Annotated in this window: 40 protein-coding genes; all 40 read right to left on the bottom strand. The window is 52.6% G+C overall.

Features of this window, described 5'->3' with window-relative positions; all coding sequences use genetic code 11:
• Positions 1-54 precede the first annotated feature (54 nt).
• On the bottom strand, positions 55-2,109 hold the full coding sequence (locus KJ869_05880; protein MBU1576720.1) for a tetratricopeptide repeat protein: 2,055 nt from the start codon (positions 2,107-2,109) through the stop codon (positions 55-57).
• A gap of 43 nt (positions 2,110-2,152) precedes the next feature.
• Positions 2,153-3,178: a GNAT family N-acetyltransferase gene (locus KJ869_05875; GenBank protein MBU1576719.1), complete on the bottom strand. Its 1,026-nt coding sequence runs from the start codon at positions 3,176-3,178 to the stop codon at positions 2,153-2,155.
• Positions 3,156-3,911, bottom strand: a complete 756-nt coding sequence (locus KJ869_05870; GenBank protein ID MBU1576718.1) for a class I SAM-dependent methyltransferase — start codon at positions 3,909-3,911, stop codon at positions 3,156-3,158. Before KJ869_05870 ends, KJ869_05875 begins: the two co-directional genes overlap by 23 nt.
• Positions 3,912-3,919: 8 nt before the next feature.
• On the bottom strand, positions 3,920-5,119 hold the full coding sequence (locus KJ869_05865; GenBank protein ID MBU1576717.1) for a hypothetical protein: 1,200 nt from the start codon (positions 5,117-5,119) through the stop codon (positions 3,920-3,922).
• A gap of 10 nt (positions 5,120-5,129) precedes the next feature.
• On the bottom strand, positions 5,130-6,374 hold the full coding sequence (locus KJ869_05860; protein MBU1576716.1) for a hypothetical protein: 1,245 nt from the start codon (positions 6,372-6,374) through the stop codon (positions 5,130-5,132).
• On the bottom strand, positions 6,364-7,239 hold the full coding sequence (locus KJ869_05855; protein MBU1576715.1) for a class I SAM-dependent methyltransferase: 876 nt from the start codon (positions 7,237-7,239) through the stop codon (positions 6,364-6,366). The genes KJ869_05860 and KJ869_05855 overlap by 11 nt, the downstream gene beginning before the upstream one ends.
• Positions 7,240-7,245: 6 nt before the next feature.
• Positions 7,246-7,443, bottom strand: a complete 198-nt coding sequence (locus KJ869_05850) for a hypothetical protein (protein MBU1576714.1) — start codon at positions 7,441-7,443, stop codon at positions 7,246-7,248.
• A gap of 294 nt (positions 7,444-7,737) precedes the next feature.
• Positions 7,738-8,487, bottom strand: a complete 750-nt coding sequence (locus tag KJ869_05845) for a class I SAM-dependent methyltransferase (protein MBU1576713.1) — start codon at positions 8,485-8,487, stop codon at positions 7,738-7,740.
• A gap of 44 nt (positions 8,488-8,531) precedes the next feature.
• On the bottom strand, positions 8,532-9,257 hold the full coding sequence (locus KJ869_05840) for a polyprenol monophosphomannose synthase (GenBank protein ID MBU1576712.1): 726 nt from the start codon (positions 9,255-9,257) through the stop codon (positions 8,532-8,534).
• A gap of 1 nt (position 9,258) precedes the next feature.
• Positions 9,259-10,632, bottom strand: a complete 1,374-nt coding sequence (locus KJ869_05835; protein MBU1576711.1) for a radical SAM protein — start codon at positions 10,630-10,632, stop codon at positions 9,259-9,261.
• 10 nt (positions 10,633-10,642) lie between these two features.
• Positions 10,643-11,779, bottom strand: a complete 1,137-nt coding sequence (locus tag KJ869_05830; protein MBU1576710.1) for a DUF362 domain-containing protein — start codon at positions 11,777-11,779, stop codon at positions 10,643-10,645.
• 1 nt (position 11,780) lies between these two features.
• On the bottom strand, positions 11,781-12,851 hold the full coding sequence (locus tag KJ869_05825; GenBank protein ID MBU1576709.1) for a radical SAM protein: 1,071 nt from the start codon (positions 12,849-12,851) through the stop codon (positions 11,781-11,783).
• A gap of 9 nt (positions 12,852-12,860) precedes the next feature.
• Positions 12,861-13,844 carry a hypothetical protein gene (locus KJ869_05820; GenBank protein MBU1576708.1) on the bottom strand — a complete coding sequence of 328 codons (984 nt, stop codon included), beginning with the start codon at positions 13,842-13,844 and terminating at the stop codon, positions 12,861-12,863.
• Positions 13,845-13,878: 34 nt separating this feature from the next.
• Entirely contained in the window at positions 13,879-14,943 is a 1,065-nt protein-coding gene (locus KJ869_05815) for a radical SAM protein (protein ID MBU1576707.1), read from the bottom strand.
• A complete protein-coding gene (locus KJ869_05810; protein MBU1576706.1) occupies positions 14,940-15,833 on the bottom strand; it encodes a glycosyltransferase in 894 nt (297 codons plus the stop codon). The genes KJ869_05815 and KJ869_05810 overlap by 4 nt, the downstream gene beginning before the upstream one ends.
• Positions 15,834-15,835: 2 nt before the next feature.
• The gene (locus KJ869_05805; GenBank protein MBU1576705.1) at positions 15,836-16,933 is read right to left on the bottom strand and encodes a glycosyltransferase family 9 protein; all 1,098 of its coding nucleotides are present in this window, start codon (positions 16,931-16,933) and stop codon (positions 15,836-15,838) included.
• On the bottom strand, positions 16,917-18,413 hold the full coding sequence (locus tag KJ869_05800) for a sigma 54-interacting transcriptional regulator (GenBank protein ID MBU1576704.1): 1,497 nt from the start codon (positions 18,411-18,413) through the stop codon (positions 16,917-16,919). Before KJ869_05800 ends, KJ869_05805 begins: the two co-directional genes overlap by 17 nt.
• Positions 18,414-18,431: 18 nt before the next feature.
• A complete protein-coding gene (locus tag KJ869_05795; protein MBU1576703.1) occupies positions 18,432-19,364 on the bottom strand; it encodes a carboxypeptidase-like regulatory domain-containing protein in 933 nt (310 codons plus the stop codon).
• 2 nt (positions 19,365-19,366) lie between these two features.
• Positions 19,367-20,047, bottom strand: a complete 681-nt coding sequence (locus KJ869_05790) for a hypothetical protein (GenBank protein MBU1576702.1) — start codon at positions 20,045-20,047, stop codon at positions 19,367-19,369.
• A 29-nt stretch (positions 20,048-20,076) separates the two neighbouring features.
• Positions 20,077-21,789 carry a protein kinase gene (locus KJ869_05785; protein ID MBU1576701.1) on the bottom strand — a complete coding sequence of 571 codons (1,713 nt, stop codon included), beginning with the start codon at positions 21,787-21,789 and terminating at the stop codon, positions 20,077-20,079.
• The gene (locus KJ869_05780; GenBank protein ID MBU1576700.1) at positions 21,786-22,160 is read right to left on the bottom strand and encodes a hypothetical protein; all 375 of its coding nucleotides are present in this window, start codon (positions 22,158-22,160) and stop codon (positions 21,786-21,788) included. Before KJ869_05780 ends, KJ869_05785 begins: the two co-directional genes overlap by 4 nt.
• Before the next feature lie 4 nt (positions 22,161-22,164).
• Positions 22,165-23,925, bottom strand: a complete 1,761-nt coding sequence (locus KJ869_05775) for a methyl-accepting chemotaxis protein (protein ID MBU1576699.1) — start codon at positions 23,923-23,925, stop codon at positions 22,165-22,167.
• On the bottom strand, positions 23,915-25,939 hold the full coding sequence (locus tag KJ869_05770; GenBank protein MBU1576698.1) for a methyl-accepting chemotaxis protein: 2,025 nt from the start codon (positions 25,937-25,939) through the stop codon (positions 23,915-23,917). Before KJ869_05770 ends, KJ869_05775 begins: the two co-directional genes overlap by 11 nt.
• 58 nt (positions 25,940-25,997) lie before the next feature.
• Entirely contained in the window at positions 25,998-26,507 is a 510-nt protein-coding gene (locus KJ869_05765; protein MBU1576697.1) for a chemotaxis protein CheW, read from the bottom strand.
• Positions 26,508-27,362 (bottom strand): tetratricopeptide repeat protein, encoded by an 855-nt coding sequence (locus KJ869_05760; GenBank protein ID MBU1576696.1) that lies wholly within the window; start codon positions 27,360-27,362, stop codon positions 26,508-26,510.
• A 51-nt stretch (positions 27,363-27,413) separates the two neighbouring features.
• Entirely contained in the window at positions 27,414-28,460 is a 1,047-nt protein-coding gene (locus KJ869_05755; GenBank protein MBU1576695.1) for a chemotaxis response regulator protein-glutamate methylesterase, read from the bottom strand.
• Positions 28,461-28,468: 8 nt separating this feature from the next.
• Positions 28,469-30,742 (bottom strand): T9SS type A sorting domain-containing protein, encoded by a 2,274-nt coding sequence (locus KJ869_05750; GenBank protein ID MBU1576694.1) that lies wholly within the window; start codon positions 30,740-30,742, stop codon positions 28,469-28,471.
• 1,729 nt (positions 30,743-32,471) lie between these two features.
• Positions 32,472-34,067 carry an FG-GAP repeat protein gene (locus KJ869_05745; protein MBU1576693.1) on the bottom strand — a complete coding sequence of 532 codons (1,596 nt, stop codon included), beginning with the start codon at positions 34,065-34,067 and terminating at the stop codon, positions 32,472-32,474.
• 3 nt (positions 34,068-34,070) lie between these two features.
• On the bottom strand, positions 34,071-34,565 hold the full coding sequence (locus tag KJ869_05740) for a chemotaxis protein CheD (protein MBU1576692.1): 495 nt from the start codon (positions 34,563-34,565) through the stop codon (positions 34,071-34,073).
• A 241-nt stretch (positions 34,566-34,806) separates the two neighbouring features.
• Positions 34,807-35,628, bottom strand: coding sequence for a protein-glutamate O-methyltransferase CheR (locus tag KJ869_05735; protein ID MBU1576691.1), 822 nt, complete (start codon positions 35,626-35,628; stop codon positions 34,807-34,809).
• The gene (locus tag KJ869_05730; GenBank protein ID MBU1576690.1) at positions 35,612-37,231 is read right to left on the bottom strand and encodes a tetratricopeptide repeat protein; all 1,620 of its coding nucleotides are present in this window, start codon (positions 37,229-37,231) and stop codon (positions 35,612-35,614) included. Before KJ869_05730 ends, KJ869_05735 begins: the two co-directional genes overlap by 17 nt.
• 38 nt (positions 37,232-37,269) lie before the next feature.
• Positions 37,270-38,637: a hypothetical protein gene (locus tag KJ869_05725; protein ID MBU1576689.1), complete on the bottom strand. Its 1,368-nt coding sequence runs from the start codon at positions 38,635-38,637 to the stop codon at positions 37,270-37,272.
• A gap of 13 nt (positions 38,638-38,650) precedes the next feature.
• Positions 38,651-39,244 carry a gliding-motility protein MglA gene (locus KJ869_05720; GenBank protein ID MBU1576688.1) on the bottom strand — a complete coding sequence of 198 codons (594 nt, stop codon included), beginning with the start codon at positions 39,242-39,244 and terminating at the stop codon, positions 38,651-38,653.
• 154 nt (positions 39,245-39,398) lie between these two features.
• Positions 39,399-39,950: a hypothetical protein gene (locus KJ869_05715; protein MBU1576687.1), complete on the bottom strand. Its 552-nt coding sequence runs from the start codon at positions 39,948-39,950 to the stop codon at positions 39,399-39,401.
• Complete coding sequence (locus KJ869_05710) at positions 39,947-40,288, bottom strand: roadblock/LC7 domain-containing protein (protein ID MBU1576686.1); 342 nt, start codon at positions 40,286-40,288, stop codon at positions 39,947-39,949. The genes KJ869_05715 and KJ869_05710 overlap by 4 nt, the downstream gene beginning before the upstream one ends.
• Before the next feature lie 19 nt (positions 40,289-40,307).
• Positions 40,308-40,769 (bottom strand): hypothetical protein, encoded by a 462-nt coding sequence (locus tag KJ869_05705; protein MBU1576685.1) that lies wholly within the window; start codon positions 40,767-40,769, stop codon positions 40,308-40,310.
• 157 nt (positions 40,770-40,926) lie between these two features.
• Complete coding sequence (locus KJ869_05700) at positions 40,927-41,916, bottom strand: tetratricopeptide repeat protein (GenBank protein ID MBU1576684.1); 990 nt, start codon at positions 41,914-41,916, stop codon at positions 40,927-40,929.
• Between the two features lie 112 nt (positions 41,917-42,028).
• Positions 42,029-42,499, bottom strand: coding sequence for a GIY-YIG nuclease family protein (locus tag KJ869_05695; protein MBU1576683.1), 471 nt, complete (start codon positions 42,497-42,499; stop codon positions 42,029-42,031).
• A 23-nt stretch (positions 42,500-42,522) separates the two neighbouring features.
• A complete protein-coding gene (locus KJ869_05690) occupies positions 42,523-42,888 on the bottom strand; it encodes a helix-turn-helix transcriptional regulator (GenBank protein MBU1576682.1) in 366 nt (121 codons plus the stop codon).
• A gap of 62 nt (positions 42,889-42,950) precedes the next feature.
• Positions 42,951-43,538, bottom strand: a 588-nt coding sequence (locus KJ869_05685; protein ID MBU1576681.1) for a tetratricopeptide repeat protein, incomplete at its 5' end; no start/stop codon positions are given.

Here is a 43,538-nt window from a genome sequence, read left to right as displayed (position 1 = left end):
TTTTTATTTTTTCTTTCTGCTTTCTGCTTTCTGCTTTTCGATTTATTTCTCTGCCTATCTTTTAAAATATTCCCGCAAATTTTTAGCCGCCTCCGAGGATGGATCTATGGCCGCGCCCTTCCTCCAATAGCCTACTGCCTTCTCCCGATTTCCCCGTTTCATCTCGATTATCCCCAGCCGGTTGTAGGGCCAGGCGTCGCCGAGGGATACCTTGGTGGCCGTGATGTAAAGCTTTTCGGCTTCTTTAATCTTACCCTGGGTCTCCAGCACATAGCCCCAGTTGCAGTAGGTCAGCCCCAGGTTGACGTCATATTTGACCGCTTGCTTATAGGCTGCAATGGCTTGGTCAATTTTTCCCTGCCGCAGATACACATTGCCCAGGTTGTTATACAATATGCCGTTTTGGGGATCGTTGCGCAGGGCTGCCTTGAACTGTTTCTCGGCCTGCTCCGGCATATTCCGGTTGAAGAAATAGTTTCCGGCCAGAACGTAGGGCATCCTGGCCAGGGGATCCTCCCTGAGCTTGGCCTCCATTTCCTTTAAGAATATCTCCGGCGGCAGGTTCAGATCGGGCAGGGCCGGGTTGATCGGGGAAATATAGGCCTGGATCAAATCCTTATATTTTTCGCTTTTCCGAACATAGATCAGGCAGGCGTCGTCCCAGAAGACCAGCGCCCAGTTCCGGCTGTCTATCAGATAGCGGTTGAAGGCCTCGAACTGGGCCACCTGGCCGCTCAGGCTGTAGGGCAGGAATATCCAGTCTATCTGATACTTGTCCAGAAGCTGTAGCTGTCCCCCGAAGATCCTGAACTGGTCCTGCATCACCTGGGTGTTCATATAGGGGGTAATCCTGCCGTCTACAAAAACCGGAACCTCCTTCCATAAAAGGTACCCGCCGATATCAAAATCATTGAAGACCCGGGATTCGCCCCGGTGCTGTTTGAGGAACTCCACTCCCCGCTCGGAGTTCATCCGGGGCCGCCAGTCCAACTTGAACCTCTGCCACAGATGCTGCCCGCTGCGCTGAAACAGTCCCGCGCCAATCAAAATCACTAGAATCAACAATGCTAATATTACATTGTCCGACACTTTGAACTTTAAACTTTGAACTTTAAACTTTGAACTTATTGTGTCCACCGCCCCCTGCCAATTTACTGCGGTAAAGGGAAAAGACAGCCAGACCAAAAACCACAGGTATCTGGTGACCCAAAAGGTCTGATAAACAAAAACGGTGTACAGCAGCCATTCGGAGAGCCGGGTCTTTTTTATGTTAAGAAGCAGGCCCAGGCCCGAAAAAGCTATCCAGATAAGGCCGTAAATGACGAACGGTTCGCGGGAGAAGCCCGGGGATAAAAGCGGCTGGTATTCCAACACGGATTTCCAGATGAATATGTCAAACTCCTTGGTAGCCGGATCGGTAAAGAGCTTTAAGACGTCTGTGGTTAACCCGAACCCGTAAGGGGTAAGCCCCGTGGCCAATAAAGCCAGCAGGAATGCGGCCGCCGACCATTTTAGAAAACCCCACTCTTTATTTTTAATTCCGGCATGTAATCCGTCTATCAGGGTTAACCCGTATAGCCCCAGGCCGATGATATAGCCCAGATGCATATTGGCCCAAACCACGAACATACCCGCCGTGCTTACAAGGAATATCCATTTTTTTATCCGGCCGGAACGGAAAAGCTCCAGCAGGTAAAGCGATAAAAGAAAGAATGCAAAACTGATCACCTGTATTCTCTCGGCAAAAGCATGGTTTAAAACCAGCAGAGCCAGTGCAGAAGTCAACAGGGCAGTAAAAGGCGATGCCCCCCTCAACCTCATGATCTGCAGGCCGAGGAAAAAGGCCAGGGCCAGGGCCAGCGCCTTGAATAAAACAATGCCACCAATGCCCCACAGCAGGTACAGGCCGTAGAACAACAGGCTGGAAAGCCATTCGTGGAATGGCCAGGGCTGACCGTAGGCAGTGTGGCTCCAGATATCAACCGTTGGAGCATGTCCGGTCTGGGCCACATAACGACCGGTAGCCAGCATGATGTACAGGTCGGGGTCCGAGGCCGGGTAGATGGCGGCGGCCAGGACCAAGCCAATGACAACAGCAAATACAGCCATCCATTGCCAAGTGCGACTTATTATAGGTACCTTTATTTCAGTTTTATTTTTCATTGTTTTTAAACACATTCGGCGTCGGATATTTTTTTCGATAACTGAATATATCGGTTTTTTTAATTATTTGATTTATCAGGCAATTAGTATGCCTGACCAGAAGGAACCTTTCGCGCGGATAGCCCCCGATCCTCATTTTGCTCAACTCTGCGGTCTGGCCCAAATTTACTTTGTCAAATTTATTTTCGATGGAAAACCTTATTATCGCCAGCAAAAGATTATTGTATATGCTGTACTCTTCATTCGATTGATCGTTAAATCCGCCAAAAAGAAAATACAGATACCGCCCTTGGGGGACCAAGAAGGCCCAGGCTAAGACAGAGTTATCTAATTCCAGGCCTAAAATATAATTTTTGCCAGGAAATTTTGTAAAAAATTGCCGGGGCAAAACAATTGAGCGATATCTCCGGGCAACATCTACATATAAAGAATATGTTTTTTCATCAAGCCTGTCGGGCGGGATGATGGAAGGCCTTAAATTACTTCCCATTCTCAGACTATCCGCTATTCTGGATTTATAATCTGAACGGAAGCTCTCTAGGTATTGGGCAAAAGAACTCCACCGGATGTCGAAATCAACCGTAGGAAAGTGTCTTCGCCATGACCAGCCCTTGACTTCCGGCCCCCGTTCTCGAAGCCCGCTTATCAACTGGAAACCTCCGCGGAAACAATTCATTGCCTCAGCAACATCTTTTACCCGGCCGGCATCAGAGAACCCCGGCATGGTGCTGAACGGAATTGGCAGGGAACAGACTGTCGCTGGTCTATGTACGGTAATTGGCCCCAAGGTAAAAGGAAGCATTGGTTGGCACACGGGTCCAGCCAGCGGTTTTTCTCCGGGTTTTTCCAGCCAAAAATAATTTTGTTTAAGGGGGCTGCTCAAAAACAGATGCTGAAGAATGCACCTCTTGCTAAAAACATCCTGTTCTGGATAGGCCTGATCCCACTCTTGGGGAAGATCATCCGGGCAATTATATATTTTTATCCCGCCGTTATTTTTTAAAAGCGCTGACATATATCATTATTGAGTTGGATAGATGCGGTATATATTCCACCGGTCCGTCATATTTAAAAGATATTTTATGAAAACCGGCATTGGCGAGCCAGGATTTTATATTCCCCTGGGGATACCTTCTTAATCTTTGGTTCTGATCATCACCGGGCCGGGGCAACAGATATTTTCTGCTTTTAATGATACCTGTATTTCGGCTTGCCAGCCAGGGATAATAACCCTGCCGGGATAGTATATAAATCGGCCAAAAGGGCAGTTCCCAAAGCGAGTGCTGGCGCAAGGCGGACAGCAGTAGCATACCTCCGGGTTTTAAAACCCCGGCAAGCTGATGGATCTGACGTTCGGGATCGTCAGCCGTCTGCATAACGCCTAAAAATAGAGCTGCGTCAAAAATATTTGGCTTTAGCGGCAACAGCGATGCATCACCGCCAATCAGCTGGCAATCAGCATAATGTCCCCGTGTTTTTACTGACCTAAGTTCGTTAATAGAGAAGTCAAGCCCCATTATTCGATGCCTTAGTTTGGTCAGTTGCTCAATATTTATGCCCGGCCCGCATCCGATATCTGCTATCAACAGTTTTTTACCAGCAGAATATTTCCTTAGGCCGGATTCGATAAATCTTTTTTGGTTTTCAATAATATACTCGTACCACCAGCTTGCCTTTTGCCAATCCGGAATATTCTCAGTTGCCAGCCGGTCAAATCTATTATGCCAGTATTTTTCCAAACTATTCAAAACCCACCTTAATTATTTTGCAGTTTTCCTGAAAAACCGGGGAAAATATTCCCCCTGCGTTTAATTTTTAACAAGAGTAGGTTCCTTACATGCCGCAACTCCGGCTGGCAATCCCTGATATCGAATATTTTTGCCGTATTGCTTGGGGTGCGCAATGACCTTGTAAACGAATTTCGCCAAGGCATCAATCGTTCCTTGATCCATTCATCAAAATAGACCCAGTAGAAGCCCGGCTCAGCAATCTTGATATCTGAGGGTCGGGATCCCATAGCCATTTCAACGGCAATTTCGGCCAGGCTGACCCCGGCCATTTGCGACACCCTCTGTCCCAGTCCGTAGCGGGGATTAAACTCTATGAACTGGAACTCCCCAGTGTTCCAGTTGCGCATGAATTCGATATCGCAAATGCCGGAATAATTTATTTGTTTCAAAAATTTTACCCCGGCGTCATAAATCTCCTGATGATATATGGTCCTGATCACCACTCCGCTTCCGTAGGGTTGGGGATTGGCCTTGAGTTTCTGGGCCAGGCAGACGGCATAGGGCGTTCCATCCTTTACCGCCGCACCGAATAGGAATTGGTTGTAATCAACCCCGGGTATCACTTCCTGTATCAACGGCTTGAAACCAAGATCGGTTGTTTTATCACAGGCGTTATTCAACTCCCGGTCATTGTTGGCTAAAATAACCTTTTCCCCCAGAGAATCCCTGAACAGCATGGATTTGGTGGAATATCTGGCCTTCACCACCACCGGGAATTTGATATTTTTTGCCGGCTCATTATTTTCGTCCAATATCGAGCTTTGGGGTATGGCTATCCCGGCAGACACGGCCATTTGCAATTGGTTCCATTTGTCCAACAGCGCGGTGATCTCTTCAACCTGGCAATCTAGCATTTTGTACTGCGGGGACAATTCTTTTTTATTCTGAGACAGCCATTTCCCGTACCCCTCGCTGGCCCCGATTATCACCTTATCCCCCGTAACCTCGCCGGCTTCCTTCAATAGACCGGCCATTAAAACATCCGGAGCATCCTGGGGTAATGGCAGCACAATGCCTTTTACACCCCTGGTATACAGGGCGATGTCGCTTTTCAAGTGACCCACTACCACTACGCTATACCCCGCTTCGAGCAGTTCGCGGGCCATTTCCAAACCCAGAAAATTGCCTTCCAATATGAATACCGTAGGCTTCGTTCCGTTGTTCAAATTTAAACTCTTATTGCATTACAAATTTCGGTTTATCAAACGAAAATTCCATCTCCATGGGCACGAAATAGGCTCCGGCACCTTCAACAATCAAGATGTCCCCAATCTCCAGCTCCGGCAGTTTGGCCCCGGCAAATAGCCGATCCCAGGGCATGCAGGTGGGGCCAACGATATCATAGGATTTTTTATTTCCTGTATCGTTCTTTCCCGGAACTGAGACCCTCCGGGTCTCGCCTACTAACGGCCCGGCCGCCCCCATCCTGCCGCCGTCAACGATGGCATATTGTTTCCTGCCGGACTTCCGGAGACCGACCACCTTGACAGCCAGTATCTGGGCATCGCCGGTTATTATGCGGCCCGGTTCGGTCCACATTTCAAGATTCTCCAAACCATATTTCGTTCTGGTCCGATGAAAATACCCGGCGGTTTCCGCCAATATTTGAAATCCATCATCGGGGCCTGCCACCGGGGCCGGCCAGGGCCGATCAAAAAACCTCAACCAAGCCTGTTCCCAGATGGTCAGCATCCGCATATTCGAGCCCGGAAAGCCCCCTCCGATGTCCAGCGCCCTGATATCGGTTCCCAGTTTTCTGTTTACGGTTCCGATGAAGGCCAGAGATTCATCAATTGCCCGGCGATAAGCTGTTAAATTGCTACTGCCTAGATGAAAATGTATGGTTTTAAGATCCAGTTTTTTATTGGCCGTGATCCTTTCGGCCATGGCGTAGGCCGAACCGTCTTTGATGATATGTCCGAACTGACCCTGCCAGCCCACGGAGGGACGGACCCGCAGTCCCAGTCCGATCCTGTATTCGACCTCCTTTGACAACTGATTGACGATATCCAGCTCCTGCGGGGCATCGATATTTATGCATTTGATCTTTTTCTCTGCCGCAGTCCGCAAGGCCGCCGGGGATTTGTATATGCCGTTGAATACTATTCTGTCCGGAGGCACCCCCAGACCGAGGGCCAGGTTCAGTTCGCGTTCCGAGATCACCTCGGCCCCGGCCCCGTTTTGGTGCAACAGCTTTAAGACCTCCGGCACCGGATTGGTCTTGTAGGAATAGAAGATGTTATCCTGCCAACCATGCTTGGACAGGACTTGTCTGGCTCGGTCAATATTTTCCAACAATACCTGCCGAAAGGCGATCTGCAACGGGGTGCCGTGTTCTTCGACGGCCCCTTTTACTATTGCCTCCATTGCCTTCGCCGAACCATCGACGGGCAGGCAGGCCTGAGTTTTGTCAATCGCCATTTTCGCCTCGCTGTTCAAAAATCATCATCCATCCTCCGGCCAAATAATAAGGCAAACGGTCAGCCGTTTTATAATCAAACTTAAATAAGCCCGCCGGAAATTTAAGATACGGGAATATTGTCCCCAGTAGAGTGGCCGCGAAATCCTGATTTTGATATTCCCTTAATTTAAAGCCATATTCCGAGAATAACGATAACAACTTATTCATGGAATAAAATTGTTTGTGATAATCATCGACAAATAGATCCCATGCCGTGATTTGACGATTTGTTAATCCGGTTGCAAGTTTTCTTATCTTTCTTATAATTTCCAAGCCCATTTTGGTTTTGCGTATCGGCAATAAAACGATCTCCGCAAACTCTCTAATGCTGTGCCCATTGGGACCGGTAAATATTATAATCCCTTCATTTTTTATCAGCCGTTTACAATGAGCGACAATACTTTCAGGGCTGGCACAATGTTCCAATACTTCGCTGACAATTATTGCATCAAACACCTCTCGGCCCGGCAGATACTCAACAGCTTTATTTAAAAAAGCGACCTTCCCGGGAAAAGTATTACTCTCCCTTGCAAAATTTATAGCTGATTCGTTTATGTCTATACCCAAGGCATGGCAGTTAAGACTGCCCACGGCATTGGTATGGAAACCGTATCCGCACCCCAAATCCAAAACCTTAAATGTTTCCGGTTTCTTGGTCTTTGACAATACGCCGATAATAAAATTTAAATTGATATCCCAAAGAGCAACTTCCCCCGCATCAATCTCTAATATCCGCGCGTTTTTCCCGCACTTTGCCCGGATTAATCCGGCAACAATTTGATGATGCTCTTTGGGCGCCATTAAATATGTTTTTGGCGAGTTCATTTGGCATTACACCGTAAATAAAATTGGTGTTTCCGGCACCGGATTGGTCTTGTAGGAATAGAAGATGTTCTCCTGCCAGCAGTATTGAGATAATACGCTTTTAGCCTTGGTTATATTATCAATCAAAACCTCTGAAAATGCAATCTGTAAAGGTGTGCCGACCCTTTCAACCGCAGCTTTTATTTTTTCTTGGAAATATTTCATGGCTGTTTATTTTACTTTGAAAATATCTCTGATCACTGCCCATTTTAAAATACCAGACATACGGTTCTATACTCAGCGTCATAAATCGCAACATAACCCGTCATTCCCGTCCCGCATCGCAGTGCGGGATAAACTCCAGCGGGAATCCAGGAAAACACTGGATTCCGGAGCCTGCCCCGTACTTGATACGGGGTCAAGCCCGGTTGAGCTCATCGGTAAGTGATAGTATGAAACGAAATGCGCCTTTGGAGCGAATGACAAGCTGCATAAAACTTATATCGTCGTGTATAAATTCTATTTTTTGATTCCCTCTAAAACTATCCACCAACCGGTAAATAACTTCATCCTGGTATCCAACCGGCCCCATTTGCGGCAGGCGCCGATCATCATGCCATTTATCCGGTCGGTAATCGGATTATTGATCCTGTCAAAAAACTCGATCAGGGTGGTAAGCCCGATGGGCACATGCATAATGGCCGTTGATCGCCCGACGGCAAACCCAGCCCGTTTCAACAGCATTGTTGTCTGTCTTACGGAATAGAAATAATCGGTCTGATATTCGTGTTTTTTGAATTTCTCGGCCAGCCGAACACCCAGATTAAAGAAGGGATTGTCGGAGGAGTTCAGCGCCAGCACTAATTTTCCGCCAGGCCGCAAGATGCGACAACATTCCTTTAGGGCTTGATCTATCTGCGGGAAGTGGTCGAAGGTTGACGGAGAAATTATAACATCCACGCTATCGTTTGCCAGAGGAGCAATTGTGACATCGCCCGCTATGATTCCGATATCAATATTTTGCTGCTTAAAATTATCCCTGGCCTTGAGACAAAATTTACGAGATATATCCGTTCCCAAGACATTATTGGATAGGCCGCTAAGATAGCCATAGATCCCGGTATTGCCAAAGGCGGCTTCGTAGAGGTCGGTGATTAAAATCGTTTTGTCAGGGCCGATCTCCCATTTCTCCAGAAGATCGGTGTATTCCCGGTTTTTATATTCGGCCAGTTTGGGGATAAGATAATAGTCGCCGACTTTATCTGCCACATCATCCCAATAGGCATTGCCGGAAGTGTTTGTTTTATCGCTGTTCAACGCAATTGTCCCCACTTTTCAGTCTTGGCCAGGTAGCGCAGGATGGGGATCATCATGAATCCCTCAAACATGATCTTAAAGTTGAAGCTGGAATTGCCCCGTTGCCGGTCGATGAACACTATCGGCACCTCCTTGACCCGGAACCCGGACAGGATGCTGCTGTAGAGTATCTCCTGCACGATAGCCGGGCCGCGTGAGATCAGAGAATCAACATCAATGGTCTCCAGCACCTCTCGTTTGAAGACCCGATAGCCGGAAGTGCAGTCCTTTATCTTTATCTTAAGCACCAGTCTGATATACCAGTTGGCAAAAATGGTAATGGCATGGCGCAGCCAACCCCGGCCCACATCGGCCCCCCCTTTGACGAACCTGGAGCCCAGGACCACATCGGCTTCGTTTAAGCCCTCCAACAAGGTCGGCAGATGCTTGGGATCGTGGGAGAAATCGGCATCCATCTCCACAATGGCCTCCGCCCCCCAGTTCAGAGCGTAACGCAGCCCGGCTATCCCGGCCAGTCCCCTTCCCCTCAATTTTTTACGATGCAGAATGTGAACCCGCGGATTCTCGGCTGATAGTTTATCAATTATCTGTCCGGTGCCGTCCGGGGAATTATCATCCACCACTAGGATATCGACCTGGGAGGTATAGCCGAATATCTGACCTATAAGTCTTTCGATGTTTTTTGATTCATTGTAGGTAGGGATCATTATCATGGTTCTCATGTCAGCTGCCCCCTAAAAATAATCCGGCTGCTTCCTGGAGATTGATTCTTAATTCGGTTAAAGACCTCATAGATAAAGCTCTTTTAAGAAAATATCCCGGCCTCAGATAAAATTTCCGGATAGCCACTTTCTGCCACTGTTTCATTATCTCTCGGGACAGTTCCCCTGAAAACACCCCGGCCTCGGTTGACTGATCGCCCTGGCTGGAAATATCCCAGCCCTCCTTTTCGGCCAGGGATTTTAGGGGCGTCAGCGGTTTGGCCACCGGCAGATTGAATGAGGCGAAATCTGGATCAAGCTCCAGGACAAGTTTCAGGGTCTGCTCAAAAGTCCGGCTAGTCTCACCCGGCAGCCCGATAATGAAAGTGGCCAGGGTGCGGATGTCCATCCTGCGGCAATCCCTAAAAGCCTGCCGGAGATCCTCCAACCTTATCCCTTTATGATGCCGGTCCAGGATATCCTGACTGCCGGATTCCACTCCGATCATGATCAAGTCGCAACCAGCCGACTTAAAAATCTTCAGGTATTCGTCATCCAGCAGATCGGCCCGGGAGAAACATCCCCAGGGCAGGCCAATCTTTCTTTTATTCATCCCTTCCAGCAAAAGCGCTGTCCTTTTCCGGTCAACCCCGAAGGTCTGGTCTCCAAAGGAAAAATATTTAATGCCCAAATCTTTGAGATATTCCAGCTCCTCCAACACTTCTTCCACCGGCCTCAGTTTATAGGGTAGCTGGCCGATCAGGCAGAAGTCGCATTTAAAAGGGCAGCCGAAATCGCTGACCACCCCGGCATATGGCAGTTTGCGAGCAAACGGCATCCGGTATTTTTTATAAGGGAAGATCTCATGCCTGGGGATGCCCGCGGAATACTCTTCTGCCCGAGGGCTGCGCCGGCAGCAATACATTCCCTGGGATAAAAAGGCAATATCAACAGAATTTTTCTCATCGCCAATCAGGTAGGAAAGCCACCCGGTCGTGGCATAGTCCAGCAGAACAGCATCGATGGCAGGATTTTCCCTCAAGACTTTTTCGGTATCATCGAACCCGGCGTCTCCGCTAACAATGAGTTTGACGCTTGGCAGGGCCTGCTTGATCAGTTTAAAAAAAACCATGTCGTTGACAAAGGAGGCCAGTCCGAAAAGCGAGACAATAAAATCCGGACGGCTTCCAATTATTTTATCCAGGGCAGAATCAAATGTAAGCCTGTCGGCCATGGCGTCAAGAGCAACAATATCATGCCGATCGCCCAGATAGCCGCTGATCACCAGCAGGTCGATGGGCGGAGTCAGGTAGGCCGCCTTGGAGACCTTGCTGCAGTAGCTGTCCCTCAAATAGATCCGGTCTCCCGGGGGATTCAAGAGCATTACTTTGGCCATGGCAATACAATCATTTCCTCAGTTTAGCAAAGGCTTCCACCAGCATCTCCGGCGAGGGCGGGCAGCCCTCCACCCATATTACGCTGGGATCATTCTTAAGATGCCGGGTGCAGTCCCCCACTGCGATCACTTTCTTGCGATTTTTGGGCAGGGCTGCCTCTTGGCCGTAAACGAAATTTATCCGGCCGAATGCCATCTGCCACAGCACCGGCATCAGGCTCCTGGCCCACTTGCCGGGATTTTTTGCCGAGGAGATCAACCCCTCGCGGGCCGCCCCCCCGCACATACTGCAGGCCAGGGGCGTCCTTTGATTGTGCAGGCCTAGCATTTTCAGCATCTCCATCTCGGGCCTCTTGAATTTTCTGGCACAGTCTTTTAACTGATCTCCGACAATACCGGGCTCGATGCTGCCCAGACCCATTTCGTAAGCCAGCTTCAGATGTTCCACCTCCAGCGGGTCAATGCCCATCAGCCGGCAGCCGGCGGCATCCACCGCCAGGGAGTCGGCTCCGGCCATCAGGACCTTGAGGCCGACCTTTTTCCCGGCAAACAGCGGCCCATCGCCTTCGATGGCAGTGAACCCGTCCAAAATGGTAAAATCGGGCCGGATCAGTTTATAGAGTTCGGCCACCGGGCGGTGCAGTCCATTCTTGTGGAACCGCTTCTTGTCGGAATAGGATAAAAGCCCTTTCTGATTCTTCAAGCCCAAAGTTACCAAAGTATTGATATGGGTTTTAAGTTTGGGCAGGTTGATGTAGTAAGCGTCTTTGAAGATCAGCGGCAGCGACAGCTCTCCGTCATACCATTTCACCTGATAGCGAGGGGCCTGGTTCAGGTCCAGCAGCGAAACGTTCTGTTTGCGGGACAGTTCGCCAAAACCGGTTTTTTCAAAGGCCTCCACCGGATCAACCCCCAGCCCCGGCCCTTCGGCGATGGTAATGTCACTGACACCCAGCCGCCTGAGATGCTCGATCAGCATCCCCGCCTGGCGGACATCGCTGACCACCCCGCTTTTCCAACTGATGGGATAGACCAGGTTGGGCTTCAGCACCACCGGACGGTCTTTGGGAATTGACAGAGGCAGTTCTTTTAGCCAATCGGAGAACTGCGAAATGTGCTTGATTTTTTTTAGATATATATCGGGCATTTTATTTGTAGGGATCATTTATAATACATTGGTCACAAATAGTATGGCTTTTAAACCAACCCCTGGTCCTCAATGTTTTTCGGGCCTGTTGATATTTTTCATTGTTCCATACGGCCATGATGTCGCTGTCGGACAAAGAGCCGAAATCATCATCCTTATGATAGCTACCGCAGCAGGGAGCAATACCTCCGTCGGTCCGCACCGCTATCTGGTTCCACAGAAATGGGCATTGAGCAACTTTTCGAGAGGCTCCTTTATTGGAGTTGTACAAGTGATAACGGTGGTCCTGGGGCAGGTAATCTTCCAATTCCTCTTGTTTTTTATCGGCGGCATTATAAGCCAGGGTCTCCATTTTAGCAAAAGATGCGATAAATTTGATCTCATCAATCCCCATCTGTTTCGCCATGGCAATGGCCTGGGGGATCTCGGTCTCATTGTGCCGGAACACGATGAACTGCCAGACAAGGCGGGGGTATTTGGCCCCCCGCCTTGTCTTCTCGGCAGCGATGGCCTTCAGGTTTGCTATGACCTTCTCAAAATCCCCGCCCCGGCGGTATTGTGAATAGCTGCCGGCCGATGCCCCGTCAAGGGATACTATCATGGTATCCAGCCCCGAGTCCATCAGGGAATTCATCATCCGGCTTTCAAAAAGTGTTAGATTGGTGGAGACCACCGTCCTGATGCGTCTATGGGAACAGTATTTGACCAGGTTGAACAATTCGGGGTTCAACAGGGGCTCGCCCCAATTGTATAAATATGTCTCGTATAAATAAGGCGCCAGCGGATCGACCGCTTTCTTAAAAGTCTCGAGCCGGAGATTGGTTTCTTTTCTGCCGGCCAACCTCCGGCCGGTGGGACAGAGCGGGCAATTCAGATTGCACCGGTCGGATGGTTCGATGATCATCTTTACCGGCCGGGCCAAGGCCCTATCAAGAAGCAAAAAATTCTGGGCCAACCCCAGCATCAGATTATAGAATTTTCGCCAGCTGAAATACCGTGTAAATATAAACCGCTTCAGCAGATCTACAGTATAATTATTTTCCCAGGGATAGGAAACCTTCGTTTTGGGCATAATGATCTATCAGCAGTCCTTTACTTTTCCGATGACATATATATGATGGGAATTGAGCCTCTTGAACCAGGGCGGCAGATTGTCCTCCAGCCAGCAAAATAAATTCAGCAGGCCGGATTTATTTTCCGCCTTATTCTGCAATCCCCATTCCCATTTTCTGCCGAACAGCCTGACGATCCTGTCGATATCATCCTTCAGGGGCATGTCCTGGGTGTCCATCGAGGGCGGAACGTCAACCGCTCCGGCCTCCAGAACCTCCAGCCCGGCCCTGGTAAAGGCTTTTATCATCCCGGCCATTTGGGTCATAGCGATATTCCCGTGGTCCCAGGGAGCTTTTTTTATCGCGTGATACCACCGATGCAGGGCATTTCCCAGGTTGTTATTGTTGATGGTCACCATCAGAACGATCTTGGAGCTCACCCGGGACAGCTCTTTTAGATATATCACCGGATCATTCATCTTTTCCAGCATGCAGAAGCTCCAGGACAGCTCATGGCTCCCATTAGAAAATGGCAATGCCACCGCACCGCTTTGAAACAAACAGACCTTGTCGCCCAAGCCCTTGCCCTGCCAGGTGGCCTCGGCCTCCCGCAATAACAGCAGGGAGGGATTGGTCAGACACATCGGCCGGGACAAATGTCCGGCCAGCACCAGGCTGTTGGCACCCGGAATTCCGGTTATGCCGTCGGCCGGAGATTCCAGGGCTGATTTTATTCCGTACTGCCCGGCTATCCGGCTCAGCAGGCCGTCCACCATAATCCTTTCGTATTTCGTACCCAGGCCTTCGTCCCCCCCGCGGGGCGACATATATCTAAGATTATTCTCCACAAAAAGCCTGATCCGGGCATCGGAATCGTCGGGCACCGGTTTTATCTCGTTAGATTTGCGGACCGCTAGTGTCTGCCGGACAAATACCAGAAAGATGAAAATATTCAGCGGAATATTTATCAATAGCCACAGAATAATGGCGGCCGTTTGTTTGATCAGGGACATTATAAAACGAAATATTGTGGATGCATCAATATTGTTAGAATATCAGATCCCGGATTACTTTCAGAGAGGTCGGAAGATCGAACACCATATTGGTGTATGAAGCATTGGCCAGGGGACAGGCGCACTGTCTGGCCTTGATCATTTTCCTGGTCTGGCGGGCCTGGGGCGCATGCCACAGCTTTTTGAAATTATAGCCGTGATCGGACAGCCGGCCCATCCCGTCACCCCTGATGCAGCAGCCCCAGACCGCCCCATCCGGCATTATCTGGACTGAGGCAAACCCAGCATAGCAGGGCAGGCCGCTTTTGCCCTGCAGTATCCTGTATACATAACCGTAGTACTGCCGGCGAAATGACTGGGCGATCCCGGCCCAACCCTTCTTCTTGCTCAAGTCGATCTCTTTGATCAGATGATCGGCTATTGGCTCATATTCTTCCGGGGAGGGGGTGATATCCAGGTCCTGGTTTAATAACTCCGCCCTCTTTTCGGCCACCTCAGCCACCATGGAATCGGCTCCCAGCTTTGCCAGTTCCGAGCGCTGTTTCTCAAAACCAGTCAGGTTATTTTTCGAAATGACCGTACCTATGCCTATCAGAAGATTGGCCGGCTGATCCTTCTTCAGGGCCTTGATGGTAGAGACGGCGTTCCGCCAGGCATCCCTGTTACCTCGGATGCTGTTCTGTTCCTCTCCGACGGAATCCAATGAAACATTAATGATGAAATTTATCTTAGGGTGTCGGTTGGCCAGGTCCCTGACGACCACTGACGTTCTATCGGGCATACTTCCGTTGGTGGGGATATTTACTAATTTGGGACGACAGATGCCGCAGCACAGGTCAACAATATCTTCGAAATCATCTCTTAAGAAAGGCTCGCCGCCCGAGAAGGTGACCCAGTAAGGCGACCGTCCCAGTGATGTAAAAAGTTTTCGGTAATCTTCAATCGCCATCTCCGGAAGATTTGATTGATATATCCGGCAGGTGGCACAGCGATAATTGCACCGGGTAGTCAGGCTAATGGTGTAGTTCAGCGGCATGACCACCGGCCAGCCCCAGGCCCTGAACATCCGGTAGGGTATCTGTCCGACGATGGGGTTCATTTTTTGCCCTTCGGATCTTTGGTGGAGGCAGCCATATCCCACACAAAGGGGTTTCTCTTGGCCAGATAAAAATCATACCGAGCCATCGCCCTGGCCCATAATTCCAAGAACAGGGAGCCAATCAGATAAATCACGTTCCTGGGGCTGAACGATACCTCATTTTTTAAAAGCTTCAATACCTTGAAATTGTCCATGGTGTCGGGAAGCTTCCAGTCGGGCCGCAATTTAAGCAGATGGTGATAACCGACAAGATGCCTTCGGCGTACTTTGAGGAAATCGCGGATATTGTCCGGCCCCCTATTTCTGAAAACCGCTTGAGGTATGTATTTGGGGAAATATCCTCTCTCCTGCACCAATTGGACTATCCAGGTCTCGTCAGTAGCAGTATCGGCCGGAATAGCATCAAATACCTTGCGAAAAGCCACTGCTTCGCCGGCCTTGAAACTCTTCAGCGCAATACGATGATGAAGTGACCAAAAAAGGTTCACATAAAAGCCCATGAAGCTGGTCCGTTCGTTCTGGGGGATGATCCTGCCGGCAGTAACCCCTACCAGGGCATCGGCAAAAGGCCCGACCAATAGTTCTAAGGCCCCTTCGTCCGGCAGGATGTCGGCACTCATCAACACCAGCAGATCATTGGCGGAATTCTCAATGAAAAGGTTGACGGCTGTGGCCTTCCCTTTCCGATGGGACTCGGTGATCAGTCGGACCCTGCAGTCTTTGGCGGCATATGATCGGACGATGGATTCGGTGCCGTCGGTGCAGCCGGAGGCCACTACCACCACCTCGGCCAGCCCGGAAACATCCATTTGATATACTAAGAGGCGGTCCAGTAATCTGCCGATATTGGCCGCCTCGTTATAAGCTGCAATGCCTACGCTAAAATTCATAATTATAAGTTTCTCTTTACCGCAGCCAGCACGGTCCCCGGAGAAATGCCGGCCATACATTTAATATCCTGACAGGACTGCCGATAACAGGGAGAGCATTCTACGCCGGCCGACAGCTTTTCCCCTCTTCCGTACAGATCGATCTCCTGCTGGCAGGTAGGGCCGAATAAAGCGATCACTTTTCTTTCCAGGGCGATCCCCAGATGCATGGCCAGGCTGTCGGCGCTGACCAGCACCTCCAGCAACGATATCAGGGCCGCAAACTGCCTGATATCAAGATCGGCCGGTATGACAATGGTTCCGGGGACCTGTTTGGCAATCTTTTTAACCAGCGTCCTTTCGTCCGGGCCGCCCAGCAAAACAGTCTGGCCGATCTTTTCCTTTTTGATCATCTTTGCCAGACGGGTATAATTTTCATCGGCCCAGGCCTTGGTGGGAAAAGCCCGGCCCACTCCGGTATTCAAACCGATCAGGGGAAGCTGGTGTTTGTTTTTTATCAATCTTGACAGATATTCGCCCGCCCAGAGTATTTCCTCTGCGGTCGGGATATACTGGTATTTTTGGTGTATATATTTCAGCCCGGCCGTTTCGATGACCAACTGTTGGTAGCTTTTCCGGTTGATCAGAAACTTAAGCTGGTCCGATAGTCCCAGGTCATAAAGATATCCTGACTTTTTATCCAACGGGATAAGGTATCCCTTGAGATCCCAGCCGAAACCGGTCTTTTTATCAGCTTCCAGGATCGAAGCCAGGGCCGCAGCCCTGGGCTCCTTATCCAGACATATTATCCATTTGAAGCTCTGGGCCGACAGCTGGGTAAGGGATGCCGCATCAAAACAAAGCAGTTCATCGATCGTCGGATTGTTATACAGCAAGGGGACGGCATCGTGATCGGTCAGCCAGGTGATCTTCATATTTGGGTTGTGCTGCTTCAGGGCCGAGGCCAGCGGAGTGGTTCTTAGCACATCCCCCTTGGCGGCCAGTTTTATGATCAGGCAACTTTCTTTCCAGGGCTGATAGTTCTGGCAACCGGAGCATTCCCGGGAACGTTTGCAGGGCCTGGTCCCGGCAAAATAGCGGCAGTCACTTTTCCAGCGCATGGCCGTCCTGTTTCAGCTCTTTCAATTTATACTGCAGGGTCCGCAGGCTTATTCCCAGCTGGTTGGCGGTCCTCTTGCGGTCCCCCTGGCAGGCCTTCAACGTTGACAGAAGATAATCCAGCTCCATCTGATGCATGGTTTTTCCGGTAATCACCGGCTCGGCCTCAGGTTTTTGGGACAGCACCGAACCAGGCAGGTCCTCCACTCCGATGATGCTGCCCTTGGCCATCACTATGGCGTAAGATATCACGTTCTCCAATTCCCGAATATTCCCCGGCCAGTAATAGGCGGTCATGGCATCTTTGGCCTCTCTGGTGATATCCGAAATCTTCTTGGCCGCCGCCTGCTGGGAATTCTCCAGGAAATGATGGATCAGCAGGGGGATATCGTCCCTTCTCTCGCGCAGCGGCGGCAGGTCTATGGTAACCACATTCAGCCGGTAATACAGATCCTCCCGGAACCGGCCCTCGGCCACCTCCTGTTTAAGGTTACGGTTGGTGGCCGAAATGATCCGGACATCCACCCTGATGCTCTTGTTCTCGCCGATCCTCCTCATCTCACCGTCCTGCAACACCCGCAGCAGTTTGGCCTGAATGGTGGGCGAGATGTCGCCGATCTCGTCCAGGAAGAAGGTGCCCCCGTCGGCCTCCTCGAAAAGCCCTATCTTGTTGGCGATGGCCCCGGTGAAGGAACCTTTTTTATAACCGAAAAGCTCGGATTCCAACAGGGTCTCCGGCAGCGCCCCGCAGTACTGGGCCAGGAACATGGCTTCGCGGCGCGGCCCGTTGTAATGGATGGCCCGGGCTATCAGCTCCTTGCCGGTCCCGGATTCTCCCTGGATCAGCACCGGCACCGAACTGTCCAGCACCCTCTCCACCAGGGAAAGGGCCGCCATGAATTTGGCCGACTTCCCGACGATATTATCGAACTGGTAGTGGTGCCGGATCTCTTTTTTAAGGATCAGGTTCTCTTGGCGCAGCCGGGCCTGCAGTCTGGCATTCTCTATGGATATGGCCGCCATGTTTGCGAAGGCCGCCAGGAATGCCTTGTCATCGTCAGTAAAGACGTTAGAGGTGGTGCGGCTGTCGATGTAGATCAGCCCGATTATCTCGTTTTGCTTTTTGAGGGGGGTGCACAGCACCGAGCGGATATTATACAGCATCACGCTTTCGGAGCCGGTAAAACGCGGGTCTGTCTTGGCATCCGAGGTCAGCAGAGGCTCCCCCGTTTCCATCACCTGGTTCAAGGTAGTGTGAGATATCTCTCCGGGTTTCTCGATATCCTTCTGCTCCAGGTTCCTGGCCACCTTGACCGACATCTCCTCCCCGGGGGTGTCCCGCAGCATTATAAAACCCCGCTCGGCCCTGGTGGTGGATATCACCAGATCCATCACCTTGCTGAGCAGCTCCTCGAAATCGGGGATGGAGTTGATGATCTGGCTGATGTCGTAGAGGGCCAGTATCTCTTTTCTATCGGTCATAATATGATGTAATATTAATTATGGATTATAAAATAAAGCTTCGGCTATAGCTCTATTGCCAAGTGTGTCTATATTGATGACCTGCCATAGATAATCGCGCTCGTGCTCCAAGACGGCATCGCAATAGACACTATTTACGTTGGACAGGTCCCGGCTCCAGGCTACTGTGATATCCTTCCATACCTCAACCCTTACTGAGCAGACTGGCGTCCCGTTAACCCAGCGGAGCATCCCCGGTAGCGGGAAACTGGTATTATTAGGAGATAGAGCCGAAGGAAGTGTCATTCTCTGGGGAACCTCCGCCTGACCGGTCTGAATAATTGAATCCAAGCTGTCAATTGTAAAAGTTATTAGTTTCCCGGCTATTGACTCATCATTGTAATTCCACTTAAATCTCCAGCGGTAATTTCGTGTAGTAGAATTTATTATTGAATAGCTTTTATAAATATAAGCACTGTCGGGAAGATATGTCGCTTTATATTGGAAATTATTCAAATATGCTTCGTTGACTGGATGTATTACCAGGCAAGTAGGAATAATTTCCCATAGAATTTGACCATCAGTGGTGACACGGTACTCGGTGGTAACCTTGGGGTCAACTATTTTAGGTTTGCCACGGAGAATAAAGTTTTTCTTCAAACGGCCGTCGGAGGGGACATTGATAGTGTCCACCTGGGTATAATAATAGGGATGTTCCGCAGTTAGAAAATAGGTCCTTCCGCCCTCCAGCTCGATGTTGTACTGGCCGCTGCTGTTGGTGCGGACCGAGAGGTTGGCAGGCACGGCGCTTATCACCGCATTACTGACCGCGCCTCCGCCCCAGCCTGATACTATGCCGCTAACGCCGCTGCCGTTCACCGGGTCCAGCGGGTTATCCCGCTTGGCGTCCGGCCCGCAGCCCAGCGTTAAAACCGCCAGTAGGCAAAAGGCTATGATAAGTCTGTTGTGCATTTTCACTTTGAGATGATAATATCTACCAGATTGTATACCCAAAAGGATACTGCCAGGTTGACGGTAAAATTCCGGGCCTTGTACCAGTTGTTATACGTTTTATATTTGGCTTCGATGTCCCCGGGATCGGTGGCGTCCAGATACCGCTGATGGCTGACATAGCTTCCCAGCACCGCCAGCCCGGTCCCGGCGGCGACCCCGGCCGCCCCCCATTTAAGGATCTTCCCTTTCCGGGCATCCCCCCGCAGCGACTGGCCCCATCCCGGCCAGAGGGATGACCGCCAAAGCCCCTGGAATTTACCGGGCCGCCCCTTTTCGAACAGCAGGTTTGGCCTCTGGCCGCCATTGGAGGTGGCCCGGAAAAACTCTGCCTGGGCCTTTTTGAACACCTCTATGATCTTGGGGGAGACGAACTCCGGGTTGAGCTCCAGCTTTGGTTTTACGGACAGTATCTGCCGGAACCTTTCAATGGCCCCGCCCTCCTGCCCCATGGCCACCAGGGAGAAGGCCAGGTAGGTCCGGAAGTAGATGATCTCCTCTGGGGTAAACCCCGCCGTATCCTCCAGGGATTTTTCCGCGATCAAGATCACCTCCTGGAAATAACCCTGCTCATAGGATTTGATGACGGCGTTCATCGGGTTGTCACGCTGGCCAAACGCCACAGTGGAAAGCAGCGAGATCATAACCCCAATATATAGAATATTTTTATTCATCATTGCAGAACGATCTGTCTTTCGGTGACAATGTCTTCGGCGATCCGGATGGTCTCTTTCCATTCCTTGCCCTCCGGGCCTATCAGCTTCAGTTCATGCTCGCCGATGGAGACCTTTAACGGCTGGCCCAAGGGGGTGGTGCCGTGTTCGGCTCCATCGATCAATACTTTGGCCCAGGGCAGGACGCTGAGTTTAAGATAGCCGAACGCTTCGGGCAGATCAAGCGAGATCAGGGCGGTGTCGCCCGGGTTTATTTCTATATCCTGCCGGTGTTCCCGGCGGTTGGGGTGGCGCAATATCAGGGCATGGCGGCCGGCATCCAATTTTAACGGAGCCTTGATGGGCGTCCGGTCGATATAATTACCGTCAACATATACTTCAGCCCAGGGCTTAACGGAAAATCTGAGATATCCCGGAGTCAGAACCACCGGAAGGAGATCCACGATAATTGCCAGTTTCTGGTTTTCTTTAAGGACAAAATCGGAGGCCTGGTCCTGATACCCGGTTTGTTTGACCATAAGCCGGTGCTGGCCGGTGTCCAGGGTGTTGATGGCCAGCGGTATCTTGCCCTGATAGCGGTCATCGATATAAACCCTGGCTCCGGTGGTGCCGGAAATATTCAGCAATTGCCGCGCTTCCGGCGCCGCGATCGGCGATGGGGATGAGGTATCGGCCGGCATAACGGCGACCGGCAGGTTCCTTTTAAAGAATCGGCTTAGATATTTTATCCCGTAAAAGGCCGCACTGAGGGCCATGGCCGTAGCCACAAAATATATAATCAGGCGCTTAAGGAAGTAATCCCATCGTTCCTGTCTGGCCAGTTTTACGATCAGTTCCTGGTCATCCTGCCGCGGCTGGTAACTGTCGGGATCAGCCATATAACGCGACAGGGCTTCGTTCCGAATCAGAGTATACGGCTCCAGGTCGGAGAATACCTGGGCTGATCGGGAATACCGGCGGTGCTTATCCTTCTCCAGCAGTTTGAAAACCAGGTGGTCTACCCCGATAGGTATCTCCGGGTTAAGCTTGGCCAGCCTCCGGGGCGACAGCCTTAGGGTCCTATCGATGCTCTGGGAGTGGGTTTCTCCGGCAAAGGGGTTGTCGCCGGTCAGCATCTGGTACAGCATTACTCCGGCAGCATAGAGGTCGGAGGCCTCATCGCCCTTCTGCCCCTTTATCTGCTCCGGGGCCAGGTAGGCCAGGGTTCCCACGAAGGTGCCGGGATCGGTAATGGTCAGGGCCTCCTTGGCATAGGCCAGACCGAAGTCGGTTATCTTGACGATCCCGGATTTGGTTATCATTATATTGGCCGGTTTGATGTCCCGGTGGACAATGCCCTTTTCGTGGGCATATCCCAGCCCGCTTATCACCTGCCTGATTATGAATACCGCCACCGTCAGGGGTGCGGTTTTCACCTTGTCCAGCAGTTGTTTCAAAGAGCCGCCGTCTATATACTCCAGCACTATGTAATACGAACCCTCGAAGACGAAATAATCGATGATATCGACAATATTCTGATGATGCAGTCCGCCCAGGATGTTGGCCTCCCGCTCGAACCGCTTGACAAATTCGGAATCCTGGGACAGGTGCGGATGCAGCTGCTTGATCACCACCTGCCGCCCCATCTCCCGGTGGGTTCCCAGGTAGATGGTGGCCATGCCCCCGGTGGAAAGCAATTCAACGGCCTGATATTTCCCAATAGCTTGGTTCACCCGGCAGCCCCCAGGGTTTCTATCTGTGACAGGTCCAGCAGCAGGTACATCTGCGAGTCGGTCGTGCCCAGGGCGTAGAACTGGGGAATCTCCTTAAGGATGGCCGGCCACACCCCCAGGGTCTGGTCGTCCAGATCCACCAACCCCACGATCTGGTTCACCAGCAGCCGGATATCCCTGCCGTTCCAGGCACAGTTGATCACCCGGTCGGCCTGCCCGTCCTTGACCCCGAAAGCCTGCGGCAGGTCGTACTCCTTTACCCCGGCGCGTTCAGTCCCTGCCGGGGCGGCCTCCCTCCGGCCCACCGAGTTTATATACTCGGCCGGCAGGCCCAGATGGTGCGGCCCTATGGTAAAAGCCAGAATCCTCATTTTGCTAATCGAACTCCGAAACCAGGGTGTTCAGTTTATCGGCCGACAGCGACAGGGTCTGGGCCACCGCGGTTAGCTCCTCCATCGAGGCCGTCAGCTGCTGCACCGCAGCAGCCACCTCCTGGGTGGAGGCGGCGGTATCGATGGCCACATTGGAGACGTCCGAGGCCAGTTTGACCACTTCGGTGGCGCTCTTGCTCTGGTTTCGGGTGGCCTCGGCTATCTGCTTGACCATGGTCCCGGCCACCGCCACCGTGCTGTTGATCACCTTAAGGGATTGCTCGGTCTGGTCCACCGTGGCCTTGCTGGCATCGATGGTGCTCCGGCTCTTATCGATGACCTCCACGGTCTTGGTTATCTCCTTCTCCACTTCGCCGATCAGGGTGGCCACCTTAAGGGCCGAGTTTCCGGCCTCCACCGCCAGCACCCGGATCTCGTCGGCCACCACCGAAAAGCCCTTGCCGGCCTCTCCGGCCCGGGCCGCCTCGATGGCCGCATTAAGGGCCAGAAAATCCGTCTGCTGGGAAAGGTTGGAGATCAGGCTGACCACCACCCCGATCTCGGCCGATTTCTTCTGCAGGTCCTGCACCTTCTGGTTGGTCAGGGCAGCCGACTGGTATATCTCGGCCATCTTGGAAACAGCCTCGAAGGTCTTCTCGGCTCCGGACTGCGAGGCGTCGATGGCCTTCTGGGAGGAGATCATAGTCATCCGGCCCTGGGATTCTATCAACTTGATGGAGGTGGAAAGCTTCTCCACCTCCTTGGCCATCTGGGTCAGCCTCTCCGACTGGACGGTGCTGCCCCGGGATATCTGCTGAACGGTGGAGGAGATCTCCTGGCTGGAGGCGCTCATCTCCTGGGAGGAGGCCGCCAATTGCTGGGAGCTGGCCGCCAGGCCGGAGGCCACGTTGGTTATCTCCCTGACCATCAGGCGGATCTGCCCAACAAAACTGTTATAAGCCTGGCAGAGGTCCCCCAATTCGTTGTTGCCCAGCACCGGAAGTTTCCGGGACAGGCCGCCCTTGCCCTCCGAAATATTTTGCAGAGTGGCAGTCAGCAGGACCACGGTGCGGTTTATCCCTTTGGCGGTAAGATAGGCTATGGCCAAGGTGGCCGCTATTCCCAGGATGGCCACATACCAGATGCCGGGGTATTTGGCGATGAGTACCCCGAAAGCGAAGGCCAGGATCATTATCACGGTAAACAGGATTATCAGCCTCCAAAGAATGCTGAGGCGGTAGGAATTACGGTATATTTTTTCGGTATCGGTTGAGCCGGCCGCCAGCTTGGCGATATAGGGGGACAGCAGAGCCTCCTCAAGGAGGAATATCAGCGAGCCGACCACTATGCCGGTCAAAAATCCCGGCAGGATTATCTGCAGGGTATGGGTCAGGGTGACCCCGGTGCCCATGAATATCATCAGCAATGCGCAGGCCGGGACCCCGACGGTGAAATGCCCCAGCATGTGCAGCGAGGTGACCAGCGGAAAATTCAGGGCGATGTTGAAGGCTTGGTCGCTATCATTTTTTTCGGATGGGCTCTGGTTAAAATATCCCATCACCGGCTGCAGCCTTTTCCGGTTGATGATCTGCAATTCCACGGCCAGCAGCAGGGCCCAGACCGGGCCGAAGAAGATCAGGAATTTAAGAGCGGCCGGCGGCAGGCCCACTGAATGGCCCACGAATATCAGCAATAAGGGAACCCCCAGGAAAATGGCGATCACGTCCGGGATGACCAGGATCAAATTGAATTTGTTAACTTTCATTTTCCGCCCCCTTTATCTGGAAGCTGTCCACCTGGCGTTTGAGCTCCTCGGCCAGATGGGCCAGCTCCTGGGCCGAGGCGGTCATCTCCTGCATGGAAGCCATCTGTTCCTGCTGGGCGGCAGCGGTCTGCTCCATGCCCGAGGCCGCTTCCTCGGCCACCACCGCCACCTGTTCAATAGCCTTGGCTATTTTCTTAACCCCCTCCACCTGGCTGCCGGTGGCCTGGGATATCTGGGAGGCACGGTCGGCCGATAGCTTTACCGCCTGGATGATCTGGGAGAAGGCCTGGTTGCCCTTGGCGGCAAAATCCTTGCCCTCGGCCACCTGCTCGTCAACCTGGTTCATGGCCAGCACCGTCTGTTCGGTCTCGCCCTGGATTTCTTTGATCAGATCCTCGATCTCCTTGGTGGCGCCAGCCGTCCTCTCGGCCAGTTTTTTGACCTCCCCGGCCACCACTGCAAACCCTTTGCCGGCGTCCCCGGCCCGGGCGGCCTCGATGGCCGCGTTGAGGGCCAGCAGGTTGGTGCGCCTAGCCACCGATGATATCAATTCGGTGATCCGGCCGATCTCCCCGGTGCGCTTCTCCAGGTCGCTGACCACATTGGTCAGATGGGACATGGTCTGGTCTATCTTGCCCATCTGCTCGACTATGCTCATCATGGTGGCTCCCCCCTGGGAGGCCACCTCCACCGCCTGGCTGGCCGATTGGGCCGAGTCCTGGGCGTTGTTGCTGACCTGCTCCACCGATGAGGAGATTTCGTCGATGGCCTCCTTGGTGACCCGGACCGATGCCACCTGGGTCCCGATGCCCTGCGATATCCTCTGGACGGTGGCCGATATCTCCTGTTGGGAGGCGTTCATCTCCTGGGTGGAGGCCGCCAACTCCTCGGAGGTGGTGGCCACACCATTGGCGGTATTGATAATGGTCTTGACCAAGTTCTCCAGCTTCTCCACAAAAGTGTTGAAGTGCTTGGTCAGTATCCCGATATCGTCATTGGAATGCTGTTCTATCTTGGAGGTCAGGTCGGCCGAACCGCTGGCCATGTCACCGATCATCCGGCTGATCATGCCGACCGGCTTGACCACCATCCTCCGGATGATATAGCGGACCAGCAGCAGCGCCACGATGAACGTCACCAGCAGGACCAGCACCACATTGCTCAGCAGCCTCTGGAACAGTTGGGTTATTACCATGGCGTCCAGGTTAAGCTGGGCCGCCTGTTTGGTCATCACCTGCAGAATGATCACCAGGATCGCTCCCATGGACAGGGTCAGGGCCGAGAACAGGACGATCACGAAGCCGCTGGTGATCTTGGATTCCAGGCTCACCTCCCGGTCCTTCTGCATGGCCTTGAACAATGTGACCAGGGCCCAACCGATGATGCCGGCCGGCACCACCATAGTCAGCAGCCCGATGATGCCCAGTTTGGAGAACAGATAGACCCCGATAATGGAGATGGGGGCCAATACCAGATTGAGTTTCAGGTCCGACCAGGTTAGGCCGAAAACATCCCGGGCGGTGAAAGTGCCCTCGATAAGGTGATAGGAACTGACCAGGAGATCGTTCACCAAGACATAGATCAGCAGGGCGGCCAGCAATTTAGGCAGGTTGGCCCAGCTTAAAATGTCGGCCCCGCTCTGCCCTCCCATGGCGGTAAATACCCAGGACATGGCCAGGACTGCGAATACGAACTGGCCGGGAATGAAGAACACCCTCGGCCAGGGCTTCTTCCTTTTTATCTGGTGAAAGAAAGAGGGCAGGTATATGGCTAGGATCGCCGGGACCGGGCCGAATACCAGAAAGGTAAAATAGACCACCACCAGATCCAGGGAGACGAATACCCCGCCGGGCAGGGCCACGGTGAACCACTGGCAGACGGTCACGGTCAGCATCAGCAGCAGCATTACCCACCATTGAATATTCAGTTCGCCCAGTTGAACGATCAGGATGGCCGCTCCGGCCGCCGCCACCGTCCAGGCGAACAGATTGCGTAAATTTATTCTGCTCAGCACTTTTCTATCTCCATATAAATATATTTTCGGCCTTATTTAAGGTTGATCTCATTATTGCTTAGGCAATGGCCCGGTATAATTCCTGGCAATTCAGGGTAAAAATGATTTCATCATTATATTCAAATGCCTGGTTGACGGATTTAAGGGTTACCGCCAGCACGGCATCGATCTCAATTTTATCGCCCGCCTGCCGGGAAATGATCTCCCCGACCTCATCGACCAGCAGCCCGATGAGCGCATCCCCGCCTGCCTTCGCTGTTGCGGAGCCTGCCCCGTTGATGTGAACGGGGGCGGACAGGTCGGCTGGCGCAAGCCCGGCCTTCAAAACGACCACCGGCATTTGCCCTTGGGCTATATCGGGGGCTGGCCGCCCTTCCCTGCCGGCGACGGCAATATCCACCACTGTTATCTGGCGGCCCATCCAGTCCATGATCCCGGCCACCGATCTGCCCAGGGCCGGCAGACTGGTCAGCGCCGGGTTATAGACTATCTCCTGCACCAGGGACAGGTCCAGGCCATACCAGACATTACCCAGCCGGCATAACAGCCATTTGCCGTTCTGGTCCATTTACACCTCGTCGTTCTTCAGCAGTTCTATCTGCTCGGCGGCCTTCTTGGCCCACCAATTGTGGGGCGAAAGTTTCAAACACTTCTCCCATTCCTTAAGGGCCGCCCCGTACATTTTTTTATGATAATAGACCTGCCCCAGGTGGTAGTATGCTTCGATCAGGTTCGGCCCCAGCACCGTGGCCTTGGAGAAGAAGAACATGGCGTCATCCAACATCTGCCGTTCCAGATAGACCAGGCCCAGATAATAATGGGCATACAGCACCGCCGGGCGGTCCTTGCCGGATTTGATCACCCGGCTCAGGTGCTCGATGGCCTCGCCGAAGATCCCCTTTTTAAAGGAGATGAAGCCCAGGTTATTGCGCACCGCATCGTTGTTGGGCTCCAGCTGCAGCACCTTCAAGCATACCGCTAGGCCATCGTCGTACATCCCCTGGTAACTGTAGGCCCAGCCCAGCAGGCCCAGGGCCCTGGTGTCGTTGGGGTTCAGCTTGACGGCGTTGGACAATGAGCTGATGGCCTTTTCGAACTCCCCGGAGCATATCTGGTTCCAGCCCTCTGCCACATAGGTGGAGCTGCCCAGGGAATCGGTGCGCATGGTCTCCACGAAGGATCTGATCATCACCTTGGACTCGTCGTCGCTGACCGCGGTCGACTTGTACTGGTCGATCAGGGACTTGACCGAATCGTGCAGGGCATTCAGATGCTTGAGGCCCACCGCTATCTCCCTGTACAGCGACCGGATCTCCTGTTCCAGCCTGGCCGACTGGGTCTTGGCATCGGGGCTTTTAAGCGCCTGCTGGATGGATGCTATCTTGCCCTGAAAGTCATTAACCAGCTCCGACAATGTGGCCATAATGCACCGCCTCGTTTTTATATTACTGACAGATTCGTTTTTAAGGATTTTTTAGCGGCAGGCCCTGACGATGGCCCCCGGGATCTGGTCCAGCGGCAGCACCTCGTCCACCGCTCCGGTCTCCACCGCCGCCTTGGGCATGCCATAGACCACGCAGGTGGAGCGGTCCTCCGCTATAATGTGCCCGCCCTTCTTCTTCATTCCGGCCACCCCGTTGGCCCCGTCGTGACCCATCCCGGTCAGTATCACGCCCACCGTTTCCGCCGGTGAATAAAGCGCCACCGACTCCATCATCACATCCACCGATGGACGGACCCCGAACTTGGGAGGGTTCTGATTTAATTTTATCCGGTCCCCGGAGGAGGACAGCTCCATGTGATACCCGGCCGGGGCCAGTAGCGCCAGCCCCCTTTCCAGCCGATCGCCCTCCTGGGCCTCCCTTACCCTGATCTTGCTGCGGTTGTCCAGCCGCTCGGCCAGGGATTTGGTAAAGCCCACCGGCATGTGCTGCACCAGCAATAGGGCGGCGTTTATCTCCCGGGGCAGCTTGGGCAGTATCTCGGCCAGGGCCCGGGTGCCGCCGGTGGACGAGCCGATGGCCAGGGTTCTCATGATTCCGGTTGGAGCTTTGCTCTCGAGCGCCGCCGGAGCCAGGCGATGGCTGTTGCCGGGCCTCAGCTTGGCCAGGTCAACCCCGGCGGCCATCCTGATCTTCTCCACCAGCTCCTCCCGGACCTTGTCTATGTCTAAGGAGATGGAGCCGGACGGTTTGGTCACGAAGTCCACCGCTCCCAACTCCAGAGCCAGCAGGGTGGACTCGGCTCCCTCCTTGGCATGGGCCGAGAGCATCACCGTGGCCACCGGGGATTCGGTCATCAGCCGGGCCAGCGCCTGCAGGCCGTCCATCTTGGGCATCTCGATGTCCATGGTAACCACATCGGGGGACAATTGGCGGACCTGCTCGATGGCCTCCAGCCCGTTCTTGGCGGAACCCACCAGCTTAAGCCCCGGCGTAGCCTTGACAATATCGCCCACCATGTTGCGCATCAGGGCGGAGTCGTCAACCACCAGAACTTTTATGGTGCGGATGTCAGTCATAAAAATCTCTACTTGATCACCACCATCTTTTTGGTTGCCTTGAAATCACCGGATTCCAAGCGGTAGATATAAACACCATTGGCGGCTGTCCTTCCCGAATTATCCTTGCCGTTCCAGCTGGCGGAATAGATACCAGGCTGTTGCTGGCCGTCAATCAGGGTGTTTACCAACTGCCCCAGCGTATTGTAGACCTTCAAGCTGACGTTGCCGGGTTTGGCCAACTGGTAGCTGATCCTAGTCTGGCCGTTGAACGGATTGGGTGCGTTCTGTGCCATAGCGTAGACATAGGCAAGCGGCTTACCGCCCTCTTCCGCTAACTGCGCTCCGCCGGACTTCTTGGTGCCGCCCCTTCCTGTAGCCTTATCGTAAGCATAAAGCTCCCACTTGTCGCAGGTAACAATCTTGTCTTTTTTCAGGTTGACTATCTTGATTATACCCTCGCCGTCGTGGGTTACCGCATTGGGCAGGTCCTTCTCGAAGACAACCGACTTGCCGCTGGGAACCTTTACCGACCCCAGGGACACGTTATCCACCCATACCTGATAGATGTAATCTATCTTCCCAGGATATTCCTGGTAGAAGGTGAACTTCATGGTCTGTTTCTGGTCGCGGTCCAGGGTCGGCAGATAATACTCCAATGCCGTGCTGTCGTAATCAACCGTTATAATGCCAGTGGAAGCGATTGCATCGGTAGCCCCGTAAACAATATAACCGTCCCGTTCTATCAGATATATGGATGCTTCTTCGCCGCCCACATCGGTCGCGGCCTGCGCTGTTACCTGACCGGCCGCATCGCGGGCTATCAGCGAATACAGCGGCCCGGTTCCCTCGGTCCAGATGGTGGTCATCTTGTTGCCGTCAACATTCTGGCGGTAGGCTATCTGGGGGTAAACCGCCGGTTGGCTGGGGTTCTTGCTGTAATCAATGCTGGAAGTCCAAACATAATCGCTGTAATTGGCAAAATAAGCATTATATTGATCGGGATTAACAGCACTCTGCTCGCTCCAGGCCACATAATTGCCATCGAATACCGGATTCAACGAAGCGGTGGCCGGGCTGTTGTTGACATTCTCGACACCCTGCCAGTAGAAACTTTTAGTGATTGCATCAATGGTATTTTCCAACCTGGGATAACCCCAGTTGCCTTTGCGGTGTTGAATATCGTTGCCTTCCTGCCAGACTATATGCACGTCTCCGTAGAAAGACAGAGAAGGCTCGGCGGAAAACACCTCCGGGCTGTTGGTCAGGTTAATCTTGTTCTTCCATGCGCCAAGATACGGGTCATATCCCCGCCAATAAATCTCTCCCTCGTAATCCCAGGCGATATGAACCCCGCCCTTGGAATCCAGGCAGATGGTCGGGCTGGCCAGATTTGGATCCTGCCCGCCCCAGCTGCCTGAAGTGCTGTCCAAAACTGTCCAGGCATAGTCTGTCTGGCCGGCAGCCTTGAATCCATACAAAAGCTTCCAGTACCATACCCCGCTCTGGCCGCCGATGGCATATTGCGCATCCACCCGCTCTATGGCCAGGTGCGTTCCGGCGATGTTGATTGCCATTGATGGCGGGCTGACATAATGCGTCTGTTCCCAGGCTCCGATAGCCTCCAAAATGGTCGCTTCCGGTCCCCAGCCGTTGTTCACTCTCTTGGCGGATTTAAGAACCCATCCTGCACCTGGTGTTTCGGCCTTCCAGGTCATGGTGGTGTCTGTTCCGTAATAACCGACAACCGGCACCGGCTTAGTACCACCCGAGGCAAAGCCCGAAGAAGGCGTCCAGGTCAGGCCGTCGTCCCAGCTTTGCTGATATATAACCGAATCGCCGGAGGAGTAAACCAAATTCAAATAACCCTTACTGTCGTAAAGCAGGTGCTTGCCGTTATTATATGCGGTTGATAGTGCGGTATTTGAATTGGTAAGAGCTTTGGTATTGATGGTCACCTGGCCGCTCCAGGGGGCAATGTTGCCCGAACGATCCATTGCAGTTACCGAGAATATAAGTTGCTCACCAACCAAATTATCCGGCACCCGCCATTTCCACTGGTTGCGTTCTATGGGCGAGGAGTGGGAAACATAGTAGGCATCCGGCTCGTAACTGCCGGGGTCTATGCCGCTGAGCTTTGCACCAAACACGCCCACCGGTTCCGGACATACCCAGTAGCCGCCGAAATCGGCAGCGATGGATTTATTCCAATTAAGGGTAAATATGCTGTCGCCTATGTTGAAACCCCCGGTTGGCGCGGCAAGTGTGTCAGGAGCAAGATTGTCTTTGGCTATACCGGACATAACATTGCTTGGGCAGGAAGTATTGCCATCACTACTATTTCTTTGCACAATATAAAAAATGGGCTTATCAAATAATGGCACTGTTGTATCTACATATGTTGTACAAGCAATACCCACAGCGCGTCCACAAGGCACCCAGGGTCCATCAGGCGTCAAAGAGCGCAGAATAGAAGCTTCTGTTGTCGCTGGATACCATTTTATTTTTAATTGTGGTCGTGTCACAATTGATACATCCACAACATTATCAATCACAACTGGTTCAAGACTTGTGGAACCGAATCTCTCTGTCGCAAGTATCGGACCAAAATTTAAAACAGTCCCGTCTTTGCAGGTGGCTCGTACAGTAATATAAAATACACGCACCAAAGAATCAACTAGAACATGCCAACTATGGAAGCCCAAAGTGTATGTATAACCAGCAGGGTGTGACTCAAGATCAACACTTGTAGGCCTACCTATATCTTGTGCAATTAATCCTGATGTACATACCTCCCATTTACTGATGTTGTTTTCTTTTGTGGTTGTCCAAGTCACACAAATGGTATCGCCATTAGTGCCAGTTCTGTAGGAATTTATACCCGTTACTATCGCGGGTTCGTATCTGTGTAAAATTTGGTTTGCCCCCACTGCGCGACCATGATCAGAATTTGGCGGAAAATCCAAAGACTTCAGTGAAAGAGAGGTGAGTGATGCAGAAACCTTTTCAAATATAACAGTATCGTTTTGTATTTTACGCAAAGCGCCTACGTTACGGTATGTATTGCCGCAGGTGAAAATTTCATTGCTGGGCCCTACTGTCATGCCATAGTTCCAGTTGTCTTCGCCCAAAGGCGGCAATAAACTCCACACCCCGCTATAATAACCGGCCAGGCCACCACCCATGCCGGTATAGATGCCGCCACCGCTACCGGCCATTGACAGGTTTGCCACCGTAGTCCCCAGCGGAGTGTTGGTGCTAGGCGGCCAGTCGTAGCTTTGGCTGAAAACCCCGGAATTACGATCAGACCAACTTGCGCCCCCGTCGCCGGACTGTAAGAACGAACAGCTCTGGTCGCCGGCAACCCAGAGTGAATTAGGGTCCGATTCGTTCATCCACAGGCTGTTATACCATATGGTAAGCGAATCGGAGGTGCCTGTTGAAGGACGCGTGGGCGCCCATTGTTCTGTTATTGGATTCCATTTAAGAATATACCCATTACCGCAACTGATGTACCCAAGATAATCACTTCCATACAGATTAACCTTCACCTTCAAAAACGGCGTCAGGGCATTGGGGGTATATCGCAAACCTTGTATTGAGTCGGATGTGGTTTTTGACCAGCTACCGCCACCATCTGTAGTTCTTAAAATAACACCCTTGTATTTCCCCGGGTCTCCATTCTTATACCCCACTATCCAGCCGTTATCGGCATTGGCAAAGCACACCCCCTTAAAGTCCCAATTTACCTGTGGATCCAACGCTGGTATAGTCTTTGTAAACCATACCTGCTCGGTAGAGGTGGGATACAGTTTGCCGCTTCTTTGGTATACCTTGCCCGCATCGCCCACCGCCCAGCCGGTGCTGTCGTCAAGCATATGGACATCCCGGAATGTGCCCCCGAAATTGGTTCCATCCTTCACCCAGATGGGCTCGGCTAATGCTGTGCCTACAAGAAATAACAACCCCAATATTATTGTCAGCTTTTTCATTGTTTGGGTCCTTTCTTTATTTATTTGATTTACAGCCATTTTACCTGATCAAAGTCATCTTCTTTATCTTACTCTTGTCGTTTATGCGAAGTCTGTAGATATATACTCCATTGGAAACCGCATTGTTGTTGTTATCCCTGCCGTTCCAGGTTATTGACCCCTCCCTACCCTCCCCGATGCGGAGAGGGACAGAGTTGTCGTTGATAAGTGTTTTCACCAATTGCCCTGTAATATTATAAACCGAAAGATTTACCTGACCCGATTTTGCAATTTGATATTTGATAGTCGTTTGATGGCTGAATGGATTGGGTGCGTTCTGATAAATTTTGAATTCTGAATTCTGAATTTTGAATTCCGGCTCGCCGGTAACCCCCTCCGGCCCCGTGTATTTACATATAACCACCAGCCTATTTGTATCGGCATTGCTGCCAAACATTACTTCTTCCCTGCCGTCATTGTTCACGTCTCCGGCGTTGACAACTTTTACCCCAAGTTTATCACCGTACCACCTGCCTTTCATCCATCCGCTGACAACTGTATCCTGAATCAACTTGCTTGTCCAAGCCAATCCTTTTCCCCACCCTATTTCGCTTGAGCCACAAATTAAATCGCTCCTCAACCCAGAATCTATTTTACTTGAAGCGAACATGCTGCCCAGCCCGCTAAATGTATCCGCACCCACAACCGTCATATCGGCTATTGTATCCATGCCCAACCCTCCGTAGAAAAGTATCCCTTTCCCATTATGGAGCGTTGATAAATAACCACCGGGATAGTAGTAGCTGCCAAACCATAATCGTCCATTCCCATTAGTGTCATTTGCTATACTGCCGGCGAATTCCCCCCAATATTGCTGTGAGCCTTCGCCATCTTTCCACCAATCGGGGATGGTATCCATTGCCGGGCCGCCATGAAACAGATATATCCGCCCCCGGCTGTCTACATTGTTTGTTGCAGCGCCTACTAATAGATCTTGTATGCCGTCGCCATTGACATCGCCACCTGCGTCCAAGCTTGATCCAAATTGTTCCAAATCCTTCCCCCTTATCACTAACCACGGTATGGTATCAAAAACCGCAGAGCCAAGGTATATGTTTACATGACCGTTGCCTGACATATTCCAAAAATCACCTACAATAAGGTCGGTGGTGTCGTCCCCGTTAAGGTCGCCGGTGGCAAGACTGGTAGCGCCTTCGTAGAGCCGCCCTAAAAAGCGCAGATCGTAAGCAGTGTTTGGCCAGCCTACCTTTCCATAATAAACATATACTTTTCCGGCTGCCTCAAGTATCACGTCGCTGCATCCGTCGCCGTTTATATCCCCGCCGCATAAAGCCAAACCGGTGCCGGGTCCGGCCGTCGCATCGCCGGTTATCCATTCAGGGATAGTATCAAATGCCGGACTCCCGCCGAATAAATACACCCTTGCCCCCAATGTGCTGCTGTAACCAACAATGCCTGCGTCATCATAGCCATCCCCGTTAACATCGCCCAGTCCGGCTATGGCCGCGCCCCAAGATGATACGCTGGTGTCCGGCGTGCCCCGCTGGAAGATGATCTCAAGGTTATAGGTGGTTTGGGCGGGGCTTAGGCCATAGGTCAGTGTTACCAGATTTATGAGAAATATTACTCTTCTCATTTTTTACAGCTCCTTTAGCCCGGCCCGGAAGGAATGCACCACCACCGTGCCCGATGAGGTCAGAAACTCCACCGACCGGCCGTAGTCGGCCCCGGTGTCCTCGGCCACGATGGGGATCCCGTAATTGTTCAGCTCCTGCTTGGCCTGCAGGGTATTCCTCTGCCCGATGTTGCTGTAGCTGGTCTTCCCCGAGTTGAGCAGTTTGGAGAACATATTGGCCCCGCCCACCAGCTTGCTGACCATTCGTATCCTTGAGCAGCCCATCCCCTCCAGGGCCAGGATCAGCTCCTTGAGGGCGGTGGTAACGAACTTGGCCGGATTGCTCTGGTTGCGGGCCAGATCGGGATCGGGAAGCATCACATGGGCCAGGCCGCCTATCTTCATCTGGGGATCGTAGATGGTGATGGCCAGGCAGGAGCCCAGGCCGTGAGTGGTTATTATCGCCGGGCTCTTGGCTACCTTGTAATCGGCGATTTTTACTATCAGCTGGTCGGACAAACTTCACCCCTTTTCATATTACTCGGAGCACATATTAGTGAACATTTCTTTTAACTAACGTATTACATTGGTTCATGATGTCATACCTGCGAAAGCAGGTATCCAGAGGTTACCTATGGATTCCCGCCGGAGTTTATCCCGCACATGATGCGGGGCGGGAATGACACAAACACTCTATCAAACATTTATCGCTGATAATGATATGTCTACTATTATCCGCACCTATTAGTAAGTAAGAAAATTATTTTACGGCCCGGTATATTCTTTCCTTGATATCGAACGAGACGAAGGTGTCCTTCATCTGCCCGAACATGTTCTCCACCTTGCCCAGCACCAGAAAACCGTCGGCCCGGAGGGCCTTGGCGAACTTATAGAAGATATCCTCCTGGGTCTGCCGGGAAAAATATATCAGCACGTTGCGGCAGAATATCAGGTCCAACTCGCTGTAGGGATACCGGGAGAATAGATCCAGTTTTTCAAACTGCACCATATCCTTTATCTGGGAGGAGATATGATACTTGTCGTCCCGGGCCTCGAAATATTTTCCGATCAGATTCTGGGGGATCTCATCCATGCTGGATCGGGGATAGATCCCGGCCTTAGCCTTTCCCAGTATCTGGAGGTCGATGTCCGTGGCGTAGATGTTACAATCCTTTACCAGCCCCCGGGCCTGGGAGAATTCGCGCCACATGATGGCCAGCGAATAGGGCTCCTCGCCGGAGGAACATCCCGCGCTCCATATCTGGACCGGGCAATTTTTGCTCTCCTCCAGGATTATCGGCAGGACCCTGTCAAAGACCGTCAGATAGGTCTCGGCATTGCGATAGAATTTGGTTACGTTGATGGTCAGGGTATCCAGCAGTTTGGTGTATTCGCCGGGATCATCCTTCAGTTTCTGCTGATATTCCTCATAGCTGCTCACCTGGCAGGACCTCATCCTGACCGCCAGCCTTCTTTTGAGAGGCCGTTCCTTGTACTGCCGGATATCGAACCCGCTGTCGGCCAGTATTTTATTGGCCAGAGCCAGCAGCTCCGGATCGGTTATATTACTTGGCGAAAGCATTCTTATCCATCAGGGCCAGGTTTCGCTTTACCATCTGGTTATCGGGATCCGCCTCCAGGGTCTTCCTCCACCATTTCCCCGCCAGGTCCTTCTGGCCCTGTTTAAGATAAAGGTTTCCCAGCCGGGCCATATCCTGGGGATCCAACATGTCAAGCTCGGCCATCCGGCTGAGCGTTTCGATGGATTGCGCTATCATGCCGTTCTTATAATACAGCTCCAGCAGATTGCGCAGTATCTTCCGGTCATCGGACCGGGCCTTAAGCGCCGCGTTGTAGTACCTCTCGGCCTCCTCGTCCTGCCCCTTGGCCTGCATCAGGGCGCCCAGATTGTTCTGCAGGACGTGATTGGGTTTATTGCTGTTTTCTATGGAACTCCACAGCTTGTACGCCTGTTCGGGGTCGTGGTTCCTCAGGGCTATCAACCCCGCCAGGAAAGTTGCCAACAGGGGCTTGTCGGTTGCCGGATCGATCCGGTTCAGCTGTTCCTGGGCGGAATCGTTTTCATCGTCCCCGCAGAACAGGCAGGCCAGGTTGATCCGGGGCATCGCCTTCTCGGGCGAAAGCTCGACGGCCTTGCGGTACTGCCTGGCGGCATCCTCCCGCTCACCCATCATTTCCAGGCTCAAACCCAGGTTGTTATAGGCCGCAGCTTTTTTAGGCTCCACCGCTATGGCCTCCAGGAATTCGGTGGCCGCTTCGGCGTACTCCGCTTTCCGGAAATGGATCAGCCCCAGGTAGAACCGGGCCTCGTAATGGTCCGGCCTGATCTCGATGATCCGGCGGTATTCCCTGGTGGCCTCGTCGTACATCTGGGTACGGTAGAAGGCCATTCCCAGGTTGCCGTGGTCGTCGATGATATTAAGATTCCAGGAGGCGGCCTGCTTGCTTTTCTCGGATCCCCGCTTGGCCAGACCGGCCAGCAGAAGCCCGTAGACTATCTTGGAGGTCAGGAACTCGCCCAGGGCCGATGTTTCCATGATCTCGGCCAGCGAGCGGTATCCGTCGATCAACGACAGTACCTGCTTCTCCTCGCTGTTGAGATTCAGCTCCTCCTGTTTGGCCAGGTCCATCATCACCCGCTCCAGCACGGTCTGGGGGGTGGGCAGTTTCTTCTCCAGGGTCCGCCATTCGTCGACCCGCCTAGCCTCCTCCAGCAGCAGGTTTATGGCGTCCAGGGAGACCAGGATAGTCTCCCCCTCGGGCAGGGAATCCGGCTCGAAGAAAAACTCCCCGTCAATCCACCGCAGCAGGTAGAAGATGGTGTCCTCGATCTGGCCCGAGATGTCGGCCTCGATGTCCGGCTGTTTGATCAGGCCCATCTCCAGCAGAATACCGCCCAGCCGCCGGGTTCCGCCCTCCTGCTGCTGCAGATCCAAAGCATCTTGCAGGTTCCGGGAGGTTATCAGGCCCCGGGAAAAAAGCCTGTCGCCCAGACGGTCCGGCCGGTTCAGCAGGTTGGCAAAACAGATCTTGCCCTCATTGAAAAAGACGCTGCCAAAATTGCTGCCGTCGGTGACTTTCAGGCAGCCGGTCTTGCGCCCCACCGCCAGTAGCTGCAGGACGTCGGGCAGGCTTACTTCTTTGAATGATCCTTTTATCGCCATAGCTTACGACGCTTTGTATAGATTGCAGTATTCATTTGCTAAATATCTTCCATCAGCCGCTCCACCAGGAACGGCCAGGTCTCTTCAATGATCCCCAGATGGGCCGGGACCGGCTCCGCCTTTCCCTTCTCGCCTTCATCCTCCTGGCTGAGAGAGGCGACCTTGGTAAGGGCCGGCTTCTCCCCGGCCGGCAAAGCCGGCAGAGGCTGGGGCAGGACGGCTTCGGGGCGCGGCTCCGGTTTTTTAGCGGATGGAGCAGCCTCCGGAGCAGTCGTTGGGGAGCTTAATTTCTGGGACAGCGATCTTATCGCCATCTCCAGATCGTCGGCCTTGTCGGGATCGAACATCAGGTTTTCGATCTTCTCCATCTGCTCCGGGGTGGCTTTTGCCGACAGCGGACCGAATTCCTGCTGCAGATTGATCAGCTTCTCGATGTTGCTGGTATACTCTTGGTAAGCTTCGGTAACGATGGATATGTCCTGCTCCAATATCTTCTCGATATTGAAGGTATTGAAACCCTTCATTTTCCAGATGAACAGCCTCTCCTTGTATCCCTGGCGCAGCTGGTCGGCGCCCTGCTGCTCGTCGATCAGGGCGGTGACCTTGTGATCCAGTCCGGATATGAAATCGCCGAACTCGCCGACCGGGTTATCACCGGCAGGCGGCTGGGGCAGAACCAAGGAATCGGGTTCCGCCTGGGCCGGAGGGGATTGCAGTGGAGGCAGGGCCTCGTCCACCACCGCCTTGGTCAGCGGCCCTTCGGACAACGAGGCATACAACAGCACCTTGTTGAGGGCCCCCTCCAGCTCCCTGATGTTGGAGGGAACCCGGGAAGCTATGATCAGGGCGATCTCGTCCGACAGAACTGCGCCCCGGTCGCGACTCTTGCGGGAGATGATCAGGCTCTTCTCGTTGACGTCCACTTCTTTCAGCCCGATGATCAGCCCGCCCAGCAGGCGGGAGAGAAGTTTCTCATCAATGCTCTCTATCTTCTGGGGCGTGATATCGGTGGTGGCGATTATCTGGCGGCCGGAGCCCACCATCCGGTCGAACAGGGGAAGCAGGCGGATCTGCATCTTCCTGTCCGCCAGCCCCAGATGAAGATCGTCAAAAAGCAACAGGTCCGATTTCTCGGCAGCGACCAGGTCCTCCAGCGACATTTGGCTGCCGTTAAGGAAAACCAGGTTCCAGTCTGGTTGAGCCAGGGCCACCGCATTGCCGATGGCCTGCATCAGATGGGTCTTGCCCAGCCCCACCCCGCCGTAGATCAGCAGAGGATTATATACGTTGCCGGGATCCTCGGCCACTTTGCGGGCGGCGGCAAAGGCCAGCCGGTTGCTGGGTCCGGTAATGAAATTATCGAACTGATAAACGCTCTTTAATATGTGGGGCGTCCCTTCGGTCATTCGGTTTCCTTATTTATCTTCGGTATTTGGCGCTGAGCGACTGCAGCACCAGGGCGGAGACGGCCTTGAGGGTGTCAAACACCCCGGCGCCGGTGGTGGCCACCGCTTCGTAATGGGGAACCTTCCTTAAGTTCAGGGCGTGGTCCATTTCGGGCACCGGAACTATGTTGGGCATATCCCTTTTATTGTACTGCATGACCATGGGCACTTTATTGATGTCCATTCCCAGTATGCCCAGGTTGTCCCGCAGGTTGGCCAGGCTTTCCATGTTCTCCTGCCACAGGTCCACCTGGGAGTCGGCCACGAACACTATCCCGTCGGCCCCCTGCAGCACCAGCTTCCGGGTGGAATTGTAGAACACCTGACCGGGAACGGTGTACAGCTGGACCCTGGTCTTGTACCCGGCGATGTCCCCCAGCTCCAGCGGCAGAAAGTCGAAGAACAATGTCCGGTCCTTCTCGGTGGCCAGGCTGACCATGGAACTGCGCTTGACGTCCGGGATCTTGCTGTAGATGTACTGCAGGTTGGTGGTCTTACCGCAGCGCCCCGGACCGTAATAGACGATCTTACAGGTGATCTCTTTTGATGAATAGTTTATTAACGACATTTAGGATGAATAATATTTCTTGTTTATTTTAGAATGATGATCACGGTAAAGATCGGGACAAGTTTCTTCCGGTGTTTTCCCAGGTTTGGCGCCTTGAGCGGTTGGTTCCCCTAGTTTCTTCGTTTTCCGCGTCTCCGCGGTTAGCAATCCCGGACTATGAGAACAGCTTGGATAGGGCATCCTCCACCGCCTGGTTGAAATCTGGCAGAGCCTCCTCCTGGGAACCGGGCTCGCCCGGGGCGGCTGAAGGCTCCCTCCCCATATTTTCCGAAAGATCCCTGGCCGCCTGGTCGGTATCGGACACGACGGCCCTGGCCAGCACCGGGGACAGCTCCCGCTCGGCCTCGCCGGCGGCGTGCCGGATCATGCCCACCACGGTGGATTTATCGAATATGGTGGCCAGGATGAACTGGTCGGCTATCAGGCAGAAATACACGTTCCAGGTCTTGCCCTCCTGGAACATTACCTTGAACTTTTCCTCGGCCACTATTTTGGCCAGGGCCTGGGTGGAGGTGAAGATCCCGCCGATCAGGGCGGCGATGGACTGGACGTTAAAATTGGAGGTGAACCCGGCCAGGCTTATCAGATGGCCGCTCTTGGACAGCAACAGGGCGCAGCTGGCCCGGCTGTCCTTGATGTAGCGGCCCATGGAGACCTCCACCGCTTGGTTGATCTCCTCCGACAGGACGTACTGAATGTTGGTCATAGCATATCCATCAAGTGTTCCAGGCTGGCTTTCATTTTTATGGACACCAGGCCGATATTGGCCCCGGCCTCGGTGATCACGATCAGGATGCAGTGCTGGGCGCACAGGAAGATGATATTGCCCTCGCTGGCCAGGAGCTGCACCCCGTAGATCTGCTCTTCCTTGCCCTGGGCCAGCGATTTGACCACCTGGTTGAAGATGGAGGCCACCATGGCGCTGATGGTCCGCTCCTCCAGGCCGGACATGATGTTGGAGGCTATCACCAGCCCCTCCTTGTCTATCACCAGGCTGCCCCTGACCCCGGGGATATCGTTTATCTGGTTGAGTATGTTTTTCATTTTATGATCAAAGTCTGTTTCAATTTTTTGGTTCTGACAAAATATAATATGCAGCTGTTGATGTTACGGGAGACAGTGCAAAAGTAATCAAGGTTGCATCCATATCATATTTATTTTTATCTGAAAATAATGCGGTTACACCAGCTACTGTTAATGCAGGCAATATAGTACCTGCCAAAGCGGTCATATATTTACCTTTCCTGTATTTCCTGCCAGAAAAATATGAACCGGCACTAATGCCGACTATAGCCCCTGGAGTGCCACCAATTAAAATCCCCATTAAGGATGGAGAACCACTAATACCACCATCCGCCGCTCCTGAACTGAATGGTATTGATGCTATACCATAGCCGACCAATAAGCCGCAAGTACCCCATAAAGCACTGCTGATTGTGGTTTTAATTACAGAAGAAGTTTTTACACCCCCTTTGTTAAAGAAGCATGCACTTTCTTTATTTAAAACAATACTTGTATCATCCACGCTGGCCCGTGTTGTATCGGCTTGGGCATACTGCTGACATAACAATTGCCCATTGCTTAGTGTGTTTACCTTTTGCCCAAAGGCCGTAAAAGGTATACTAAGCATAATGCTTAATACTGTGCACTGACCCCATAATCGTTTTTTCAGGGGTCTCTCCTTATAAATTCTTTATCCGCTCGATGGCCCGCTTGACATTCACCGCCACCAAGCCGGTCTTGGCCGAGCTCTCGGCGGTCACCATCAGCACCTGTCCGCCCACCCGGTTGAGGAATATCTTTTCGTTCCTGGTGTCTATCACCACCCGTTCCAGCTCGCCCAGTTTTACCTTCTGCATGACCTGTGTGGCGGTGGAGAACACCAGCGATGACAGGGCCCCTGAGGATTCCTCGTCGACCCCGGCGGACTGCGGAGCGAAGGCGCTGGCCACCGGATAGCCGGACTCGTCCACCAGCAGGCTGGCAAAGACCTGGGGGGTCTGGATTATCTCGTTGAGGATCCGCCCGTAAGCGTTCATGGTTTTGGGATCGGCCTCAGCCGGCGGCTTAGCAGTTTTATCCGGAGCCGCCTCAACCGAAGTCTCTTCAGGACCGATCTCGACAGCAGGTTCCGGCGGCACGAATTCCATCTTGGGTTTTTCGGTCGCCTCGGCGGCCAGGGCCATCATAGCCTGGGCTCCCTTGTGAAAATCGGCCGGATCGGCCAGGGCCGGCTCCGCAGGGTTGGCCGCTTCCGAAATGTTTTCCGGAGCCCTCGGCTCCTCTATCACGGGAATTTCTATCTCGATCTTTTCGGGTGGGATCGGGGCTTCCTCCGTCCGGGTAACCGCGGTCTCCGGGGGTTCGGATTCGCCGGGTTTGTCCAGCTCTGCCAGAACCTTTTTGGCCAGGGAATTCTCCGGCCGGACCGAAAGGATCTTGGTCAGCTCGGTCCGGGCCTTCTCGGTATCGTTTATCCCCTTGTAGCACTGGGCCAGCACCAACCGGCCCTCGATATTATCGGGATGCGATTCCAGTCCGGTCAGGCAGATGTTGATGGCCTCCTGATACAGGCCGTTCTCGCGATAGAAATCGGCCAGGGAGCCGAACAGCAGCGACGAGGGATCGTCGACCACCTGATCCGAGAAATTTTTAACGCTGTCCGAAGACATATCTGATGACATATTTCACCGTATATTTTTTCATGCTCATTAAATCTTACAACAATTATTTTACAAGATGTCCCTGTTTAATGGTAAAGCGTTATTTAAAAACTTTCTTTGATTATTCACCTTTGCCTTTTTCCAAATACATCATCGTTGGTATAAAAGATTTTCTAATTACACCTTCAGAATTTATTTCGTGCCTTCTTATCCTTACACCTTGTTGGTTTACTAAGTCGTGGCCCTCTGCTAAAAAGTGACGGATAAACGCACGTTCAAGCGTAATCAATACATTTTTCAATTTCTGTCCCGGGCGCAAATTCGGTTGACCAATTATTATAACTCGCTTGCCGTTTTTTGCATTTTCAAGATGCCTCATCAATTTTAAATTATTCAGATGCCCATGGATACGACCTTGTAAATTATTTGTTTTACCGACGTATAAGGCCTCATATGACTTGCCCCAATGTCGGGCAAATATATAAATGCCCGGCTTATCCGGCAATTTATCTAAATTAAGCGTATATATCAAACTTTCGTTTGTAACATGCCTTAAGTAAACTGGTTTTTCCCAAATGATATCAAGCTTCATAAAAATCTCCGCTTAAAAGCACTTTACTTTTTCTTACTCACAGTGATCTTTATTATCCGGTTGATGCTCCCAAGCGTTTTTTCATCCGCTTTGTTCAAATCCTTCATTATGTGAGCCATTATTATTTCCCGCTCGGTGGCCTTGGGCGGTGCGCCCTTTTTACCGCTTTCCATCTCCGAATTTTTAGGAAACAGATCGCGCAACGAAAAATTGAGCGCGGCAGCCACTTTCTCCAAGGTCCTTACGGTGGGATTCACCCGGGATTGCTCCAAAAAACCGATATAGCGGTAATCGTAACCGGCCTTCTTCCCCAATTTCTCCTGGGTGAGCCCCTGGGCCTTGCGTATTTTTTTGATATTGCCGCCTATCAACTTTATCAAAGCATCCATGTTCTTACCCCTTTTATATTATTTTTACGGATCTTCAATTTTACCATTACCGATAGCAATGCCTATTCCCCGGCTATCGGCAACCTTCTTTCCTTCAGTTTTTTCATCCTCTCCAGCCAGGCTTTCACCTCGGGGCTCAGTTCCGGGGCGGGCTCCGCCGGTTTATCGAAGCCGGCCATGGTCTGCCGTCCGTCGGCGATAGCGGCTTTCTCCTCCAGGCCCTCGGCCCATTTCACCGCCAGGTCCACCAGCTCCCGGATCTTCCCGGCCCTTTTATCCTCATGCGAAAATGACAGAAACCTCTCCCATCTCTCCACCGCCAGCTCCAGCCGCCCGATCTTGGCATAGGCAAATCCCAGGCAGTAATTGATCTCCGGATTGTCGTCCCGCCCCTGACTGGCCAGCTTGTATTCCATGATGGCCTCGTCGAAGGATTCGGTCTTGAAATAGGCCTCGGCCAGATAGAGATGGGCCAGCGGCGAATCAGGATCCTTCTGCAGGATGTCGGAGAATGCCTCAATGGCCTTCTCCAGTTGGTCTTTCTTGATCAGCTCCAGGCCCGCTTTTACCGGATCCATCACCTGCTCCTGAACGTCCAGCGACAGCGGACCTTTCAGGGCGGTGGCTTTCACCAAGCCGGTGGCGCACAG

The organism is Candidatus Edwardsbacteria bacterium (assembly GCA_018821925.1).
Taxonomy (GTDB): domain Bacteria; phylum Edwardsbacteria; class AC1; order AC1; family EtOH8; genus UBA2226.
The sequence above is the reverse complement of the archived record's forward strand: the minus strand, read 5'-3'. Positions and strand labels throughout refer to the sequence as shown.

Excerpts from the sequence above, each read along its gene's own strand:
- KJ869_05880 (MBU1576720.1), bottom strand. The coding sequence starts at position 2,109 with ATGGCTGTATTTGCTGTTGTCATTGGCTTGGTCCTGGCCGCCGCCATC.
- KJ869_05875 (MBU1576719.1), bottom strand. The coding sequence starts at position 3,178 with ATGTCAGCGCTTTTAAAAAATAACGGCGGGATAAAAATATATAATTGC.
- KJ869_05860 (MBU1576716.1), bottom strand. The coding sequence starts at position 6,374 with ATGGCGATTGACAAAACTCAGGCCTGCCTGCCCGTCGATGGTTCGGCG.
- KJ869_05855 (MBU1576715.1), bottom strand. The coding sequence starts at position 7,239 with ATGAACTCGCCAAAAACATATTTAATGGCGCCCAAAGAGCATCATCAA.
- KJ869_05850 (MBU1576714.1), bottom strand. The coding sequence starts at position 7,443 with ATGAAATATTTCCAAGAAAAAATAAAAGCTGCGGTTGAAAGGGTCGGC.
- KJ869_05840 (MBU1576712.1), bottom strand. The coding sequence starts at position 9,257 with ATGAGAACCATGATAATGATCCCTACCTACAATGAATCAAAAAACATC.
- KJ869_05835 (MBU1576711.1), bottom strand. The coding sequence starts at position 10,632 with ATGGCCAAAGTAATGCTCTTGAATCCCCCGGGAGACCGGATCTATTTG.
- KJ869_05830 (MBU1576710.1), bottom strand. The coding sequence starts at position 11,779 with ATGCCCGATATATATCTAAAAAAAATCAAGCACATTTCGCAGTTCTCC.
- KJ869_05825 (MBU1576709.1), bottom strand. The coding sequence starts at position 12,851 with ATGCCCAAAACGAAGGTTTCCTATCCCTGGGAAAATAATTATACTGTA.
- KJ869_05820 (MBU1576708.1), bottom strand. The coding sequence starts at position 13,844 with ATGTCCCTGATCAAACAAACGGCCGCCATTATTCTGTGGCTATTGATA.
- KJ869_05815 (MBU1576707.1), bottom strand. The coding sequence starts at position 14,943 with ATGAACCCCATCGTCGGACAGATACCCTACCGGATGTTCAGGGCCTGG.
- KJ869_05810 (MBU1576706.1), bottom strand. The coding sequence starts at position 15,833 with ATGAATTTTAGCGTAGGCATTGCAGCTTATAACGAGGCGGCCAATATC.
- KJ869_05805 (MBU1576705.1), bottom strand. The coding sequence starts at position 16,933 with ATGCGCTGGAAAAGTGACTGCCGCTATTTTGCCGGGACCAGGCCCTGC.
- KJ869_05800 (MBU1576704.1), bottom strand. The coding sequence starts at position 18,413 with ATGACCGATAGAAAAGAGATACTGGCCCTCTACGACATCAGCCAGATC.
- KJ869_05795 (MBU1576703.1), bottom strand. The coding sequence starts at position 19,364 with ATGCACAACAGACTTATCATAGCCTTTTGCCTACTGGCGGTTTTAACG.
- KJ869_05790 (MBU1576702.1), bottom strand. The coding sequence starts at position 20,047 with ATGATCTCGCTGCTTTCCACTGTGGCGTTTGGCCAGCGTGACAACCCG.
- KJ869_05780 (MBU1576700.1), bottom strand. The coding sequence starts at position 22,160 with ATGAGGATTCTGGCTTTTACCATAGGGCCGCACCATCTGGGCCTGCCG.
- KJ869_05775 (MBU1576699.1), bottom strand. The coding sequence starts at position 23,925 with ATGAAAGTTAACAAATTCAATTTGATCCTGGTCATCCCGGACGTGATC.
- KJ869_05765 (MBU1576697.1), bottom strand. The coding sequence starts at position 26,507 with ATGGACCAGAACGGCAAATGGCTGTTATGCCGGCTGGGTAATGTCTGG.
- KJ869_05760 (MBU1576696.1), bottom strand. The coding sequence starts at position 27,362 with ATGGCCACATTGTCGGAGCTGGTTAATGACTTTCAGGGCAAGATAGCA.
- KJ869_05755 (MBU1576695.1), bottom strand. The coding sequence starts at position 28,460 with ATGACTGACATCCGCACCATAAAAGTTCTGGTGGTTGACGACTCCGCC.
- KJ869_05750 (MBU1576694.1), bottom strand. The coding sequence starts at position 30,742 with ATGTCCGGTATAGCCAAAGACAATCTTGCTCCTGACACACTTGCCGCG.
- KJ869_05745 (MBU1576693.1), bottom strand. The coding sequence starts at position 34,067 with ATGAGAAGAGTAATATTTCTCATAAATCTGGTAACACTGACCTATGGC.
- KJ869_05735 (MBU1576691.1), bottom strand. The coding sequence starts at position 35,628 with ATGCTTTCGCCAAGTAATATAACCGATCCGGAGCTGCTGGCTCTGGCC.
- KJ869_05730 (MBU1576690.1), bottom strand. The coding sequence starts at position 37,231 with ATGGCGATAAAAGGATCATTCAAAGAAGTAAGCCTGCCCGACGTCCTG.
- KJ869_05725 (MBU1576689.1), bottom strand. The coding sequence starts at position 38,637 with ATGACCGAAGGGACGCCCCACATATTAAAGAGCGTTTATCAGTTCGAT.
- KJ869_05720 (MBU1576688.1), bottom strand. The coding sequence starts at position 39,244 with ATGTCGTTAATAAACTATTCATCAAAAGAGATCACCTGTAAGATCGTC.
- KJ869_05715 (MBU1576687.1), bottom strand. The coding sequence starts at position 39,950 with ATGACCAACATTCAGTACGTCCTGTCGGAGGAGATCAACCAAGCGGTG.
- KJ869_05710 (MBU1576686.1), bottom strand. The coding sequence starts at position 40,288 with ATGAAAAACATACTCAACCAGATAAACGATATCCCCGGGGTCAGGGGC.
- KJ869_05700 (MBU1576684.1), bottom strand. The coding sequence starts at position 41,916 with ATGTCTTCGGACAGCGTTAAAAATTTCTCGGATCAGGTGGTCGACGAT.
- KJ869_05695 (MBU1576683.1), bottom strand. The coding sequence starts at position 42,499 with ATGAAGCTTGATATCATTTGGGAAAAACCAGTTTACTTAAGGCATGTT.
- KJ869_05690 (MBU1576682.1), bottom strand. The coding sequence starts at position 42,888 with ATGGATGCTTTGATAAAGTTGATAGGCGGCAATATCAAAAAAATACGC.